The following is a 57,671-nucleotide window of genomic DNA, read 5'->3' on the forward strand; positions in this document are numbered from 1 at the left end:
TTGCCCAGTCCACGGCGGAATTGCCGCCTCCGCTAATTAGCACCCGTTTGCCGCGAAAAGCTTCCAGCTCCTGCACCGTATAATGCAAATTTTCCACCTCGTAGCGGTCGGCGCCGGCGATATCCAGCTTCTGCATCGTCAGAATGCCGTATCCGATCGCGAGTACGACCGTCCGTGTATGATGACGTTCGCCGTTCGACGCCGTCAATAGAAACGTACCGTCTTTCAGCCGTTCAAACCCCGTTATTTGCTGCCCCAGCACGATCGTAGGGTCGAACGTTTTTGCCTGCTGCACCAGTTGATCGATCAGGCTCTCGCCAAGCAGTGGGGTCATGCCTCCGACATCCCATATCATCTTCTCGGGATAAATGCGTATCCGTCCGCCAAGTTCCTCTTTCGCTTCGATCAGTTTCGTCTTCATATCCCGCATGCCGCTGTAAAAAGCCCCATATAGACCGGCAGGCCCTCCGCCGATGATCGTTATATCGAATAACTCCAGTTGCTCGCTCATGATTGCCTCCGCATGTAGTATTTCTATTTTTCATTGTCGCGCTACGTCATGCACCGAATTGGGCTCGGTGCAAGCGGCTGTATACGCCGCCCGTCGTGAGCAGCTGATCGTGATCGCCCTGCTCCGCTATTCCCTGCTCGGCTACGACGACGATCCGGTCCGCATTCTTGATGGTCGCCAAACGGTGCGCGATGACCAGCGTCGTACGTCCCTTGGACAGCTCGGCTAGCGCTTGCTGTATCGCCGCCTCGGTCTCCGTATCGAGCGCCGACGTCGCTTCGTCCAGAATAAGGATCGGAGGGTTTTTCAGAAACATCCGGGCGATGGAAAGCCTCTGCTTTTGGCCGCCCGACAGCTTCACGCCCCTCTCTCCGATCACCGTATCCAGCCCATCCGGCTGCGTTACAATAATCTCCTCCAGTTGAGCCCTCCGCGCCGCTTTCCAAATCTCTTCCTCGGTTGCGCCAAGCTTGCCGTAGGTGATGTTCTCGCGGATCGTGCCGTCGAACAGAAAGACGTCCTGCTGCACGATACCGATCTGGCTCCGCAGCGATTCCAGCTTCATCCGGCGAATATCGATACCGTCGATGGTAATGCTCCCGTCTTCGATCTCGTAGAAACGCGGCAGCAGACTGCAAATCGTCGTTTTGCCGGCTCCGGAAGGTCCGACCAGCGCTACCGTTTCGCCTGCTCGAATGGTTAAGTCCACCTTCTGCAGCACTTTATCCCTGTTTTCGTAGCCGAACGTAACGCCATGAAAGCGAATGTCGCCCTTCAAGTGCTCGACATGCTTCGCATCCGGGGCATCGGCAATGTCCGGCTCCGTTTCCAGCAGATCAAGGTAGCGGCGGAAGCCGGCGATTCCTTTCGGATACGTTTCGATGACCGAGTTGATCTGTTTGATCGGCCCGAGGAACACGTTCGACAGCATGACGAATGCGATAAATTCGCCGTAGGTCATATTTTTCTGAAGAACGAACCAGGTGCCGCAAACGAGTACGAACAGCGAAACGAATTTCATCAATATATAGCTGAGCGATGAGTTCCAAGCCATGATTTTGTATGCAAGCAGCTTCGTCAGGCGGAACCTTTCGTTGTTCTCGGTAAAACGCGCGATTTCGTGTTTCTCGCCTACGAATGCCTGAACGACACGGATGCCGCTTACGTTGTTTTCGACTCGCGCATTGTAATCGGCGATATCCGAGAACATGTGATTAAAGGCAACCGACATTTTGCGGCTGAAATACAAGGACAAGTAAATCATGAGAGGAATAATGATGAACGTCAGCACGGCAAGCTGCCAATTGATGCCGAGCATAATACCGAACGCGCCGGTCAGCGTCATAAGGGCGATGAACAGATCCTCCGGACCGTGATGCGCGATTTCGCCGATATCCATTAAATCGTTGGTCATGCGGGAGACCAGATGTCCTGTTTTGTTGTTATCGAAGAACCCGAACGACAGTTTCTGCACGTGCACGAACAGCTTCCTGCGCATGTCGGTTTCGATGTTGATGCCGAGCATATGTCCCCAATACGATACGACATAATGTAGAGCGGCGCTGATTACATAGATGCCGAGAAGGCCCACGCACCCCCATAAGATCCAATTCCAATTGCCGCCCGGCAGCAAATCGTCCACGACGCGATTAACCGCAAGGGGGAAGGACAGCTCCAGCAAAGCCGCGATGATCGCACAGGAGAAATCCAGAATGAACAGCCTTCTATAAGGCCGATAGTAAGCAAAAAAACGCCGAAGCATGGAAAAACCTCTCTTTCGCTGTATAGTGTCGGAGCCTTACGTTCACGGACGGCGAACCAACCGGCCCCCGGCCAAACCGTCCTCGCACTCCTAGTGATATTGATTCTCATTACCACTCCGTAAATTGTAGGCCACCCCCTGTGAAATGGCAATGGACAAAAGCTACGATTTTTTTGTACAAATTCTACGATTTGCCTCCCCTTTTTTACCGGCTGCGCCGTTCCGTCCTCCCTGGTTGAATCGGGTTGCCGGGTAACCGGACGTCAGCGGATTTCCGAATTTGTCAAAAAAAAGCCTTCCCTGCGATAAACGCCGGAAGGCTTCCATAGAGCATTATGCGGATCTCCCCCGCTGGGCGTCTTCTAAACGCAACATTCCGCGCCCGAGCACGAACAACCCGGAAACGCAGATAAGCAGCAAACAGAAGGAATAAGGCAGCGCCTTGTTCGCCGTATACAAAGCCGTCCCGGTAACGGGGCCGATGAAGGCGCCTCCTCCTTGCAGCGCCGCGATGAAGGAGGCGACGCTCCTCTGCTCGTGATCCTGCACCGCTTCGGAAGCGCCTGCGCTGTATCCCAGCAGCGTGAAGCCGATGCCGATGCCGAGAATCGTAAAGTCCGCGTAAACGAAACGAACGAAAACCAATAGCCTGAGCCGAAAACGGTCGTGCCGTACATTTCCTTGAAGCCTACCTTCAACTTATAGTCGTTTAACCCGATCATTCGGGAAAGCCCGATCAGCGTAGGCGGTTCGGCCATCCGCTCCATCATGATCCTTCGCGCCAGCCGGATTTTTTCCATATCGTCCTTGCTCAGCTTGGATGACTCGGGTTTCCCGTCAAACAGGAACGAACGAAAAGCGGTCGAAAGGATTTCCATCACGCCGCATTCGATCTCGTAATGTAAGGTTCCGCGCGTTCGGGAAGATTGGACGAGTCGATTCAGGACTACGGATGCGACCGGATCGATCGTATCTTGGAATATTTGAAAGCCCCGGCCCCCAAGAATGCTGGTAAAGTCGACCGTTCGCGTCCCGTTTTCATCCTCCATAAAATGATGGAACGTCGACACAGGAATGCCTATGCCGAGTAGAAGAAACGGCTCGTTGCCATAAAATTCGAAGTGAACCTCCTTCTGCAAATTCATAAACTGAAGCGCGCAGCTTCCGGGCACGAATTCGTGACGATTGCCGGCTGCGCTCACTTCTCTCGATCCTTGAATGCAATAGCTCAACTCCACCATGGGCGCTTTAGGAAAAAGCTTCATAGTGCGGCTGCGATGAAACGTGTACTCCGACATGACGACCTCCATTTCGAACCGGGGGACCAGCCTGCGAATAGTCCCTTCTCCTACCTGGGCCCGAAGCGTCATATGCTCCGTCCGGTCCTTGCTCCTTCTTGGCAGCTGAAGTCCGTCGAAGAAAAGATTAAAGTTATGGTGAAAGTCCATTGTGCTCATGGCTGTGCGCTCCGTATAATGATAATCGTTCTCACTACACTTCCATTATAGCGCCAACCTCTTCGTCTGACTATCCCTGCTGCAGGATATTCTTAGGATAAACGGCTTCGACGACACGGTTATGAAGAAATTAACCTCCAAATACAGGCCTAGAGACGAACCGTATGCAACCCGCGAGTATCGAACCGTTAACTTAGCATATCCTTATTCGGAATGACCAAAGAGCCGGGATTCGCCCCGATGATCGGGATTAAGCCAGAACCGGCAACGAAGTTCATAGCGACAAACAAAAAGACAGCTATCCGGATAGCTGCCTTCGTGGTTGAAGCTATTCTCATTCGTGTGTATGCGTTCACTCGTCCGCTCGCCGAATATTAGTACAAATCCTGCTGCAAGCGAATCATGTCCCGGCACGGAATGCCGTTCTCATAAATCGGTTCCTTGTAATGCCTGACAAAAAAGTCCGGATCCACGCCCGTAATGCGAAATCCGCACTTCTGATACAAATAAAGCTGCATCACGCTGGAATTGCCCGTTCCGACCTCGATCGTCTTATAGCCGAAGCCTCTGGACGTTTCGATCGCATGCTTGACCAATTTACCGCCCAGTCCTTGTCCCTGCATCTCTTCCGCAACCGCGATATTCACCAGCTCGACCGTATGCGGCCTCGTCGGGAGAAGCATGTAGGCGCCGACGAAATCTCCGTCCTTTTCCATAACGTAGCACTTGCAGCGCGTCGCGTAATCTTGAACAACCTGCTCCTCCGGGTCAGCCAAAAGCAATAACGCCATCGGCAACCGTTCGTCCGCTCGTAACAGTCTGATTTCCATGCTGCTTATCCTCCTAAATCTTTAACGGTCCCATCCCTCATCTTTATTCGATCCGGCTGGCGACGGATCAATTGGGCTCAGCTCAGCCATTCTTTAAATTCGTGCGTCCTCCAATCGTTCTCACCGATTTCCTTCTCATTGTCGATCACGATTTGATAAGCGCAGCGGATCGCCTTCGCGGCATCCATCCGTTCGCCTTCCTGGGGATCCGTCAGAATGCCTCCGCACACTATCGTTAAAGCCGCCGCAGAGAACCAAGCCAGTCTGAATTCGAAGCTGTCGCCCGCGCTTACCGAGAACAATACCTCATGCTTGGCTTGCTTTAACGTTTTTTCGAGCGGCGACTCCTCGGCTTTCTTGTCAAACAGCTTGGACCAAAGCGATTCCACCGGTTTCGGATGTTTGTAGGTTTGGATCCCTATTTCGTACCCGGATAAAAGCTCCATGCGGTTAAGCGCTCGATTCGGACAGTCGTAAACGACGATTCGAAACGGCAAAAAACCGGAGTGACGCTCGAACGAAAAATCCGGATGAATATCCGCATCCATGTTAAACTTCCTGATCTCCTCCAGCCATTGCGGGATAATTCCGTCGTTCAGTTCCTTCACATGCACCGTCAGTTCGTAACTCATTCTGCCGCTCCCTCATGTATGATTGCGCGTTGTTCCAAAGCTTTCCTTTACCGCATCCTCCGGATCCCAGATCGACCAAGCGCCCTCCAGCAAATTCCCTTCGTTATCCCTGAAATAAAAATATCTTGCCTCGCCTGCGCCTAACGCCGTCAATGGCTTGACGATGTCGACGCCGTTTTGCGTCAGTCTATTGTACGTATTTTCAATATCGGGGCAGTTCATCGCCATAATCGGAAAAGCGGCGCCGTTCCGGTTAATCTCCAGCGGCTGCTTCGCATTCGTTTCGACAAGCAGCAGCGCGATCGCATGCAGGTGCGGATAATGGAGCACGGCGATTCGCGAGCCCCGGTCCTCGAGCGATTGAACCAATCGCAGCTCCAGGTTTCGTACATACCAGTCGATCGACTGCTCGATATTCGCTGTAGGCACATAGGTATAACCGATTCTCGTGACCAAAAGGTTTTCGCTCATTTGCACAGCTCCTTCATTTAGAATACCGCACTTATTTTACCATATTATGGTCAATCTTGTCCTCCATCTATTACAGCGATACGACGAGCAGAGACGGCAGCTGATTCCATGAAAAGACAAAAGTCCGGGGAACCGCTTCCCCGGACACGCTTCATTCGCTTTCACCGAAATATCGATTCGTCCATCAGGCGCAGCTCCGGACTGATCGAAGGGCGAAAGCCCATTTGGGCAAGGACGTCCTTCTCCAAATCGATCCCCGGCGCGATTTCGGTCAGTTCAAGACCGTCCGGCACAATCCGGAAGACCGCGCGTTCCGTCACATACAGAACCGTAATGCCCTTCTGGCTGGCATAGGCGGCATTAAAGGTCAAATGGCCGATCCGGTCCACGAACTTCCGGTGGCGGCCCTCTTGCACGATGCATAATTTGCCGTCGGCCGCTTGTACGCGCAATCCGCCTGCCGTGAAGGTCGAGCAGAACACGACTTTCTTGGCATTATGGCTAATATTGATAAACCCGCCGCAGCCGGTAATCGATCCGCCGTATTTGCTGACGTTCACGTTACCTTGCGGATCGGCCTCCGCCATACCGAGAAAAGCGGTGTCGATACCTCCGCCGTCGATAAAATCGAACGCGGAAGGCATGTCCAGCACGGCATAGGGATTGGTCGACGCACCGAAGCTGAAACCTTTGGCCGGAATGCCGCCGATCGGCCCCGAATCGAGGACGAGCGTGAAATCGGTTCTGCCTTCCTCGCTGGCCACATAGCCGATCCCTTCGGGAATACCGATTCCGAGGTTGACTACGTCTCCTGCCGCAAGCTCCCGGATCGCCCTTCTCGCAATCATTTTGCGTTCATCGAGCCTCAGCGGCTCTAACCGGTCTCTAACTTCGCGGATTTGGCCCGTATAGGACGGATTGAACCGCTCCGTAAAGGATTGCGGATGATGCTCCGATTCGGCGACGACAACGGCATCGACCAACACGTTCGGCAGCACGACCTGCTGCGGATCGAGCGAGCCGCCGACGGCGAGCCGCTCCACTTGAACGATAACGATTCCGCCGCTGTTGCGCGCCGCTTGCGCAGCTGCGAACGTTTCGAGCGTGATCGCTTCTTTCTCCATCGACACGTTTCCGTATTCATCGGCCGTTGTTCCTCTCAGGAATGCGACATCGACCGGAAACGATTTATACAATAAAAAATCCTCGCCTGCCAGTTCGACGCGATCAACCAGTTCCTCGGCCGTCGCTTCGTTGAGCTTGCCTCCGGAATGCCGCGGGTCGACGAACGTGTGCAGTCCGACCTGCGTCAGCGTGCCCGGCTTGCCCGCCGCGATATCCCGGAACAAGTGGGCGATGACGCCTTGCGGGAAATTGTACGCTTCGATCTTCCCTTGAACCGCAAGCTTCGTAACAGCCGGCATCGCCACGAAATGTCCGCTGATTACCCGCTTCAACAACCCTTCGTGCGCGAGATGATCGAGACCTCGTCCCGAGCCGTCTCCTTGCCCGGTCGCACAGACAAGGGATAAGCCCATCGGGGCCTTTTCGTGCAAAAAACGCTTTTCGAGCGCGGATGTGAGCGCTTCGGGATGACCGGTTCCGACAAAACCGGCCACCGCTATCGTTTGATTGGACTGTACGAGCCCGGCTGCTTCTTCAGCCGTCAACAAGCGGACCTTTTTTCCGTACATGATGTTAGTTAGACCCCCGTAACTTCGAGAACGGTGCTGTTCACTATTTATTTGACCATAGGTTGTTTAATGGAAATGCACGTAGATTATTATACTCCTCGGGTCGGATGTCTGCAAAACAATAAATGACAACCTTTAAAGTAACTTACCGTTCATTCTGAGCATTCCCCCATTCGTGCGGGTAACGTGCGGAATAGGATAGAGAGATACCCACGAATCGTAAAGAGGCCAACCAGTAATATCCGGTTGACCCACTCATACGAAGAGGCAATCCCTCCGCCATTTTTACGGTTTTCAAGACAGCCTCTTTCACGAACGCTATGCTTTTCAGTAATACGGACCTTGGCCGTGCCCATGTCCGCCGCCATGATGACAGGGCGGGAAAGGCAAAATGTCCCGGATGCCGGATACCGGATAGTGAAACGTGGCGAACTGCGTATGGTACAAATATTGTAGAACATAAACTTCGTTCTGACGGACGCCGCAAATAACGCCCGAAACACCTTGGCCGTTCGCAAGCGAAATGCCGACATTGCGCCCAATCAAGTTCTGCGCTTTATGGAGCACCCCCGGGTTTCCCGGAATTCCGGGAGGAGCGGGAGGATAATGTGAAGGATTTTGCCCGTACATGCGCCGTCACCCTTTGCGGTAGTATAGACGTTCATCACAGCATATGTACGGGAACTCGCGCCGACTAGACGTTCGCCTACACGGGGCAAAAAAACACTCCCGATTCTATCGCGTTTCTATACCCGATTTTCCGCTTCCGCTATATACAGCGTATCCCCCACACGTAAGCTCCCGCTTGCAAGTACCGACGCATATAAACCGAAGCAGCCATCGAGTTCGGCTACTACCGTTCTCAGCAGTGTCGAATTCCTTTCGAGAGTATCCGGGTCGAGCCCGATCATGGAACAGCGTTCGCAGAGCAAATCCGCTTGAAAAACAGCGTTTCCGACAATCAGCCTGCTTCCGATCCAATTCTTCTCCGCAAAAGGAACGTCAGCGTCCAGCGAAATGACGATATTGGGGCGGAATCTTCTAATGTCCGCTTCATTGCCCCATAACGACTCCAGCTTACGCAGCGAGGGCTCCGTAATAAGCAGCACGCCGGCGGAGTCGACGGCTAGCAGACCGGGCAGATCGGAGGACGGATCCGAACCCGGCACGAAAGTCTCCATGTCGGCATGGCGTCCTTGCAAACCGGGAATCGTTCGCAGAAGCTCTTCCTCCCACTCCAGCAAACGTCCGTCCGGAGCCGAAATGACAACCTGAGGTACCGCCGCGTCCATCCCAGTCTCCGACTCCGAATGATCCGCCAGCCGTGCACGGTAAGACAGCAGCTCAGGAACCTCTCTCGCCGTTATGTAGCGGGACCAGCCTTGCTTGGTCCGATCCGTGAACGCGTAGCACCGGTCTCCGTACAACCCGTATGCCTCCACTTTGGTCTCCGGTATCCGCTCTCCCGCCATCGACTTGACCGGATAACGGTAAATGTCCTTCACAGTTCCAACAGGCGCTTGCTTCATGACGGCTTACTCCTTCCGCTTCACAGACTATTTCCTATTCGCGCGATATCGGTTATTCGCAGGGATGCACATAATGGCCGCCCATCCGGCATACGATGATAGAAAAGCCGGCGAAGCTGGCTCTGCCGGGAGGAATGCGCATGACCCAACCGCAAGAACGGTCCGTTTATCAGGCGAATTCCGAGACGCTGCAGGTTTTGCAGCAGGCAAGGGATCAAGCCTATACGACATGCAAGCAGCAAGTCAACCAAACCGTGCGCGTGCAATTATTAAACGGCATGTCGTATGAAGGCGTCATTGTGAATGTCGATCCGTACAATGTGTATTTGCGCGTCAACCCGTATACGCCGAATACGCGATTCTTTTACGGTCCGAACGATCTCATATTGACGCTGTCCCTTTACGTGCTGCTCGTTATCACTTTATTGGCCTAGAAAGACGTATCGCGCCGATCAAGCCTAAGCTCATTCCTAACTTTAGATTGGCATTATTCACGCTGTCAAAGGGATATCCGTCTATCTGGCGGGTATCCCTTCTTGTCATTGTCCCGCACGGGCCTGGTATTGCTCCATAAAACGCATGGCAAGCCGGTTATGATAGCCGATGTTCGTATGACCCATGAACGGATACGGGTGGATTTCCTTTTGGCAGGTCATCCGGTTATAAGCCGCATACACGGTTTCCGGCATGCATATCGTATCCTTCAGCCCGACGGAAATCATGACCGGAATGCGAATGCGCTCCGCCATATTCATGACGTCGAAATAGCTGACGGTATCGAGTACTTCCGCAAGCCTGTCCGGAAAGGTTGTCGTGAATTTGGACAGCTCCGTTAGCGAGCCCGTCGAATTGAGCATGCCGAAATCCATATGGCATAGGTTCGGAACATTCGCGACTACAAGCGCGGGCTTATCGCTCAAAGCGGCCGTCAGCAGAGCGAGGCCGCCGCCCTGGCTCGATCCGGTCACATAAATATGGGCCGGATCGATCCGTTCCTGCTTGCTCACCCATTCGACGGCTTTCAAGCAATCGATTGTAGTGGCCATATAATAGCCGTTGCGCTTATCCAGAATTCCTTGACTCACCCATCCGCTCGTCATGCCGAATTCGCTAGCCAAACGGTTGCCCGTCTCTCCGCCCTGCCCCCGAATATCGATGGCAAACACGCCATAGCCCATTAACAGCCACTGCGAATACTGCTCCGGATAGCCTTTGCCGCCGTGATAACCATGGAACGTTACGACGCAAGGCACCCGGCTTCCCTCTGCGGACTTCGGAAGAATATACCAGCCGTGTATCGGCGTATCGTCAAATCCCTCATAGGTAACCGCATATACATCCGCCTGGGCAAGCGGCGTCGCCTCGCGGACAACCGTCTCGCGAAGCGGCTTGTCCGCGAACTCCGCAAGCGTTTCAACCCAGAAGCGTTCCAAATCATCCTTCGCCGTCAACAGCGGCATATACGCTTTAAGCGTGGCGATTCTTTGTTCGATTGCGTTCACGTCATTCGTCCTCTCCCTGCCATTGATGCTTTTGGCCAACCCTGATTTTATCATGCGGCCGAGCCGCAGGAAAGTTCAATTTTACCCCCGGCTTATGCCGTGCCGAAGGCTTTTATCAGGGGCATAGAAGCCAGCGTTTGGATCGTGCAGCGCTCGCCGATTGTCGTGCCCTTAAGAAGTACGCAAAAATGCCCGAGCTCCACCCGTTCGCCAAGCACGACATCGTCTTCGATGACGACATGCTGGCCGATCCGTGCGGATTCAGGCACGCGATGATTCGGCATATGTGTCAGCATCCCCTTTACCCAGAAGTCCATATCCGCCGCTTCCGGCGGCTCCAATCGGCACGAGCCGTACTCTGGAGCACCGCTGCTTACTCAGTATATGGCCGGTTCCGCGGCAAAGTGATACCGTTAGCGTTCTGCTGCAATCATTTAGCCAAAGGCAACGATAACGTGACGACCGTTCCTTCGTTCAACCGGCTTTCCACCTTCAGGGTGCCCCCGTGCAGTTCCACCAGCTCTTTGCTTATCGATAATCCGAGTCCGTTCCCCGGACGGCTTGTACTCCCTTTATAAAACTTATCGGTAACGTGAGGCAAATCCTCCGGAGCGATTCCATCGCCGTTGTCTTGAACGCGTATGACCGCAAACGACTCCTCGCGCATCGTTTCCAGCCTGACTTCACCGCTTACAGGCGTAAATTTGATCGCATTGTCGATCAGATTGACAAGCACCTGCTTCAGCCGGTTGCCGTCGCCGGTGATTAACAGATTCTCCTCGCAAGTATCCACGCGAAAATGCAGCCCCTTCCTGGAGCCGCCAGCATGAAACTGATTGCCGATGTCCGAGGCAAGCCGGTTCACATCGACGGTTTCACGGACCATTTTAACCGCGCCCGCTTGCAGCTTCGAGAAATCCAGCAGCTCTTCGACCAGTCCGATCAGCCGCTCGGTTTCCTTCGTGATGACTTTTAGCCCGAGCTTCGTCTCGTCCCGGTCGTCCAGATCCCCGGAAAGCAGCGTCTCGCTCCAGCCCTTGATCGACGTTAGAGGCGTTCGAAGCTCGTGCGACACCGACGAAATGAATTCGTTCTTCAACCGGTCGTTCTTCGTAATTTCCTCGGACAAATAATTAAGCGTATCCGCCAGGCGGCCGATTTCATCGTCATTCCGCTTAATCGCCTTCTTGTTGAAATTGCCCCCGGCCATCACCTTCGCTACCGATGTCAGCTCGCGGATCGGTTTGACGATACGTCTCGCCAGCAGCAGGCTCATCGCCAGCGAGAGCAAAATAACGATCGACCCTGCGGCAAGCGCCAAGCGGGTAACGCGGGCGATCGCTTGGTCAACAAGCTCGAGCGAGGTCGTAAACCGGATGATGCCGATCGACCGGTCGTTTTCCCAGAGCACGTTCGAAATCGCCAATATTTTTTCGTGCGTAGCCGGATCCGTGCCGACCCAGCTTGCCGACTCGCCCTTCAGCGCCCGCTTGACATCGTCCGTGTTTATCGTAATTCCGGAAGCAAAACCGTTCGAATCGAGCACCAGCTTGCCGTTCATATCGATGATTTCGATTTTGGCCAGCTCGTCGGGGGACACGTTCTCGAAAATATATCTCGCCTTCTCTTGAATGAAGATTGCGGTAACGTATTGATTATAGAAAGCCGTCGTAACGGACGCTCGTTCCCGCATGGCTTCGACTGCGCTGCCGTAATAATATTGCTTCACCGTTGCAATAAACAAACCGCCGAGTACGGTAATGATAAACACGATAACGGCTACGAAACTCCATACGACTCTGCTTCTGACGCTTTTCAGCCTGGATCTTTTTTCCATAAATACCCGTATCCCCAAACCGTTTCGATAAAAGCCGGACATGACGAATCGTTTTCGATTTTTTTGCGGATTCGCCTAATGTTGACGTCGACGATCTTCAAATCGCCTACGTAGTGTCTGCCCCACACTTTGTCCAGAATGTCGTCGCGGCTTACGCTCTTCCCTTCATGCTCCATCAGCAGCTTGATCATGGCCAATTCGGTAGGCGTCACATCCAGCTCTTTGCCGCTCTTGAACAGCTTTCGTTCATCCAGCTTGATGACGAAAGGACCGGAGCGCAGCTCGTTTGCCTCCCGCTCATCCTGCCCTGGCTGAAGACGGCGCTGCAGCGCTTTGATCCTGGCGACGAGCTCAATCGGACTGAACGGCTTGGCGACATAATCGTCCGCGCCGAGCTCGAGTCCCTCCACTTTATCCGTATCCTGCGCTTTAGCCGTCAGCATAATAATGCCCATGCGCGGATATTTCCGGCGAAGCTCGCGGCATACTTCAAACCCGCTGATCGTCGGCAGCATCACGTCAAGCAGCGCGATCGCGATATCGTCCTCGCGTTCGGCCAGCTCCAGCGCCTCTTCGCCCGCAGCCGCCTCGATAACCTCCATGCCGCTGCGCTTCAGGTTGATGCGGACGAACCCGCGAATCGACTCCTCATCTTCAAGCAAAAGCACCTTCACGATCGTTCTTCCTTTCCGTTCACCTGACATACTCCATATAATGCAATCGCAGCAACGATTCCAGCTCCGTCTTATCCAACCGAAGATCCGCAAACGTTTTATTTTCCTCCGCCGATCCTTCCGGCTCCCCTTTGGGAAGCACTGCGTAAATCACGAAGCCGTTATTGGCCCCGACCATTTCATAATCCGTTTCGGCTTGAGCCAGCTGCTTCTGGCGCTCGCTCCAGGCACTTGCTTTCACGCCGACGATGGAGAGCAGCTCGAACCGTTTGCCGCCGTTTGCGCCTAGCGTGTAGAAAGCGGTCGTGATATCCGTTTTATCATCCTGCTTGGTTGCGGTATACCGTCCCCGCCATCTATCCGGAATATCGAAACGATAGCCGACACTGTTATCATAGTAGTTTTCGTAGACGGGGATGAGTCCGTTCCCGCCGTCCCATCGGTTCCATTCGTGAATCCAAGGCATAAATGCCATGGCATACCCTTCGGAGTCAGGCGGCTCCTTCAGGATGTCGATTTCGACGATGCCGTCACCGTTAATATCTTCATTGATCGTTGGATAAGCTTTAAAAGCAAACGTCCGGTCTTCCTTCCCGTCGCTTGCGAATACGTCGCGCAGCCGTCCCTTGTCCATAACGATCAGCGAAGTCATGCTGGAGTGGGCTCCTACGCTCATTTCTACGAAAACGCCTTTTTGCTGCGCTGTAGCAAGGCCGGTCTTCACCTGCACGAAGCCGTTTATGTACGACTCGAGCGGAAGCGTCTGGACAAGCGCAAGCTCGCTGTTCTTGATCGTATAGAGCAAAGCCTGCGACGCATGCTTCACGCGGTCGTTTTGGAACAGCACCAGATCGGTTCTGCCGTCGCCGTCCAGGTCGTCCGCAGCCAGATCGTCATATTTCAGCGATTGCAACTTTTGCGGCTTGCCCTGCTGCACCATATATACGGACAGATCCTTCGACAAGTCGCCTCCGCCCGCCCAGCCGATCACCATCTCCGGAACGCCGTCTCCGGTTAAATCGATAAAGTCGGCATAGTGAAGCTCCCGCCCGACGCCCTTCAGATCGCCGAGCTTGATCCATCCGTCTTCTTTCTTTTGCAGAATCAGAATGCCCAGCTCGTACTCATTCTTTTCATTTTTGTAAAAAGCGACCGTTTCCAGCTTCCCGTCGCCGTCCAAATCCGCTTCAACAATCGCGCTTGACTGCTTGGAATGAATCGGAACGGTCAGCTTAGCCGTTGCCGGCATAAACTGCATAACCGCTTGCTTTCTTTCCTGCTGGATGCTCGAAATTTGGGGCGACCTTAGCAGATCGACCGGAGACGAAACGAGCTGGCATCCCGATAATGCAAGCGACAGCGCCGTCAGCGCGCACCAACCTTTCCATCTGCTCGTCATGAATGACTCCTTTGCATGTCTAGTTCAACAACAACGCCCGCCTGTTCTTGCGGAACAGACAGGCGCTTTCCTTGTTATGGCTTGCTTGGATGAAGCTCAGGCACCGTTACGAGCGAGTAGCCGCCTTCCTGCAGCTCGCCGATCAGCTTTGGCAGCAGCTTTACCGTATTGTCGAGGCTCCCGTTTTTGCCGCCGAAGCTGTGCATGAGCACAATGCCTCCCGGCTTCATTTGCTTGCGAACCGTCTCCATCATCTCGTCCGGAGACACGCCCGCCCAATCGCGGGTATCGACCGACCAGTTGACCATTTCGCGGCCGGACGACTTCACTTCGTCTATCAGCGTTTTGGAAACCGCCCCGTAAGGAGCGCGAAACATGACAGGCGCCTCGCCGAGTATGCTTTTGAGCAATTGATCCGTTTTATCCAGATCCTGCTTGATTTCTTCCGTCGTCAGCTTGTTCAACTGCCTATGGCCCCAGGAATGGTTCCCGATCGCATGGCCTTCGTTCACAATTCGTTTGACGATATCCGGGTGCAGCTCGATTTGCTTGCCGACCAGGAAGAACGTCGCCTTTACCTGATGCTCTTTTAGAATATCCAATATTTGCGGCGTATATTTCGTGTCGGGCCCGTCATCGAACGTTAATGCGATCGGCTTGACATTTTTCTTATGTCCGGTTTCGGGTGCTTTGTTTGATTCCGCAGCGCCTTTCTCGGACCGCTCCACAGGCTTCGCACCGCCTGTCGGCAGTTCAGCGGCGTTGTCGTTCTTCTCTTTCGGTTTGTTTCCGTCATCGGTGCCGTGCTTAACCGTCTGCGTATCGGCATTTGTAACGACCGCCGCTTTGGCCGGCGCCGGCTCGTCTTGCACAACGACCGCATGAACGGCTTGCTCCGTTTCCGCTCCGCGATCCGCCGCATTGCTCGTCATATAAAACGAGGAATACAGCACTTTGCCACCGGCGCAGCCGCCAGCCAAAAACAGGATCCCCAACCACACAGCCAACATTTTCCTTCTTTTTCGCGCTCGCTTCTCTCTCATCCGGGTTCGCTGCCTATCTATCTGTATTTTGATTTCCAAACAACCTTTGCTGTTCTTCCTGGCTATCGGCTTTTGTCGAAGGTTGAGATTCGCAGTCGAAAGGATGTACTTCATAGTTTACTAGTTTTACCCGGTTACAATCAATGCTGCATATGGAATGAATGAGACCCCTATGTTCCAAACCAGATATACCATTAGCCAAAAGCAAACGATTCCCTCTGCTGCCACGCTGTAACGGGTTTGCCGTTCGTGCCATCCCCCCTGTATCCCCAATATCTCGCTTGTATCTTCTTACTCTCATCTTACCTTTACCGCCTTCAAAAGTAGTTACGAAACTATGACAAAATAGGTGGAATTTCGATAGATGGGGAATGGGTTTCGTCATATGGACAAGCCCCTAACGTCAAATCAAAAAAAAGAAGAGCTTCTCCGCAAGGAGCCACTCTTCTTCAACATTCATCCGGCCTATTGTCGCCGGCAACGGATCTACAGGGAGCCGGCCTCCGGCATTTCGCCGCTCTCTTCATACATATAGCCGACTCCCCGCACCGTTTTAATGGCGCAGTACGGCGTATCGATCTTCTTTCGCACCCGGTATACAAGAGCATTCAATTCTTCGATGCCTACGTCGGGAATGCCGTCTTCCTGAGCCGGTCTCTCCGGCCACACGCACTTCTTCAGCTCTTCGATCGTGACGAGCTCTCCTTCACGCTCCACCAACTGAACGAAAAGCAGCCATTCTTTCTCCGACATCGAAATGCGCTTCCCCGCCACATAGCATTCCCGCTTCTCTTTCTCAAGCATAACCGGCGCATGCGCAAGCTTCAGACGGTTAAGCAGCCCCTTCGTCTCCATTTCCAGCGTATAATCCGCGAACGCGTAGGCGAAGTGCATGACGACGGTTCCTTTGGCAAGACTGATGATGTCCGCTTCCTGCAGCCGGTACGGTTTGTACGGCTCTAGCGGCTTTCCCGCTAATTCCGTTCCGTGCTTGCTGCCGAGATCGTACAGCACCGCTTTGCCGTCTTCACGGCGAATCATCAAATGACGCCGGGAAATAAATGCATTGGATATAGGGATATCCGGTATGTAATCGTTGCTCGCCCGGCCGACCACGGTTTCTTCGGAAGCGATGTCGAAACGAACGCCGACCCGATCCGGATCCCCTCTCATGACATACAGGCTTGCAAATGGTTCCAAAGCGATGCTCCTTCTTTGTTGCCGGCATTTCGGAGTTAACCCCCGTAATAAAAATATAGAACGATAACGCTTGTAAAAGCAACACACAAAGATAGACAGCCCGGATTCATCGTAAATATTGCTTGAAAACCGCCTTTACTTTGGGAGACAGTAGATGGCTTCCGCCGCGTTCTTGAACGTTCTCGATCATAAGCGCGAGCAGCAGACGGGGCTTCTCCGTATTATAGGCAACGAACCAGCCGACTTCCTTCCCGGTCGTCCCTTTGCTTTGCTTAAGCTCCGCCGTGCCCGTTTTCGCCGCGATCGCGAGACCTTCTATCTTGGCGTCATGCCCCGTGCCGGCCGGATGATCCACCACTTGAATAAGATCGCTCGTTACTGCAGCCGCCGTCTCCGGACGAATCACTCCTTGCTTCCAAACCTTGCCTAGCGCAGTCTTCCCCTCTTCCAGCTCAAGAACCGGCGCTATCATATTTCCTCCGTTCACGAACGCCGTATATGCCGCCGCAACGTGTAGCGGATTCATCACAACCTCCCCTTGCCCGTAGCCGGAATCGGCCAGCTGGATGTCATTTTTCATCGCTTGGTTCGCAAGCTTCGAAACGTCCAGCGGATACGGAACGGGAAGCTGCTCGCCAAAACCGAATTTCCCCGCTTCCGCAAGGAAACGCTGCTCACCCATTTCAAGCGCCGTCTGCGCAAAATAGATGTTGTCAGAGTACAAAAGAGCTTTCAGCAGGTTCACCTTCGTCGCAGCCGCGGATACCCGGGTCACATAATAATTCCCCCATGTGCCGTCCTTCTTCCACTGCTTGCCCGCGATTTCCCGCTCCTGTTCCGGATCGATCGCATGCGTATCAAGCGCAATCGCAGCCGTTATCGGTTTGAAGGCCGAGCCGGGAGAGAACGTTCGGGCAAACCGGTTGAGGAGCGGCTTATCGGGATCCTCGTTCCACCGTTTCCACGTCTCCGCGGGAACCCCCGATACAAAAAGGTTCGGGTTATACGAAGGCGAGCTGGCTAGTGCCAGCACTTCCCCCGTTACCGGATGGATGGCTGCTCCAGCGCCGGCGTTCCCTTCGAGCTGCTTGAATACCTGCGCTTGCAGGGCGGAGTCGACGGTCAGCTTGATTTCGCTTCCGTTAACGGGATCCTTGCGGGTAATCGTCCCCTTTTCCTTGCCGTTTGCATCGACGATATAAATGCGGGCGCCGTCCGTTCCGCGCAGCCGCTCCTCGAATACTTGCTCCAAGCCCGCTTTGCCGAGGGCGTCATCCTCTTGGTATCCTTTTTCCTTCAGCCGTCCCCACTCTTCCGCGTTCATTTTGCCGACATAGCCGATCAAATGCGCCGCAGCTTCATCGAGCGGATAGGCGCGTACTTTTTTGGGCTGCGATGCAACCCCTTTGACCGAACGGATCGTTAGAAGCTTCGGATCATTTGTAGAAACGATCGAAAGCGGAACAAAATAATCCGGCTTCACCCAGGATGCTTGCCGTTTACTATCGATATCCTGGACGCTCATTTGCAGCAGCTCCGCCAGCTTTTTGATCGATTCCTCAGCCGGTTCAGACAAATCCTTCGGCACGATTCCGATTGCTAGCTTCTCCTCATTGACGGCAAGACCGTAACCGCTCCGGTCGACAATTTCGCCTCGTTCGGCTTTAAGCACTTGCACCCGCACTTTATCTCCGTCTGTCATTTGCGGGAACAAGAGGCCGGGGGTCCACTCCACATGCCATTCATTATGCTCGAGCACCATCGGAACGGTTTGATCGAATTCGACGGCACCGGCGATCGTGTTCATTTGAACATGGATACCGAACGTATCGCGGGTATTCCCCGCTTCCTCATCGTGAGACGCAAAGGCAAGCTTGATGTTCAAGTCAGAAGCGGAAATACCGCTGTAAATGGATGTATGTTTCGTTACGAAGTCTTCTTTGGCAACTGTCGCTTTCGCGCCGTCGGTAAGCTTCTCGTACATGCTCCCGTAATCGCCCTTCATCCAGGCCGACAAATAAGCTTGCATGCCGTCGTCCGATGACGGAACCTTGTCCTTGCAGCCGTACACGATTCCCATCAAGATTATGGCCATTATCCAGACCAGCCCTTTTTTACTCACGCGCACGCAGAATCACCCCTTCTATATTTCCGTTCAGTGTAAGGGAAAACGGCCGGGCATTACATGACTGAAGAATAAGAAATGGCTAACAAAAACCTAATAGCCGTTTTCCTATCACCGCTAATTGATAATAATAATTTTTCTCAATTGGGATTGAAAGCAAATTACTTCCATGCTATCCTAGAGAAATGTGTGATATTGAGAATCAATATCATCTATAATGATAAAGGGGTGTTCACATGAATAAGAAATCTCGCAAATGGGCTTTGTGCGTGAGCGTGCCTTTGCTCGCCGCGACAGTAGCCTGCAGCAGCAACCAACCGGCCGCGTCTCCTTCGCCCTCCGCAAGCGGTACCCAAGGAGCGGCCGCTTCCTCCTCTCCAACCGCTGCACCTAGCAAAGCTCCGTCTTTTAAAGTGGACGAAACGAAAGCTGCCGAGCTTCAGGCTCAATTCGGCCAACAAGCGCCTGCTAAAGTAGTCAGCGCATCCGTGGCCATTGCCGAGATTCTTAATACGCTTGGCATCATGCCTGTCGGCGTTCCAACCTCCACGATCGCGCTCGCCGACGAGCTTAAGAACGTGCAAAAAATCGGCTCCGCCCTTAAGCCGGACGTCGAGCAAGTGACGAAGCTGCAGCCGGACGTCGTGCTTGGTCCCTCATCGATCAAGGATTCCTTGGAAAAGCAATTCAAGCCGGCGAATCTGAAAACCGCCTACATTCCGACCGACTCACTTGAAGAGCTAAAGCTCTCCATGGTGGTCTTGAGCCGTGTATTCAAGCAGGAGCAGAAGGCAAACGACTTCTTCGCCAAGCTGGACAAACAAGAAAGCGATGCGCTGGCTGTAGCCAAAGGAAAAACGGCGCCGAAAGTCATGTTCCTGTTCGGCTCGGCGGAATCGTTCATGCTGATGAACGAGAATACGTTCCCAGGCAGCTTGGCCAAAAAGCTCGGCGCCTCCAACGTGGTGTCGGATGTGCTTAAATCCAAAGAAACGTACGTCGCGCTTAACATGGAGAACGTTGTTACTGCTAACCCGGATGTCATTCTGCTCGTCGCTCACGGCGATCCGGACGCCGCCATCAAGAAATTCGAGGAAGACGTCAAGAAGAACGGCGCTTGGGAAAAGCTGAACGCATTCAAGAACAGCAAAGTAAAAGCGCTGGACTACAACACGTTCGGCGTCGCTTCGATTGTCAAAGCACCTGACGCATACAAAGAATTAGCGGCAAAACTGTTCTGATCTAGTAAAGTCGACGACGCGTTATCCGTTGAATTGGAGGAAGGCAAGTGCTAGAGCATAATAAAACGAAGGGCGTCACGATCGGCATTACGTTCGTCCTGCTTGCGATTGCAATCATACTATCGATCGGTCTCGGAAGCGTTCGATTCTCGCCCATTGAAATCGTGACGGCTCTGGTCGGCAAGGGCGGAGACGTTTCGGACACGATTCTGTGGGATATACGCATACCGAGAGTGACGCTGGCGGTTCTGATCGGGATCAACTTGGCGCTCTCCGGTGCGCTCCTCCAGGCGGTCATGCATAATCCGTTAGCCGATCCCGGACTAACCGGGGTATCGAGCGGCGCTGCAGTCGCGGTATTGTTCATCCTGCTGGTCGTGCCGACCTATTCCTCGTGGATTCCCCTATTCGCCATCGTCGGAGGCTCGGCAGCGGCGATTATGGTATACGCGCTGGCTTGGAAGAAACGGGGAATCACACCGATTCGGGTCATTCTGTCCGGCGTTGCCGTCAACTCCGTATTCGGCGGCATCATCGCCCTGCTGTCCATTCTATACAGCGATAAGCTTCCTGCGGCTTTGCAGTGGTTGAACGGCAGCATGTCCGGCAAAGGAATGGGCGACGTGACCGTCATGCTCCCTTATTCCGTGGTCGGATGGATTGCAGCGCTGTTCTGCATCCGGCAAGCGAATGTTTTACGGTTAGGCGAGCAGGCTGCCCTCAATTTAGGCGAAAATATCAACCGGATACGGCTCGTTCTCTCGTTTATCGCCGTCTATTTGGCGGCCGTTTCGGTATCGACCGTCGGCATGGTCGGTTTTGTCGGACTCGTCGTGCCGCATATGGCACGCATGCTGGTAGGCTCCGATTACCGGAACATGATTCCGATGAGCATCGGTTTGGGGGCGCTTGTTCTGCTCACGGCCGATACGATTGGCAGATCGCTGTTCGCCCCGCTCGACATACCGGCCGGTATCGTCATGGCCGTCGCAGGGGGACCTTACTTCCTATACTTGATGAGAAAAGGGGATGTTTAACATGCTCGAAGCCAAGGACTTGACGATAAGTTACGACGGCAACAAAATTGTGAATGCCTTCACTCTCCAAGTAAACGAAGGCGAAATCGTCTCGATCATCGGTCCGAACGGCTCCGGCAAATCGACTTTGTTGAAGGGCATGTCGAGACTCATTCCCTGCGAAAGCGGCCGCGTCTGCATTGCCGGTCAAGAACTCCGTACGATGCACAGCAAGCGGATTTCCCAAATGATGTGCATCTTGTGCCAATCGAATCAGACGCCCTCCGATATGACGGTGGAAGAGCTTGTCTCCTACGGACGCCTTCCCCACAAAAAGTGGTATGAGCGGCTGACCGGCGAAGATTACGAAATCGTGGATTGGGCGATCGAGCAAACCGGCATGGTTCCTTTTCGCAAGCGTCTCGTCGTTTCTCTGTCCGGAGGCGAAGCGCAGCGCGCCTGGATTGCAATGGCTTTGGCCCAGCGCCCCAAGGTGTTGCTGTTGGACGAACCGACCACTTACTTGGATATCGCCCATCAGCTTGAAGTGCTCGAGCTGGTGAAGTCCGTCAACCGGGAGCTCGGCATCACGATCGTCATGGTGCTTCACGATTTGAACCAAGCCAGCGCGTACAGCGACAAGATTTATGTGATTCAGAAAGGCCATCTGGCCTTCACCGGCAAACCGCGCGACGTATTGACTCCGGATATTATCCGCGACGTATACGGGGTAGAAGCGGAAGTTCAGTTTACGCCGGACGCCGTCTACCCGCGCATCCACCCGCTGAGGAAAGCTCAGCCCATCGCATTGTAATTAATGGAATTGGGGCCTCCGCAAAGTACAGGGAATTTGCCCCGAAGCATAAGCTTCACTTTGCGGGGATCGAATACAAGGAGGAATCGGTATGAAGCAAATCGATATGGAAGCGACAAAACTGCGTTACGTTGAATTCGTAGAAAGTCGCAAAACGCTAGTCATCAGCAGCTTGGACGAGGAAGGCTTTCCTTTTATCAGCTATGCGCCCTTCGTGAAAAAAGACGGGAAGCTTTATATCTATATCAGCAAAATTTCCGATCACTACAAATATGTCGAAACGAACGAGCGGATCCATGTCCTGCTGATCGCCGACGAAACGCAATCGCAGAACGTCTTTGCTAGAGAACGCGCCCGCTGGGCCTGCTCGTCCGTAAATCTCGGCAACGAAGGCAACGAGGATATTTTCCAGCTGTTCAACGAATCGTTCAATGAAAAGCTGATGGGCATGCTTCGCGGCTTGGACTTTTCTTTATTCGAACTCACGCCGATCTCAGGCCGTTATGTCGTAGGCTTCGGTCAAGCATTCGACGTCGACCTGTCGGGCGACAAATTCGAGCATGTCGTAGTTGACCGTAAAGATAAGGAATAGCCCTATTGTACGATAGGATCCCATTGATTATTTAAGGAGGGATACGGATGTCATTCGAAGCTGTTTATCCGATTTGGAGAACGGTCCGGGACCGTTTCCAAAAATCGATGCAAGGCTTGAAGGAAGAAGAATTAAATCTTAGGCTTTCGGACGATACATCCTCCATCGGCCACATGCTGCGGCATAATGCCGAGGTGGAGTACATGTTCGCAGATTGGTTTTTTGGCAGCGCCGTGCCTGAAGGGGTTACGTTCCTGACAAGCGGCCCTCCGAAGGGCGATATAACCTTCTCCGGTCTTGAAGAGATGCTGGCTTTCTCGGAAGCCTCGGACCGCCATTTGTCGGAGGCGATGAGAGCGCTGCCCGAAGATGCGTGGGATCGGCCGGTTTCTTCTCCGATCGGCTCTTCTACCCCTCGCGAAGCGTTCGGAAGAACGCTGTATCATACGGGGCTGCACGCCGGTCAAATCTCGTTGATCCGCAAATGCGCACAGCCGTCAAGCCTTGCTTGATAAGCCCTGCAGCCATTTTTAACCCGATGCCGTTCTGGCGCCGGGTTTTTCCTTTTTTCGCGGGACAACCGAATTGACTTTCAATTTTAATGTGAGTATGGTAAAAGAGATAAGCGGCATTTCGCCAAATCAAATACAAGGTGCCGCACCGGAAGGGAGAACCATGAATAACGAAACCTTAGAATTGTTCCGTACCTTGACGGAGCTTCCGGGAGCGCCGGGCTTCGAACATGAAGTACGCCGCTTCGTTCGTGCGGAAATGAGCAAAGTAACCGAGGAAATCGTGCAGGACCGGCTGGGCAGCATATTCGGCATCCTCAGGGGCGACGCACAAGGACCTAAAGTGCTGGTCAACGGCCATATGGATGAAGTCGGATTTATGGTAACCTCGATTAGCGAGCAAGGCATGATCCGTTTTAAAAATCTCGGCGGCTGGTGGAGTCAAGTGCTGCCGGCGCAGCGCATGCAGGTCATCACCAAGAGCGGACCGGTTATCGGCGTGATCGGCTCGACGCCCCCGCATTTGCTTGAAGAATCGCAGCGCAGCAAGCCGATTGACATGAATACGATGTTTCTGGATATCGGAGCGGATCATAAAGAGGATGCGCTGGCACTCGGCATTATGCCCGGGCAGCAAATCGTGCCGATCTGTCCGTTCACCCCGCTGGCCAACCCCAAGAAAATCATGGCGAAAGCATGGGATAACCGGTTCGGCGTCGGCCTTGCGCTCGAGCTGCTGAAAGAAATGAAAGGCAAGGCTCATCCGAATATTTTATACAGCGGCGCCACCGTACAGGAGGAAGTCGGACTGCGCGGCGCTCAAACCGCTGCCAATCTCGTGAATCCGGATATATGCTTTACGGTAGACTGCGGCCCGGCCAACGACGCTACAGGCGACAAGAACGCATTCGGACATCTCGGCAAGGGGACGGTCATGCGGCTGATGGACGCGTCCATCGTTCCTAACCGTGCGCTAATCGAGTATATGCTGGATACGGCGGAAACGAATAAAATCCCTTACCAGTTCTTCGTCTCCAACGGGGGAACCGACGCCGGCCGCGTCCATATGCACGGCATCGGCGTTCCGACTGCGGCTCTCGGACTGTGCGGACGTTACATCCATACGTCGGCCTCGATCATCCACGTGGACGATTATGCCGCTACCAAGGAGCTTCTTATCAAGCTGATCGAGAAAATGGACTGGACGACGCTGAACACGATTATCGAAAACGCATAAGGACAACAGACTCTATTTTCGTCTACATGCATCAAGCATGGTTTCCTTACAAAAAGAGCTCTCCTTCAAGCAGTCGGCCATCTGCTTAAGGAGAGCTCTTCTATTGCTGAACATGGTTTTACATCTCTTGCGACACTTCCGTCACTTCCATCGCTTTATGACGCATCCGCGATTGCTCCACCGTTTCTCCAAGAAGATCGGCGACCTCGATCGGACGACGTATGTTGCGGATGACTAACTGCGGGTTGCTGGCATCCGTCGAGTAGAGCGTTACGTCGCCGACTCTGAACATACGCTCCCACAAACTGCGTTTGGTCGAAACGTCCCGAATCCGGTACAGGCGGATTTCGTCTCTTTTTTTCGTGAAAAAGCCTTTCTCCACAATAATTCTGGATCCGGTTAACGTATACTTCGTAAAGCTCGGCCAACCGAATTGAAACGGTTTGCCTTCCCAAAGCACTTCTTCCATGCACGTCCCCCCTTCCTGACTTCCTACTATCATGGATATGTGCGGAGCCGGACAAAAAAAACGGCTATTTGTTGAAGGACAGCAATTCCCACGTCGCGGCGGCTAAAATAATGACTGCAAAAGCAGCGACGATGAGTCTGGGATTCCGCATGGCCAAACGCAATCTGACCGTAAAGCGGCGGCTGGCGTCCGTACCCCAGCCGTCGTAATTCCCTCCATGGGCTTCGGCCAGCTCGAACAGCTCCCTGACCATTCCGTTCAAAGCCCCCATATCGAGCACAACCCGCTTGCTGACCACAAGCTTATGCCCTTTTCCCATCTCGGTAACATTCTCCGTCAGCTCCACCTTAAACCCGTGGGCGATCGCCTTTTGCTTGCAAACATCCATGCTTTCCCGGCCGTCGAAATAAAGGACGTGATGCACCGGACGCACGACATCAAGCTTGTAGCCGTTTTGCCGTAAGCCATAAAACAATCTCGCATTTCTCATATAAAGCTGCTCGAGAGGCGTCGGATACAAATAGTCCGTATAGAAGCTCCAATTCGCGTCAGGCCGCTCCGCATAAGTGAAATTAAATTGATCGTACGCTTTTATAAGCGTCTCCAGCTCGTGCTTGTATTCGCTTCCGTCTTTCATATAGTAAAACAGCTCGACTTTCGAGCTTGTCATCAAGCGCCCCACGTAGATGCCGAGCCTATCCTTGTTTTCTTGCCGGCTCATGAGCGATTCCAAACGGTCTTCGAGCTTATAAACCTGCTCATAGATCGCTCCGATCGTCTGATTGCCCAAAGCCCGATACAGATTCACGGTAAGCGAAAGCAGCATCGTATAACCATTTGGCGGGTCGTTCTGCTTCAAACCCGTATTCAGAAAAAGGGACATCCTCTCCCGTTCCGTGTTTCGCTCGAAAATATTCCAATCCTCCGTCATGAAGCACCTCGCTATCGTTAAAGAACGACTCCTGATTCCAGCTTCCCATCGTCCTCCGCACATTACTTCCACACAGCCCCCGCTTGTTCCTGCCTGCCGGCTTAAACGGCTTAAGAGAATTTCGCATGCCATTCCGACGCAAGCATGCCGTACATGACATGATCGACATAGCGGTCCTGCAGCCATTCACGCTCTCGGCGGCACCCTTCATGGACAAAACCAAGCCGCTCCGGGATGGCACGGCTTTTCCGGTTTTCGACGGCGCATTCAATTTCCACCCGGTTCATGCCGAGAGTTCCAAAAGCAAAATGCACGAGAGCCTGGCAAGCTTTCGTCATAATGCCAAGCCCCTGATAGCCCTCCCCAAGCCAATAGCCGATACTTGTCGAGCGGTTCATCCAATCGAACCGGTGATAGCCGATAACGCCAACAATCCGGTTGTCATGCCAAATCCCCGCCTGAAACCCGTCGTTTGCCGCAAATTGGGCCATCGAACCGCGAATGAACGCTTGCGTCGATTCCAAGGTGTTCTGGCTATACGCCCACGGCAGCCACTGCTGCAAATACGGGCCGCAGCTTCGGATCAGCGCATAAAGCGGCTCTGCGTCACGAAACTCCAGCAGCCGCAGCGAAACATGTTCGTCAATCGTGTAAGAAAACATAAATATTCCTCCCGTCAATAGCGTCCGCAAGCCGGCTATTTAGGCGCAGGACGCGTATAGCCCGACAATTTGACAATGAAATCGAGGAGCTCTAGAATGGCAGCCGTTTCCCGTTCTTCAGTACGTTGTATGCGATTTCCAGCCGGATCATGATTCGGCTTTGCATCCCTATGCGTTAGAAAAATCTTCCATCCTTCATAAGACGCAAGGAATAATGTTCTCTAGATTACCATAAGAGCCGCCGATTGTGAACCCGATGCCAAAAATCCGAATACAAGAAAATACAGGTATAAGATTAGCGGCTCCTGTTGTCGTTTGTTACAAAACGGTTTACCGGCCATTCCGGATGTGGTAAATTGTTCGTTAACCATTCAAGGGAGGAACCTCTGTGAAATCGTGCAAATTGATTCTTTTCGATCTCGACGATACGCTCGTCTTCTTCGACGAATATTGGGCGGAAAGCTCCAAATTCGCCCTCGCGGCACACCCTCTTGCAAAGGGGCTTGATCCCGACCGTCTTTACGCCGAGTTTAAGAAGCTGGATCTCGCGCTAGAACCTCTTTACCTGGACGAACAAATCACATTGACGGCATTCAGGGAGCAGCGCTTTATCGGAGCGTTAGCGGCCTTTCATGTTGCGGCCACGAAGGAAGATGCGGGGGTGTATGACGAATTGTTCCGACCTGCCATTCGGAAACACCTTAGGCCGAATGAGGAACGACTATCGTTTATGGAGAAGCTGAGCGGGTCATACCTGCTGGGGATCGTAACCAACGGCACGCTGCGTCTGCAAATGGATAAGCTGGAAGGCGCGGGGCTTGCTCCCTTCTTTCCTGAAGACTCCCTTTTCTGCTCGGATACGATCGGCCATTCGAAGCCCCATGCCCCCATCTACGAAGCAGCGCTTCGTCATTTTGGAGCGACTCCGGAGGAAACGCTATTCGTTGGCGATTCGTGGGAGAATGACGTTGTCGGCCCTTCCCTGCTGGGCATGAAAACGGTTTGGCTGAACCGAAGCGGCTTACCCGCTCCCGAATCGCTAGCCAAACCGCTCGCTATCATCCGCAATGTCACGGAATTGCATGACGATCTCTTTTGACGATACGCCTGCCTTATGCTCTTATCCGTCGATATACCGTATCAAGCACCGATTCCTTGTTCACATAAGCTTCATTTCGAAGTGCGCTTGCTTCTCCGCGAATTTTTTGTTCGAGCTGACTGCCACCTAAAGCCGGCAAGTTGATTTCTACGGTCAATAGGGCGGCTTGCAGCGAAGCCTCCAGCAGCAGGACGCCAATGCCCAGATCCGAGATCGCCGTCTTGTTCCCCGTTTCCGCCATCGCCCCGGACGCACGAATCGCATCCGTGCATAGCCTTGCAAGCCTCAGCGGCACATCGGCGGCAGCTTGTGCGGCCTCCCGCAGCGCTTCATCGCGAGACGCCCCTTTTGTAAGTTTCAAGGCCGCCATGTACGCTTCAAAAGCTTGGATATCCTCATGAAGCAGCGATTCGGACCGGGCGATCGCCGCCGCCATCTCTACTGCTAGCGTATTCGCCGCCGCCTCCGTTTGCGCAAACTTAGGACCCGTCGACAGCTTTGCCACCATGGAAGTCATCGAAGCGCCTAGCGCCGCCGCTAAGGCTGCGATACTTCCCCCGCCCGGCGTAGGCGACGCAGAAGCGGCCGCAGCCAGGAACGACCGAATCGTGGCGTCATACGGCACTTCCTCCGAGACAGCCGCTGCGTCCGTACCTTTAGATGGTTTCACCCGCTCTTCGCGCTGCCAATCCATGGCTCGAAGCACATTTTCGAACAAGATCATGGTTGTCACCGTACCGACTCCTCCCGGTACCGGTGTCATCGCCGCAGCCACTCGCAGGACATCGGGATCAACATCCCCCGCGATGCTTCCCTCCTCCGTCTCGTTAATGCCGGCATCCACCACAATCAGTTCCTCGTGCGCCGCTTGGACGCTCACCAGCCCGCGGCGTCCAGCTGCCGCAAAAACGATTTCCGCCCGGCGTACATGCTTATCCAAATCGGCAGTCCGGGAATGGCAGACGGTTACCGTAGCTTGCTCACGCTGCAGCAAATGATACAAGGGCTGGCCGACCGTCTCCCCTCTGCCGATCACGACCGCATGCTTGCCCGCAAGCGATATCCCATAATGCTTGAGCAACCGGATGCAGGCTTGCGGCGTAGCCGGCGCGATTCCGGGTCCGCCTGACAGCAAGGCAAGACGATTGGCTGGCGTTAATCCGTCCACATCTTTAAGCGGATCGATCGCTGCCGTCACCCGCTTCGCATCGATCGCCTTAGGCAAAGGAAGCTCCACCATAATGCCATGCGTCTTCTCGTCTTGATTCAGCGATCGGATGCAGTCTACGAGCGCATGCTCCTCCGCCCCGCTTTGGAACGGGTACAGATCGAAGGCGATGCCCAGCTTCTCCGCCGTTTTTCTTTTGGCGTTCACATACCATTCCGTTGCAGGGTCGCCCTCCACCCAAACTACGGCAACCCTGGCTGCCACGCCCTGCTCTTGGTACGCTTCCACGTTGGCCTTGATGGACGCTGCCAGTTCGTCGGCCAGCGGTTTGCCAAGCAGCTTTTTTGTACGCGTCATTTCATTCATCGTCTTCGCCTCCAACTATTTTTTGTACGAAAACAAAAAAAAGCACCCGACATGATCGTCGAATACTTTCGCCCAGGCGTACGGCTTTTATGTTCCGCGCGCTCCCCCGTGGTCGTCCACGTTCCGCCAGTTACGCGCAGCTTCCCTGCTTCCATCAGTTTATCAGACGAACGCGAAACGCACAACAATAATCATCCGCCGGATGCTGCCCTCTCGCTACAATAAAAAAGAAGACCTCGCGGTCTTCCCCTTCCGTCTTAGTCGCTGCAATTCGCCGGGTCGGCTTCTGCCGATGCGGCTTCCACTTGAATCTTCTCGGAAACGGTATCGCGAACGACCGACATGACCAGCTGCAGCAAATAGTTGATATCGCTTTGCGATTGCTGGAATTCCGTTACGATCGGAATCGAATCGAGCTCGTCCTGCAAGGACGTAATTTCGGCTTCGATTTTCTCAACCATTTGCGGATTTTTGAACGTGTTCTGGAAGGCGACGATCTCCTTCTGCTTTTTCTTGATTTGCTTGATCAAGCTCTGTACATGATCGTTATCGGCGATCTGCTTTTCCGCCTTCTGGTAGAACTCCACTTCGGACGATGTAGAAATCAACGCCGCGAGTTCTTTCGCCTTGCTCATAATATCTTCACGGACGATCAGGTCCGTGGAATTGTAATGCGGGATATCGCATGATTCGACTTCATGATTGTGATGATGCTCCGACATATCGACGCCTGCCTTTTATCAAATTTAGGAGAGAGTCGCCTCTCCCTTTCTTTTTTTGTAAGGAACCTGCCTTAGATGGCTTGTTGCACGGACTCCGGGATCAAATCTCCATACAGCACCCACGTCTGTGGCTCGGTAATTTTCACCTGTGCGATCGTTCCGATCAACTGCTTCGGTGCAACGACATGAACGAGCTTATTCGTACGCGTGCGAGCCGACAGCACATCCGGGTTGTTTTTGCTTTCCCCTTCGATCAGCACTTCTACGATCTCGCCTCGCAAGCTCTCGTTGCTTTGTTTGCCAAGCTCTTTCATAAGGTCGTTCAAGCGCTGCAAGCGCGCTCTCTTGACATGCTCGGGCACGTTATCCTCCATCGAGGCCGCAGGCGTTCCTTCACGCGGGGAATAGATGAACGTATAAGCCGAGTCGTATTTCACTTCGCGAACCAGCGACATCGTATCCTCGAACTGCTCCTCCGTCTCGCCCGGGAAACCGACGATAATATCGGTCGTCAGTACGGCGTCCGGTATCGCTTTGCGGATTTTGCCCACCAGCTCAAGATAATGCTCGCGGGAATATTTGCGGCTCATTCGTTTAAGAATTTCCGTATTGCCCGACTGCACCGGCAGATGGATATGCTCCATCAAATTGCCTTTTTGGCTAAGCACCTCGATCAAACGATCGTCGAAGTCGCGGGGATGCGAAGTCGTGAACCGGACGCGCGGGATATCGATTTTGGAAATGTCGTCCATCAAATCTCCGAACGTATAGTCGATATCCTCGAAATCTTTGCCGTAGGCGTTGACGTTCTGGCCGAGCAGCATAATCTCCTTGAAGCCGCGGCGCGCCAAATCCCGAACTTCCGCAATGACGTCATCCGGTCTCCGGCTCCGCTCCTTGCCCCGGGTATAAGGAACGATGCAGTACGTGCAGAACTTGTCGCAGCCGTACATGATATTGACCCATGCTTTAATGCCTTCGCGCTTTTTGGGCAGGTTCTCGATAATGTCGCCTTCCTTGGACCACACCTCGACAACCATTTCCTTGCTGAAATACGCGTCTTTTAACAAATGAGGCAGACGGTGAATGTTATGCGTACCGAAAATCATGTCCACGAACGCATGCTTCTGCATGATCCGCTTCACAACCGCTTCCTCTTGAGACATGCAGCCGCAAACGCCAAGTACGAGAGACGGTCTTTCGGCTTTGAGCGCCTTCAAATGCCCCAGCTCGCCGAACACTTTATCCTCCGCATTTTCGCGGATCGCGCAAGTATTGAGCAAAATAACGTCCGCCGCAAGCTTATCTTCCGTGCGCTGGTAGCCCATTTGCTCCAGCAGACCCATCATCGTTTCCGTATCGTGCTCGTTCATCTGACAGCCGTATGTCGTGATCAGGTAGAACTTATCCTTACCGAACTCTTTCATATCTTCCGGAATGCTGAAATCGTAGTGGACTTGGATATCTTCCTTGCCCCTGCTTTTCTCGTCTTTATGGCTTGGAGCCGCATTGACCGTAATATTCCGACCGCTTACGCGGTATGTTGTTTTCCCGTCTTCCTGCTTGACGACTTTCGCGTTAGAAAAGTCGAAATATTGGGAGTAGTCTTTGTCGCCCTTGACGGATTTTAAGTCCGCTGGCTGATTACTCTCCTTAGACATGCTTGTTTCACTTCCCTCTATGCTTGAAATGTCATCGTTTTATGATTTAGTAGTCCAATAACGTATTATAACATTTTACCATTCGGTAATCCATGTTCGCTTTTTGACAAAAATAAAATCCTCTCTATCCAGCCTAAGGAGAGGATTTAGCGGTAAATGGAATCAAACCGGACCGTTCCGTCATTCAGCCTGCATGATATCCGCCGTGTCGCCTGTCTTCACGCCCGCCGCATTGGCTTCATCGGTATCGATGTGCATATCCAGCGCATAATGATCGGATACTCTTGCAATAACCTGCTCCAATATTAAAGGCCGTTCGCCGTTCAACCTGACGGTTAGCAGCTGTCTGTCAACAATCCCAAAGGCCGCCGCATCGCTAGTATGAAAATGAATATGTCGGGCAGCTACGATCACGCCCTGTTCCAGCCGAACCTCGCCTTTCGGACCGATTACCGTTATGCCCGGCGTTCCTTGAATGTCGCCCGATTCCCGCACGGGGGGATTGACTCCGATCGAGAACGCATCCGTCCGCGAAATTTCAAGCTGCGACCGTCCCCGCGCAGGTCCGAGTATTCGTACCGCTTCGAAGCGTCCTTTCGGCCCGACGACCGCTACGGTCTCCTCGGCCGCATACTGTCCGGGCTGCGTCAGCTGCTTTAATATCGTCAATGGATAGCCTTCACCGAACAAACGGTCTATATGTACTGGCGATAGATGAATATGTCTAGCCGAGACGCCGACAGGGATCCGAATCAAGCCGCTCTCTCCTTTCCCTTGCTCTTCTAGTATACTGCCAAAAAAGACAAAGACATACAGCAGATGCCGTATGTCTTTGAAGGGGTTCCGACTTATTTGAATTCTGCCACAAGCTTGTCAAATTGCTCGGACGAAAGCTTAAGATCTTGTTTCACAAGCGGCTCTTCTTTGAAGCCGTGAACGAGATTTTCGTAGCTTCTTCTGGACTTGTCTTGATAAATAAGACCGGTCAGCATGCCGTTCGTTTCCATGATTTTGGTCATTGCCGATACGCGGTTGGACGAATCGTATTCAGGGGATTCTTCCAGATCGACAATATTCTCTTTAAACCAGTCGTACGTGTTGATTTTATTGAACGTTACGCAAGGGCTGAATACGTTGATCAGCGAGAAGCCTTCATGCTTCATGCCTTCTTCGATCAGCGTCGTCAGCTGCTTCAGGTTGCTGGAGAACGATTGAGCAACGAATGTCGCACCTGCAGCCAGCGCCATTTCGAGCGGAGAAAGAGCCGACTCGATCGAGCCTTGCGGCGTACTTTTTGTTTTGAAGCCTTCGGCGCTGCGCGGGGACGTTTGTCCTTTGGTCAGACCGTAGATTTGGTTATCCATAACAATGTAAGTCATGTTGATGTTACGGCGAATGGCATGAACCGTGTGGCCCATCCCGATCGCGAAGCCGTCGCCGTCGCCGCCGGAAGCGATAACGGTCAGGTCGCGGTTAGCCATTTTGAGGCCTTGCGCGATCGGCAGCGAACGGCCATGAATGCCGTGGAAGCCATAAGCGTTAATGTAACCGGAAATACGTCCGGAACAGCCGATACCGGAAACGATGGCAAGCTGTTCTGGCTCAAGGCCTACGTTGGCTGCCGCTCTTTGGATTGCCGCTTGCACGGAGAAGTCACCACAGCCAGGGCACCAGTTAGGTTTTACATTGTTGCGAAAATCTTTTAATGTTGCCATGCGATCAGCCCCTTACATTCTTTGTGAATTTCTGCCGGCAAGAACGGGTTCCCGTCGTATTTCAACAGGTTATGAATCTTATCCCCGCATCCGAGGTGCAGCTTGATCAGCTGAGACAGCTGTCCAGTAGCATTGTTCTCGACTACGACGATTTTCTTCGCTTTGTCGGTGTGCGGCTTCAGCAGCTCCGTAGGGAACGGATGCATCAGACGAACGGTGACATGATTGGTCTTAATGCCTTCTGCCGTCAGACGAGCTCTAGCTTCGTCAATCGTTCCGCCTGTCGAACCCATGCCGATAATGAGCATATCCGGTTCTGCATGCGGCGCATCCGCATGGATCGCATTCGTCACTTTCACGTGCTTCAGCTTCTCCATACGTTTATCCATCATTTTCTTACGGTTGATCGGGCTCTCCGAAGGACGGCCTTCTTGGTCGTGCTCTACGCCTGTCACGTGGTGAATACCGTTCTTCACGCCGGGAATGACGCGAGGCGATACGCCGTCTTCCGAAAATTCGTAACGCTTGAACAGCTTGTTAGGCTCTTGCTCAGGCGCTTCGGTAACGAGCTTTCCGCGATCGATCGTAATTTTATTGTAGTCGAGCATTTCAGCCGATTGTTTACCCAAGCTAAGCTGCAGATCGGTAACGATGATAACCGGGCATTGGAATTGCTCCGCCAAGTTGAAAGCTTCGATCGTATCGTAGAAACATTCTTCTACCGAGCTAGGAGAAATAACGATTTTTGGAATTTCACCGTGCGTCCCGTGAATCATGGCCAAAAGATCGCTTTGCTCTTGCTTTGTCGGCAAGCCCGTCGAAGGACCGCCACGCTGCGTATCGACGATAACGACCGGCGTTTCCGTCATACCGGCAAGACCGATCGCTTCCATTTTCAACGAAAGCCCCGGACCTGCGGAAGCCGTAATCGCACGAGCGCCGCCATAGTTTGCTCCGATTGTCATTGCCATTGCAGCAATTTCATCCTCGGTTTGAATAACGGTGCCGCCGAATTTAGGAAGCACTTTAATCAGATATTCCATAATTTCGGATGCCGGCGTGATCGGGTAAGCAGCCATGAAACGGCAACCTGCCGCAACGGCGCCCAGCGCGATCGCGTCGTTACCGATCATGAACAGCTTTTGTTGGCCGTCAGCAGGCTCAAGCTGCAGTTCGTGAATCGGGCCGCCTGCGAGATCCAGGACGAATTTCGCGCCGCGGGCAACCGCTTCGATGTTCTTCTCGACGACTGCCAGACCTTTGCGTCCGAATTCTTCTTCAACTGCTTTATTAAATACTTCCATCGGCAATCCGAGCAGTGCCCAGGAGGCGCCGGAAGCAACCATGTTCTTCATCAGGGATGTGCCGAGTTCTTCGGCGATTGCCGTAATCGGCACCGGGAACAAGCGTCCTTTAACGCCTTCCGGAAGCGTAGGATTGAATTTCGCATCGGCAACGATAACGCCGTCATCGCGAAGCTCGTGTGCATTCAAATCGATCGTTTCTTGGTCAAATGCAACCAAAATGTCCAAATCGTCGGAAATCGCCCGAATCGGTTTCGTGCTGATCCGGATTTTGTTATTTGTATGCCCACCTTTAATACGCGAGGAAAAGTGGCGGTAGCCGTACAAATAATAGCCCAGACGGTTTAATGCCGTAGAAAAGATCCGGTCGGTACTCTCAACGCCTTCCCCTTGTTGTCCCCCGATCTTCCAAGACAATTGACTAATCACAACGTCCACTCCTTTAGTTGTTCGCTGCTGTAATTTTTCGGTACGAAAACCGATACGAAAGGCAGCATTTCAAGCGGATTAAACAAAAACTTAACAATTAACTCAAACAAATTTTATGACTTTAGATAGTAAAATGCAAGTCGTTTCGACACATTTGAAACATAGTATTTTTCGATCAAATACATATCAATATTAGATCGATGAACCGATTTCATATCTTTCTTTGGAATGTTACATTTTGTTGAACGAACCCGAAGGCAATTGTTCGCGTAAAAAACGAAGCCAATTCCCATGCATAAAACTCTCAACCTGCGCCTCGCTGTAATGTTTCTGAAGCTCTTTTGCCAGATTGCCATAACAGCCTGTATGCTCCAGTCCCTGCACCTTCGCGTCAATGCCGTCGAAATCCGATCCGAAGCCGACATGACCGGCGCCGCCAAGCGAACAAATGCGGTCAAGATGCTTTAGCACGTCCTTCATCACGGCGCTTCTCTCTTTACTCAAGAATGGCGGGACGAACGTAATGCCGATTCTTCCTCCGCGCTTAACGATCGCTTCGATCTGCTCGTCCGACAAATTGCGGGGATGCGGACAAAGGGCGTATGCATTCGAGTGGGAAGCGATAAACGGTTTGTCCGACAACTCCAGCAGCTCCCAAAATCCCGGTTCCGATAAATGCGACACATCTAGAATGATGCCGAGTTTCGCACATTCTTTCACAAACTGCCTGCCCTTAACCGAAAATCCCGCTTTGCGCGTTTCCCCTACTCCGTCAGCCGCCCAATTCGCTTCGTTCCATGTAATCCCCATCAACCGTACGCCAAGGTAATATAACGTATGGAGATAGGTCAAACTCCCTTCCAGTCCGTCAACGCCTTCAAGCGATAGCAGAGATCCGAGCTTATGCCCGGATAAACTTTGCTCGAGCTCCTCCTTGGTACGGATAAACATCGCGTCCGGATGTGCGGCGATATGCTCCATGAACAATCGGACCTGCTCCAATACTTGTTCAAACGTCAGTCGGCTGCGGTCGGGCAAAAAGATGGCATATATTTGCACCGCCATTTCCGCCTGCTTCAGCCTGTTCAGCGATACGTCCGCATCTCTTCCGTCGTGGTCAAAGCCGAGTCGGCGGTTTTCCACCATTTTCATCAGCAAATCGCAATGAGCGTCAATTACTCTCATCTACATCATCTCCAATCCGCATCATGTTAAAACCAGCAAATCGCTCCGGGAAGCTGCAATTTGCATCCATCCTTGCTTATGGAACGGGAACGGAACGCAAATATGCCCCTAAACACTCTAGATCATCGCCCGGCGGCGACTTTTGATGCCGTGCGTTTGCCGAGACGATGAACAATCGGCGGAGATACTCTTTAGGAGTCGTGCAAAAAAACCTGTCTACTCCGTAAACAGGCGTTCCTTGCGATCGATTTATATCCTTAACGCACCGAACATGTGTCTAAATGGATAAGCCGCGTTTTTGAACGGGAATAGCCGCTTGGACTTCAAGACGCTACGCTTACCGCGGCTCAACGATCAGCTTGATTGCCGTACGGTCCTCTCCATCGATCACAATGTCCGTAAAGGCGGGAATACAAATCAAGTCGACACCGCTGGGCGCTACGAATCCTCTGGCGATCGCTACAGCCTTCACAGCCTGATTAAGCGCGCCGGCACCGATAGCCTGCAGCTCGGCCGCTCCCCGCTCGCGGAGAACGCCTGCCAGTGCGCCTGCAACGGAGTTTGGATTGGATTTTGCTGAAACTTTTAATACTTCCATGGAAAAGTACCTCCTCAGGAAAGATGGATTGGTTCCAGTACCCATCATATTCGTGAGATTCGGTAATCATTCCTTCTGCTTGCACCCATTCGCCCTTCTCGCTCAAAGATTCCATCGACGCTTTTCGCAGCTAGCCGAATGGCTCTGCCTTGTGACGATTGCTAGTCAAAAATAACGTCATCTTCGTAGATGCGAATAAGCCGGATTGAACTTGCAGCCCCCGTTTGCTCGTTCATCTCTATTAATACGGCATGGAAATGCCATTTTCCTTCATCCACCACAAAACGAACCGGCAGCTGAGTTATAAACTTATACAGAACGGCGTTGCGTTCCATCCCCAGTACGCCGTCGCGTGGGCCTACCATACCCACGTCCGTGATGTAAGCCGTGCCGCCCGGCAAAATCCGCTCATCGTGGCTTTGCACATGCGTATGCGTACCTACGACAGCCGACACTCTTCCTTCCAAATGCCAGCCCATCGCAATTTTCTCCGATGTCGCTTCGGCATGAAAATCGACCAGCACGCAAGCGGGTCTTTTCTCCGTGCGCAGCAGCTCGTCAACCTTTGCAAACGGACAATCGATTGGCGGCAGGAAAGTGCGTCCCTGCAAATTGATAATCATGAGCTCTTTGCCGTTCGCTTTAATGATGGCGCTGCCCCGTCCCGGCGTGCCCTCAGGAAAATTGGCCGGACGGATCAAACGGGGCTCGTCGTCGATAAAATCGAAAATATCTTTTTGATCCCACGTATGGTTTCCCATCGTAATACCGTGAACGCCCGCTTCGAAAAGCTCCGTCACGATCGGCTTCGTAATGCCCCGGCCAGCTGCGGCATTTTCGCCGTTTGCGATAATGATCGCCGGCTTATATTTGGATTTCAGCTTCGGAATGACGGATTTGACCGCTTTTCTTCCCACGGAACCGACAATGTCTCCAATAAATAAAACGTTAATAGTCGTTGCCTCCCTGCTTTGCTTTCGATAGGTACGCAAGTTCCGCAAACCTTGCGAACATGGCGAAAAGTGGCTTGTAGGCCACTTTTCACGAGGATAGAAACATTATTTAGCTTTCGCTGATTGCCGTACTTTATCCTCGGCCGAAACCGGCTTGTCCATGCAGAAGGATCGGCTTTAAAACCGATCCTTCTTGTCTTCCTTATTTTGCGTACTCGACAGCTCTCGTTTCCCGGATGACCGTTACTTTGATATGACCCGGGTAATCCAGCTCGTTCTCGATCTTCTTCGTAATGTCGCGAGCGAGACGGAACGCTTCGGTGTCGTCGATCTTGTCCGGCTGAACCATCACGCGGATTTCCCGCCCTGCCTGAATGGCGTACGATTTCTCGACGCCTTCGAACGATTCCGAAATGTCTTCGAGCTTTTCCAGGCGCTTGATATAGGTTTCAAGCGTTTCTCTTCTGGCGCCCGGCCTTGCAGCCGACAACGCGTCCGCTGCCCCAACCAGCATCGCGATGACGGATGTCGCCTCGCAATCGCCGTGATGGGATGCGATACTGTTGATGACGACAGGATGTTCCTTGTATTTCTTACCGATTTCTACGCCAATTTCAACATGGGAGCCTTCCACTTCATGATCCAGCGCTTTGCCGATATCGTGAAGCAAACCGGCGCGTTTCGCGAGCGTAACGTCTTCTCCCAATTCTCCTGCCATGAGACCGGACAAGTATGCCACTTCCATGGAATGCTTCAACACGTTTTGTCCATAGCTGGTGCGGAACTTCAATCGTCCCAAAATTTTAATCAAATCAGGGTGCAGTCCGTGTACGCCGATTTCGAAAGTAGCTTGCTCTCCGTATTCGCGGATACGCTCGTCCACTTCTTTGCGCGACTTCTCCACCATTTCTTCGATTCGCGCAGGATGAATGCGGCCGTCTGCAACAAGCTTCTCAAGCGACGTCCTGGCGATTTCCCGGCGAATCGGGTCGAATCCGGACAGAATGACCGCTTCCGGCGTATCGTCGATAATCAGGTCGATGCCTGTCAACGTCTCCAGCGCTCGGATATTGCGTCCTTCGCGTCCGATAATACGGCCTTTCATTTCTTCGTTCGGGAGACTCACGACGGAAACCGTCGTCTCTGCAACGTGGTCGGCGGCACAGCGCTGAATCGCAAGCGTAATAATCTCGCGCGCTTTCTTGTCGCCTTCTTCTTTGGCTTGCTGTTCGATTTCTTTAATCAGTTGAGCGGTTTCGTGACGCACTTCCTGCTCAACGCCCGTTAAAATGATGCTCTTCGCTTCTTCCGTCGTAAGACCGGAGATGCGCTCCAGCTCGGCTAGCTGGCTCTTGTAGAGCTGATCGATTTGCGCTTGCGTTTCGTCGATCCGCTTCTCTTTGTTGGACATCTGCTCTTCTTTACGTTCCAGCGATTCCAATTTTTTATCCAGCGTTTCCTCTTTTTGCAACAATCGTCTTTCCAGTCGCTGAATTTCATTACGACGTTCACGAATGTCTTTTTCAGCTTCGGTACGTAGCTTGTGGACTTCGTCCTTTGCTTCCAGCACCGTCTCTTTCTTTAGTGCCTCTGCATTCTTCTTTGCGTCCTCAACAATCTGAGCGGCAGCATGTTCAGCACTCGAAATTTTCGCTTCTGCAAGAGATTTCCGGATAAAATACCCAATCCCAGCGCCTAGAAGAGAACCAACAACGAGTGAGATCACGCTCCAAATGATCGTCTCCGGTGCCATCGTGTACACCTCCTCGATGTTCCTCCAAGGGGTTAGCTTGGGATAAATTCAGTTTTTATTCGTTCGTTTGCGTGCTGTGTAACATTTCCGGTTTCATACGGTAAAGAGAGTAAAATTGGCGTTTTTACTTCTTCAGGATAAAAAATATACATGATCATTTTAGCTTTTGGGAAAGAAGCTTGTCAAGCGTAGACCGTTCCCTTCTTGGCGAACGACCGGCCCGCCGGCATTTCATTAATGCCATTAATGATCTAAAATTCCCAATCGTCGAGCGATTCGTTCATGACCCGCTTCAATACCTGGCTTACGGTAGCGCTCGTGTAGCCTCTGCGAAGAAGGAACGACGCCAGCTTCTGCTTACGTTCATAGGGTTCCCCTTTTAGAGAAGAAAGCTTCTTCGCCGCCAATTTGCTTGCGTTTGCCAGCTCCGCTTCTTCATCAAGCGATGCGATCGCCTCTTGGATGTTTTCGCTTGCAATACCTTTTTGCTGAAGCTCTTGTTTAACCCAGTTGCGTCCCTTACTTTGGTTCATGATGCGATGCTCGGTCCATTGCATGGCAAACATGCCGTCATCGATCAGCTTCTCGTTTTTGAGCCTCTCGATCGTCAAGTCGATTATCGTTTGCTCGTAGCCCTTCAGCTTGAGCTTCTGCCTAACTTCCTTCATCGAACGCGGACTCCGGCCGATATATCGGAGCGCATGAGCGTATACCTCCTGCCGCTCCTCGGCCTGAATAACCTCCAGCATCCGCTCGTTATCGATCGTTTCGCCCTTGAGCAGCCTGTATTTGATCAAAATATCCTCGTGTACCGAGAAAGCAAACGACTCATCCACAAATATATTGTAGCGGCGTTTATTCCGCTTCTGCTGTTCTACCGACGTAATGACGGATTCTTGACTCTGATTCATTGCGTGCCTCCGGTCCTATAGCCGAGCCCTGTGTGAGGGACCGGCGTTTCGTTCTAGTTATAAAAAGAAAGACGCCCTTTGTCAATCAAAGGCGCGTCTTCCGGTCTTTATTCGAACAATGCCGCTTCTTCCTCTTCGTCATCCTGGGAAACCGCCATATTAGCAGTCGGCACCAACACGCTGGCATCGCGAATCTTCTTCTCGATAATGTCGGCAATGTGTTTGTTATCCTTCAAATACTGTTTCGCATTTTCGCGCCCTTGGCCGAGACGTTCGCCTTCGAACGAATACCAAGCGCCGCTCTTGTCGATAATGTCGAGCTCCGTGCCCATATCGACGATGCTGCCTTCTTTAGAAATGCCTTCACCATACATAATGTCTACCTCAGCCTGCTTGAACGGAGGCGCCACTTTGTTCTTTACAACCTTAATGCGCGTGCGGTTACCGATCATATCGTTGCCTTGCTTGATCGTCTCGATACGACGTACATCCAAACGGACCGAGGAATAGAACTTGAGCGCGCGTCCGCCTGGCGTTGTTTCCGGGTTGCCGAACATTACGCCGACCTTCTCGCGAAGCTGGTTGATGAAAATCGCGATAACCTTCGATTTGTTGATAGCGCCGGACAGCTTCCGCAGCGCTTGCGACATGAGACGAGCCTGCAAGCCGACATGAGAGTCGCCCATATCGCCTTCGATTTCCGCTTTCGGTACGAGCGCGGCAACCGAGTCGATGACGATAATGTCTACCGCTCCGCTGCGCACGAGCGCTTCCGCGATTTCGAGCGCCTGCTCGCCGGTATCCGGCTGAGACAGCAGCAGCTCATCGATATTGATGCCCAGCTTGCTTGCATATAAAGGATCAAGTGCATGCTCCGCATCGATGAAAGCGGCTTGTCCGCCGGCTTTTTGCACTTCCGCAATCGCGTGCAAGGCTACGGTTGTTTTACCGGATGATTCCGGTCCGTATACTTCTATAATTCTGCCGCGGGGAAATCCGCCTACGCCGAGCGCGATGTCCAGCGCCAGCGAGCCGCTTGGGATCGTCTCCACCTGCATGTGAGTCGATTCCCCGAGCTTCATGATCGAACCTTTTCCGAACTGTTTCTCGATATTACGCAATGCCGCTTCCAATGCCGCACGACGATCCGCCAACTTGTCCACTTCCTCTACTGGTTATGTTATAGATCTATCATAACTTCTTTTTCGCCGGTTGCCAAGTAGTTTTTCGAACATATATTCGCATATTCCCCACAAAGTGAAGCGAATTCCTCGCAGCGGATTCCTATTACTTTGCTGGGAGCCCCGATAAAAAAATGGACTATGCAAGAACATACATTCAAAAAGCCCACAAAAAAACCGCAACAAAGAAGGATTTCTTTGCTACGGTGCTTCCGTTAACGTTTCATTAATTATAGAAGAATGCACCCAAAATATCAAGAAGACTATTCCGGATTATCGCTAGAGAGGAGCTTCCAGAGCTGGTAGAGCGCGCTCTTCGCCGCCTTCAGCTTGATCAGCTCGCGGCTCCCCGACTGCTTCGTTTCGAATGCAGCCGTTTCGCCCCCGCGCCGCGCTATGGCGATGTAAACGAGTCCGACCGGCTTGCCCTCCGACGGATCCGGACCCGCTACGCCGGTTACCGAAATCGCAAAATCCGTTCCTGTCCGCTCGAGCAGCCGTTCCGCCATTTCGCGGGCCGTACGCTCGCTGATCGCCCCCGGCGCCCCTTCGCCTTCCATGAGCTCCATCGGCACGCCGAGCAGCGCATGCTTAATCCTGTTCGTGTACGTAACAAATCCGCCCTGGTACACCTGGGAGCTTCCCGGCACCGAGGTCACCATGTCACTAAGCATGCCGCCGGTGCAGCTCTCCGCCGCAGACAGCGTAAGTCCGCGGCCCGCCATCGTTTCGACAATGGTCCTTTCGATCGGCACGTCGCGGTCCGCGTACAAATGCTCGCCGAGTCGTTCGCGAATGATGCGAACCGTCTCTTCCATATTGGCATCCGCCTGCTCTTGGGAGGCTGCTCTTGTAGTCAGCCGCAGCGTAACCTCGCCTTCCTTCGCGTAAGGCGCAATCGTCGGATCCTCCTGCTTCTCGATCAGATCGAGCAGCCGGTGCTCCAGAAAGGATTCCCCGATGCCGGCGAATTTGAGCATTTTGGAGAAAAGAGGCTGTTCCTCGCCCATAATCGCGCGCAGCCACTCCGTTCCGTAGCGCTCGAACATCGGCTTCATCTCTTTAGGAGGCCCTGGAAGCAGCATGTAGTGCGTTCCGCCCTGCGTGAGGGCTATGCCTACCGCCAGACCCGTATCGTTCGGTAGCGGGTCGCTGCCTTCGAGCATGAGCGCCTGCCTTGCATTGCTCTCGACCATCGCGATTCCCCGGCCGCTGAAAAACTCCGTCATCGTATCCATCGAAGGCTGATGAACGATCAGCTTGCGATCCAAGTAGGAAGCCAGCACGTCCTTCGTCAAGTCGTCCTGCGTCGGTCCGAGCCCCCCGGTGCAAATAATGACGTCCGCTCTCGTGCGAGCGATATCGAGCGCCTGCCGGAGTCTCGCTGCGTTGTCGCCGACGACCGTTTGAAAATAGACGCCCACCCCGATGGACGTGCATTGCTGAGACAAAAATTGAGCGTTCGTATTGACGATTTGCCCCATCAGCAGTTCTGTGCCGACTGCGATAATTTCCGCTTTCAAAATATATCCCCCCCAAGAATCGTAGTGACAAGGATAACGCCTTTCGGCGTCCTACCGTTTTCGAAGAAAACGATATCGGAAGAGTAAGCTTAGCCGTCAGACGTTCACCGAGAAATCGAACAATCAGCGATTTTCAAAAAAAGACGCCAAAATCCGCTTGGCAAAGCGAGAAGAATGGCGTCATTTCCGAACGTGCCGTTACATCGGCGTATTGTTGATTACATGCTTGTTCTGTACAAAATAATCGATGCCCGAGTAGATCGTAATCACGGCTGCAACCCAGCTTGCAAGCAAATCAAACCGGAAGTTAATGAATGCAAACGGAAAATTATTGATGAGCAGCGCGATGATCGCGGTAATCTGCACCCCCGTTTTCCACTTGCCCCATTTGCTGGCAGCCATGACGGTTCCTTCGAGCAGCGCGATTTGCCGCAAGCCCGTAATCGCAAATTCGCGGCTAATAATGACGATCGCGATCCAGGCGTCGAGCTTATCCATTTCCACCAGGGAAACGAGGACGGCGGAAACGAGAAGCTTGTCGGCCAGAGGATCCAGAAGCTTGCCAAGATTGGTCACAAGCTTGCGTTTACGCGCTATGTAGCCGTCCAGACTGTCCGTACTGGCGGCGATAATGAAAATCAGAGCGGCAATAATCTGATTATAAGTAATGCTGAACTGCTCGATCCGAATTTGCGGCAAACTGACGTTTACAAGCAAAAAGAACATGATGATCGGCACTAGAAATATTCTCGCTAGTGTAATCCGATTCGCCAGATTCATGCAATTCCCTCCCCGGACAAATCGAACTCGAACGAGTGGGTAACTCTAACTCTGGCCATTTCCCCAATATTCGTTTTGCAATTTGTGACGAACACTTCTCCGTCAATTTCCGGGGCATCGTATTGCGAACGTCCTACATACACGTCGTTACGTCCGTCGTAACGCTCGATCAGCACGTCAATCTCTTTACCGATCCGCATACCGTTTCGTTCGTTAGAAATTTGACGCTGAATTTCCATCAGCGTATTCGCTCTGTATTCCTTCACGTCGTTCGGCACTTGATCCGGCAAACGGGCGGCCGGAGTATCCAATTCCTTGGAGTACGCAAACACGCCGAGCCGGTCAAACTGCATTTCCTTTACGAACTCCGACAAATTCTCGAAATCCTGTTCCGTTTCTCCAGGGAAGCCGACGATGATAGAGGTGCGCAGAGCGACATCCGGCATGCGGTTGCGGATTTTACGGATCAGCTCGCGCGTATCGCGCTGCCTTCCCGGCCTGCGCATCCGTTTAAGAATCGAATCCTCGCTGTGCTGCAGCGGCATGTCGATATATTTGCAAACCTTCGGATTCGTGGCAATCGTTTCAATCAGCTCGTCCGTAAAAAATCCCGGGTAGGCGTAATGAAGACGTACCCATTCGATTCCCGGCACTTCGCTCACCTTGTTCATCAGCTCGGGAAGCATGAAGCGGTCGTACAGATCCGAGCCGTAGTTCGTGGAATCCTGCGCGATCAGGCTGATTTCTTTGACGCCCTGGTCGGCAAGCTGCTTCACTTCCGCCAGAACCGATTCGATGCTGCGGCTGCGGAACTTGCCCCGCATGATCGGAATGCTGCAGAACGTACATGCATTGTCGCAGCCCTCGGCTATTTTCACGTAAGCCGTATAACGCGGCGTCGACAGGCGGCGCGGCAGCACCTTGTCGTAGTTGAACGCGGGATTGCCTACCAGCATCGGCTTCCGCCCTGCAAGCGCCTGGTCGATGATGTCGTTGATCTTGTCAAAATCGCCCGTACCGACGATCCCGTCGATCTCCGGCATTTCACGCATCAGCTCCGCCTTGTACCGCTGGGTCAAGCATCCGGATACGATCAGCGCCTTCAAGTTCGCCGTCTGCTTCAGATCCGCCATGTCGAGAATCGTATTGACGGATTCTTCCTTCGCGGCATCGATAAACCCGCAGGTGTTCACAATGATGACCGTCGCTTCTTCTTTATCGTCAACAAGCGAAAATCCGCGTTGATGAACCAACCCGGACATAATCTCGGAATCGACTAAATTTTTCTCGCAGCCCAAGGTCACGACCTTGATTTTCTCTGACATCGTACATCCCCCAAACCTATTCCTTTCATTTCTTAACAAGTATAATATAACGCCTATAACGTGTCAAAACAAACGAAAACCTATGGTAACCCGCCATCGGACGGGAAACGCACAGGTTTTTGCGCTTGCACTAAGTGGAGCGGAAGTTCGTAAACTGCAAATCGAGCGCCAAATCCGCAGATCTGAGCAGCTGCATGACCTTCTGCAAATCGTCTTTGCTTTTACCCGTAACGCGAATTTGATCGCCTTGTATTTGGCTCGTCACCTTAAGCTTCGAGTCGCGGATCAGCACGTTGATTTTTTTGGCGATATCCTGACCGATGCCCTGTTTAAGCGTTACACGCTGGCGTACGGTCGTACTGGCTGCCGGCTCCACTTTTCCGTACTCGAGATTTTTCAGCGCGATGCCTCGCTTGGCCATTTTGGAATGAAGGATGTCGATAACGTTATTCAGCTTCATCTCGTCGTCCGAAACGATTACCAGACTTTCCTTTTCGAGCGTGATGCTGCTTTTGCTGTTCTTGAAGTCGAACCGAGTAGAAATTTCTTTTTCCGCCTGATTGATCGCGTTCGTTAATTCCTGCATATCTATTTTGGAAGTAATGTCAAATGCATTTTCCGAAGCCATAACCAACGTCCTTTCCATGAATTGTCTCGTAAAACAGTATAGCAATATTCGCCAAGCATGAAAACCCCCGCCCGCCGCGTTACGCCCCGATCCGGAGTTCTTGCTGATAGTTGAAACCAACAAAAAAGCATCCACTCTCATGGCGGATGCCCTTATGATAAAAGATGCGGCGGACTGGCGTCCTGTATGCCTAATATCTTCTCCTGACCGGATTCCGGAACATATCGAGCACACCAAGTACGATATGCGCGAGTCCAAAACCGAATATCCCGTATCCCCAAGCATTCGGCGTCAAATACCAACCGAGCACACTTACGACGATTCCCAATCCCGTAACAACCCAACTTGTCGACATACGTCCCAACCTCGCTTTAGCGGATAAGTGGCGTTACGATTTTAGGATTGTCTGGGAAACGGATATTTATTCGTTCGGCAATTTCATGCCGGATAGGGGACGGACTCCTTACAGATCGAACTGGTACCGCTTGACCGATTCCTTTTCGCCGATCGGAATGACCGTTCCATTAATTTTCAGCTCGACCGCATTGGCGGCTCCTAACGTCAAGTTAACGGATGGATCCAGCTCCCATTTCTGGTATTGGCCGGATAGAAGACTCTCCGAAAAAAGCGTTTCCTTCTGAACGGAATCTCCCGATTTGGTTTGCTTGTCGATTCCGATCCAGCATTTGTCCTTCAGCACCGTAACTTCCACGATCACCTTGGAGGCTTTGGAAATTTGATAAAAATCTTTGCCGCCTTCGCTTTTCGTCAATTTAACGTCCGGCTTGTCCGGCACGATCGGCGTCTGGCTCGGCTTCGTCTCCGGCTTTTGCTCCGAAGCGGTGGCGGCAGGCGTCGGCGCGGCGCTTACTTCAGACATTTTTCTGTCCGTAAGGTGCTCATTTGTTTGGCTTTGGGATACGTTCTCCTCACCTTCGGACTTCGCGTTCGTGCTGATGAAATAATAGAGAATCCCGAAGATTAGCAGGACGAATGACCAGAGCATGATGCCGGTCAGCCGCTTGCTCCATTTTTCCGAATTTTTCGAATCCGTACGTTTCCGCCTGACCGGCTCCGCCGTTTGTTCGGGCTCAGAAACAGGGATGACATTGCGATAAAGCCGCAGCACTTCGTTCGGATCCAAGCCGACCGCCTCCGCGTAACTTTTGATAAAGGCGCGGATATAAAATGTGCCCGGTAAAACTTTTAAATTGCCTTCTTCAATCGCTTCCAAATAACGCTTGCGAATTTTTGTGACTTCCTGCAAATCCTCGAGTGAAATACCTTTCTCCAAGCGTGCTTTGCGCAGAAGCTGCCCCAGTTCGAACATGTGCTCACCCCCGTGTTTCCGTAAATCGCGGTTCAAATTGCCGATCGTTCGTTAAAACCCGTCATAGTTCCCCGTGAAGCTCTCGTACGAAATTTCTTCGTCCGGATTATTCCTCAGCTCCACGATATAGTCAAATGCGTTATAGTCATATTCCGAATCCCTCACAAAAATGTCAGGATGCTCCACAACTTTCGTCGACGGCATAGCCATGATTTCCTGCAAGAGCGAATAATGCTTTTCGTTGGAACGCATGGTCGAAACGATACCGTCCACGATAAAGACGTTATTCACATTCATCTCGTCCTCCGACAGCTGGCTGCGCACGGTTTGACGAAGCAAAGTCGACGATACGAACGTCCAGCGCTTGTTGGCGCACACGCTGCCTGCAATAATCGATTCCGTCTTCCCTACCCGCGGCATGCCCCGAAGTCCGATCAGCTGATTGCCTTCCTTCTTGAAAATTTCGCCGAGAAAATCGACCAAAAGTCCAAGCTCGTCGCGCGTAAAACGAAAGGTTTTCCGGTCATCGGAATCGCGTTCGATATAACGGCCGTGGCGCACCGCCAAAATGTCGACGAGCTTCGGCTCGCGAAATTTGGTTACCGTAATATTATCCACTTTTTTTAACAGTTTACCCAATATTTCAATTTTTTCTTCATCGCTCGTTTGCAGCAGCATGCCGCGTGTTTTATCCTCAACGCCATTGATGGTCATAATGTTTATTTCCAGCATCCCCATCAACGATGCGATGTCTCCAAGCAAGCCGGGACGGTTTTTATGAATTCGGTATTCCATGTACCATTGCTTCATTTCCATATAAGCCCACATCCTATTCTTCTCGATCGCCTCAAACGTTTCGTTCAATAATTCTACAATATTCGCGTTTTTCCTTCATCAGTCGCAAAAATTATTTCAATTGTGCGCTTGCTTCCTGCTGCGAATAGGTAAAAAGACCCGGCTTCCAGGAATCCGAAAGCATGCTTTCCTTGATCCGATTCAGGATCGGGTCCCAAGCAAGCTTATAGTCGGTCGAGGCGGTCATGTCCATGAACGGAATGCGCAGCGAACGAATTTTCGTCAGCTCGGCGGCAGCTTCCGGCGTGTACAGCACGATCCATTTGGCATGGATCTGCTGCGCTTGAAAGGTCAGCTGCTGGAACCACTGCGCCACATTTTGCGAATCATAAAGAACGATTTGCTCCGCCTCTTCCGACGGCGCCCAAACGGCCGGCACCTGATGAGCTGCGGTCGTGATCCAAATAATCGGCGCGCCCGCCGTCTTTTGCATGGAAACCCAGTCGTTCCACAGCGTGTCGAACGTTTTGGCGTCGGCCTGCCATACCGCCATATTATCCAGCGGCTGAATGGCTGCCGGGCTTCTCTCCGGCGTTTGCTGAAGAAGCGTCCACTTGATCTGGGGCAATTGCTCGGCTTCCTTCCTTGCATCCGCAAACAAGGAACTGCCGATCACGACGACTTGATCGTAAGCCGTTTCACGAATCGTTTTAACCGAATCCTCGTCAAGCGCCGTTTTATCCTTAAGCCACTTCCAAGCGATTTTATCGGATGACCGCCAGCCGTTAAGCGAGGCGTCCAGCTTCTGCGCCAAATCCGCAGGCAAATCGGGAGTAGTGACGACGAGCAGCGATTTTTTGTTTTTGAGCTGACCATCCGTCGCGACCGGCAGCGTATGGCCGCATGCCGCGAGAACCAACGAAATCATCATAACCGAAACGAGGCGCAATATCCAAATCTTCATCCGTCTTTCCATTCTCCTTTATGACAAACGTGCAAACCACTTCTATCAGTATAAGAAATACGAGGTGCCACGTCCAATTCAAAAACAAAAGCCTCCTGCGGCAGGAGGCTTTTGTTCCAAAATCTCAGCATGCTTTCGCATTGCCGATTGTACGATTTCCCGGCAAACGCGGCGTCAAAAGCGCCGAAATCGTCTCCGAGGTTATGCTCCCTTGGCAACAAGCTTCACCATCAGCCGAGCGAGCACCTTTTGCTCTTGGTCGTCGCCGGCATCCCAAAGCTCCTTAAGAATGCGTTCTTCTTTGTTCTCGGGATCGATTTTGTCAGCCAAAAACTCCCCGATCTGATAAGCAAGCTTCGCGATCGTCTCTTCGCTCATGCCGGCATGCTCGGCCATATTGACGCGTTCACCAAGAAATTGCTTCCATTTGTCAAACGATTTAAGAACGGTAACCACAGTAATTCCTCCCTTGAGATGGATTTCGGATGAACACTTGTACTATGCGCAAAATGATGGCGGTCTATTCATCGTCCGAAATCGCATGGCGGTTAAGGGGGATCGTGTTCGTTCTATGTATGCCAGCCGCCGTTAGGGCTTATGATCTGCCCCGTTATGTAGCTGGATTCCGGCAGAGCAAGAAAATAAACGAGCGAGGCGATCTCATCGGGAACGGCGAAGCGGCCGAGCGGTATGCCGTCTTCGATCGCTTTCTTTTCCTCGGCGTTGAAGCCGCTCATCATATCCGTATCGACCGCGCCGGGAGCGACGGCGTTCACGGTTACCCCGGAGGGCGCCAGCTCCTTGGCCAGCGCCTTCGTAAAGGCATTGATGCCGCCCTTGGCGGTCGAGTACACCACCTCGCAGGAGGCGCCCGTCAGCCCCCAGATGGAGGATACGTTAATAATTCTGCCGAATTTCCTTTCGATCATGGAAGGCATAAACATTTGGGTACACAGGAATGTGCCTTTTACGTTTACGCTCATAATTTCGTCCCATTCGTCCTCCGAGACGTCCGAAAGCAAGCCGTAATGCGACAACCCGGCATTGTTTACCAGAACATCCGGCTGCAGGCCATGCAGATCGAGCTTTTCCTTCATCCGCTCGATCTGCTCCTTCGACCTTAGGTCAGCAGCTACGGTCATCACCTTCGCGCCCTTTTCCAGACAACGGCGGGCCACCTCATTCACGGATTCATGCGCCTGACGATAATGCAGCACGATGTTCATACCGACGCCGACGGAGGCGAACCGCTCTGCAATGGCAGCTCCTATGCCTCGGCTCGCTCCGGTGACCAGAACCGTATATTCGTTTAGCGACCTGTTCATGACGCTTCCTTAGGATCTGCCACGATCGAGACGGCCAGCTGCTCCCAACGGAAATGCTCGTGCAGCCGCTTTGTTACGTCTTTCAATGACATGTTGCGATAAATCGTCAATATGTCGAAGGCGTCGGCACCTTTAAACCGGTAGTCGGTATACAGCCTTGCGATCGACTCCGGCGAATTCAGCATGCGCAGAAATCCGCCGATCTTTTTATTCCGGCTGCGTTCGAAATCTTTTTCGTCAATCCCCCGTTCAAGCGCTTCGTTAACGAGCTGTTTGATCCTCTCCAGCAGCAGCTCGGGGTCCCGCGTATCGCCCCCGATTACGGAGAACGTGTAGCCCGGCGTGCAGCTGAAATCGGCTCCGAAATTGTCGGAAATCAGCTTTTCGTCATAAAGCGTTTGGTATAGGGCCGAGGTCGGACTAAACAAAATGTCCATCATCAGCTTAGACGCCGATTCTTTCTCCAGAAGCGCCTTTCCTTCGATCGGGTCATGGGCTTCCTTGAAACCGAACAGGCATTTGGGCTGCGAGACCGGCAGCTTGGTAATCTTCTTCGGATTGTGAACGGCATTCGGTTCCGGCTGGAAAATCCGTTTGATCTGGCCTTGCGGCTCGAATGTTTTCGCCGCCTGATTGCGGCGGATGCGATCCAGCACTTCTTCGGCATCGACGCCGCCGACAACGAAGACGCTCATATTCGTCGGGTGATAGAACGTATGGTAGCACTCGTACAGCATTTCTTTCGTAATTTTAGAGATCGACTCGATCGTTCCGGCGATATCGATCCGCACCGGATGGGCGCTGTACATCGCTTCGATCAGACCGAAATACGAACGCCAGTCGGGATGATCTTTGTACATGTTGATTTCTTGCCCGATAATGCCTTTTTCCTTCTCGACGTTCTCGTCGGTGAAGTAGGGATTCTGCACGAAGTTAATCAGCGTCTCGAGGCTTTCCATTACATGGTCAGTAGCCGAAAACAAATAGACCGTCCGGTCGAAGCTCGTAAACGCGTTGGCCGAGGCGCCGTAAGAAGCGAAAGTAGCGAAGATGTCGCCGGTAGGCTCCTCGAACATTTTATGCTCCAGAAAGTGAGCGATTCCGTCCGGCACCTGCACCGCTTCCTTGCCTTCCACCTGAAAGTGATTGTCGATCGAGCCGTATTTCGTGGAGAACGTAGCAAAAGTCTTGTGGAAGCCTTCTTTCGGCAGCACATAAACGTCCAGTCCGTTGTCCAGCTTCTCGTGGTATACCGTTTCGTTCACATGCTCGTAGCGGATGACGTTCATCGGTCGTTACTCCCCTTTCAAGTCCCGCAGGAAATAGATCGTGTCGAGCTTTACTTGATCCGCGATTCGGCGTATGTCCGTCGTGCCGATCTTCTCCACATCCTCGATTAAGCCCTGAACGGACCGCTGACGACCGGACAACACGCTATTGAAGTCAAACGAAATCGTTTCGTAGGCGGAATCCTGGAGCTGGCGGAGCTGGCCCGCGATCATCGCTTTGGTCTGCGTCATTTCCGTTTCGCTGATTTCGCCCTCCTCCATGGCGGAGATCTGCTTGCGGATAATATCGACAGCCTTCTCATAGTTGGCGATTTCGATACCGGATTGAATCGTCAAAATGCCCTTGTGTCCGTCCAAACGGGAGGAAGCGTAATAGGCGAGGCTTTCTTTTTCCCGCACGTTAATAAACAGCTTCGAATGCGGATATCCGCCTAAAACCCCGTTGTACATGAGAGCTGCCGCATAATCGTCCCCGGCATACGTCGCATTCGTGCGAAGTCCCATGTTCAGTTTTCCCTGGTTGACGTCAAGCTTCTCGACTATGGAATTGACCGAAGTTACAGCCGGCTGCTTGACATTCATCATATAGCCTGCCGCTTGACCGCCTACGCCGCGAAACTGGGAGCGAACGATCGTTTCAACCTCGGAAAGCGTCGTATTGCCGACGACATACAAATCGATCGGCGAAGACTGCAGCCATTGCAGGTAGGATTCATAGAGGGATTTCGGCGTAATATCCTCAAGCGCCTCGATAAAGCCTAGCGGATGAAGCCGGTACGGCTCGTTTTTGCACATTTCCTGTATACAACGCTCTGCTGCATAAGTAGCTTTATCGTTAACGATCGCTTCCAGCTTTTTTTGCACCGTATTTTTCTCGGCATCCACATATTTGGCGCTAAACGCGCCGTCTTCCAGCAGCGGGTTCGTGATCGCTTCTCCGATGAAGCTAAGCGCCTGACCGAGCAGCGAACGCTCTTGATGGACATACCGGTCTTCGACGATGTCCATGCGGAATTGGACGATCTGGTAATCCCCGCGTTTATAAATGTCAAAACCAAAGCCCGCTCCGTACAGATCGTCCAGCCGTTCGCGGAACTGCTTCGTTTCCGGCAACGATGCCGTGCCCCTTCGCAGTACGAAAGGCGTGAGTGCCACCGGCGTAACGGTGCTTTCGGCAAGCGGCGTCCCTATGTATACGGAGACGGCATACGTTTTAAACTGTTCCGACGGCAGCACATGCAGCCGGATGTTTCCAATCGTTGTACGTTCGAATGACGATTTCATTAGTCAACGATCTCCCTTCCGCCTCGACTCATTGGGTAATGGCAGCTTCCGCTGTCGCTTGCGACAACGGAAGGCGATACTCCCATTATATTCCTACGGAAAGCGAAGAAGCAACCGATCTGTCTGCCTGACGAAAAGATCCCGAAAAGCTTCGTCGGTCAAACGGGACGGTTGCTTCCTTAGCATTCCCTCATCATGCCGCTACGACATGTTATGCGATTACTTGCAAAAAATATGTTTGCCGATCGTTTTTACTTGCGGTCTGCTCCAAATCCATTTGGATGTGGCGGTTACCGGGTTAAAGTAATAAATGCATCCTCCGGTCGGATCGTTGCCGTTAACCGCATCGCGTACCGCTTTTTTGGCGTTCTCGTTCGGAGTGAGCCAAATTTGGCCGTCGGCCACTGCCGTAAAAGCGCCTGGCTGAAAAATAACCCCCGATATCGTATGGGGAAAGCTTGGCGATTTCAATCTGTTCAGTATGACGGCCGCCACCGCGACTTGACCGATATAAGGCTCGCCTCGTGATTCGCCGTAAACCGCATTCGCCATAATTTTCAGATCGTTATCGGAAAGACCTTGGAGGGAAGGAGGTTTGATCGTTGCACCCGAGTCCGCACCACCTCCACCGCCTCCTGAAGGTCCGGCTCCTCCGCCTCCTCCGGCAGGAGCCGAAGGCCGCCAGCTGCGGGTCGCTTCCCACAGCTTCAGCTTTGTTTTGCTGCCGACGATGCCGTCCACATTCATTCCGAATTCCGATTGAAACCATTTCACGGATTTCAGCGTGTTATAGCCAAAATCGCCGTCGATATTGCCTTTGTAGAAGCCGAGATGTTTCAGCCGCCCCTGCAGCTCATAGACGTCGGAGCCCGCAGAGCCGTATTTGACTGTCGCTTCGCTGAACGTTTCGACCGCCGGCTTGTGATGCTTAACCTGCATACCGACTAGCAGAGCCGCAACGAGACCGACCGTTATTACAAGAAGCCGTTTGTTCATCGCATTCTCAACCTTTCCTCATCATGGTGTACTTGGTGCAATGATTCATGGAAGTTATTATTTGAAAGCCGGCGGCGTTCTATACGAACCTTTCGCGAACATCGTACACGATGATGAAAAACGGTTTGAACGATACCTGTCGTAAGGCTTTTATTCAAATGACGTCCTAAAAAAAAGCATAGGAATCGATTCCGCGTACAGCGGGACTCGATTCCTATGCAAACTAACGGTGCGCTTACATGGCAAGAACTAAGAGCTAGCTTTCATGGCATGAAATTGTTCGATGGTCATGAGCACCTCGCGAGGCTTGCTTCCCTCGTAAGGCCCGACGACTCCTTTGGCCTCCATCGTATCGATCAGGCGCGCGGCGCGGGTGTAGCCTACGCGCATGCGCCTTTGAAGCAGCGAAACGGAGGCCTGCTTCCCTTCGAGCACGATCTGAACCGCTTGATCATACAATTCGTCCTCGAACAAGTCTTCCTGCTCGGACTGCTCTTCCAGCTGCGGCACCATCTCTTCCTGGTAGTTGGCTTGTTCCTGGTTTCGGACAAAGTTGACGACCGACTCTACCTCTTGATCGGACAGAAACGCGCCTTGAACGCGAACCGGCTTCGATGCCCCGACGGGTAAATAAAGCATATCGCCGCGTCCCAAGAGCTTTTCCGCGCCTACCATATCGAGAATCGTCCGCGAATCGACTTGGGACGACACCCCGAACGCAATCCTCGACGGTATATTCGCTTTGATGACGCCGGTAATGACGTCGACCGAGGGACGCTGGGTCGCGATGATCAAGTGAATCCCCGCCGCCCTCGCCATTTGCGCCAGCCTGCAGATGGCGTCCTCCACGTCTCCTGCCGCAACCATCATCAAATCCGCGAGTTCGTCCACGATGACGACGATAAAGGGCAGCGGTTCACCGGGGTTCGGATTACCGGGATCGGTCAGCATCGCGTTATAACCTTCGATGTTACGGGTCCCGCTCTTGGAAAACAGCTCGTACCGTTTTTCCATTTCGACTACGACCTTCTTGAGCGCCAAGGAGGCGCGGCGCGGATCGGTGACGACCGGAGCCAGCAAATGCGGAATTCCGTTATATACATTCAGCTCGACCATCTTGGGGTCAATCATGAGAAACTTCACTTCATTCGGCTTCGCTTTGTATAAAATGCTCGTGATGATTCCGTTTATACAAACCGATTTCCCGGAACCGGTTGCCCCTGCGACAAGCAAATGGGGCATCCGCGCCATATTGCCAACGATCGGCTGTCCGGCGATATCGCGGCCGAGCGTAACCGAAAGCTTAGAGGCGGCGTCATGAAAAGCGCCGGATTCCATGACTTCGCGCAGCGTGACCACGGAGACCTCGGAGTTCGGCACCTCGATGCCGATAGCCGATTTCCCCGGTATCGGGGCCTCCATACGAATATCCTTGGCGGCCAAAGCAAGCGCGATGTCGTCGGTCAAGCTGACGATCCGGCTAACTTTAACGCCGACGTCCGGCTGCACCTCGTAACGGGTGACGGAAGGCCCGCATACGACCTCGAGCACCTTCGCGCGGACGCCGAAGCTCTCCAGCGTCGCTTCCAGCTTGCGGGCATTCGCTTTATGATCGAGATCTCCCGCCCTTCCTAAGCCCGAAGGCTTGGACAGCAGCTGATAGGAGGGCAGCTGATACGGCTTTTTGCTGCTGGCAAGCGCGAGCGGCTTGTCCGGCTCTTCGCCGGCAGCATCCTGTCCCGCTGCGGCGCCCGCATTCCCCGCCCCGGATTGCGCCGACTCCGGCAAGGCCGGCAGTTCTTCGCGCTGCTCTTGAAAATCGCGGATGAACGGACGCTGATCGTCGTCTTCACCGGCCAAATCCTCGATTTGATCCATAGCCGGAATAACGGCGACCGGTTTAACGACCCGCTCCACCACCGGCGCAGGTGACGCATTCTCTTCGTACTCGTCATCCGATTCACCCGATGGATCGAACCCGACCAGCGGCTCCTGCTGTTTACGGAGAGACGGCAGCAGATGAAAGATCGGCGATCGCTTGTCCTGCTTCTCTTGCTTCTTTTTCTTCGGTATGGCGGCCTTGTATGACTCATCCTCAAAATCGTCGTCAAGCGGGGGCACAAATGCCGCGCGTTTAGACGTTCGGACCGTCTCCTCCGGAGCCGTCACCGGTACCAGCCCGCCCTTCGACTGTCTCGGAAATAGACCCGTTAGCTTGCCACGCAGCGCTGACGCCATTTCTCCGGCCGGCCTTCCGATTTTACCGCCGATATCGACTACCGACATCCCGGTAATGAGCAGGAAGGCAACGACGAACAAGGCATATACGAGGAACCGGGATCCCCAGCCGCCGAACAAAAAGTACAGACAAGCGTACAGGATCGCGCCGATCATACCGCCCCCGACATCCGCCTGCAAAATATCGCTCTTGCCGCCCGAAGCGCGCAGCCCTTCCATCATGCTGTTCCACGAAGAACTGACGATGTACGAAGGAGCCGTAAAATCGGCGTTAGGATCGAGCAAGTGAATCATCGACATATGATTATAGAGAACGAGCCCCGTCAAGAGAAGTGCCAGGCCCGTCTTGCGAACGCTCCAGCCGCCGGGCCACGCTCGCTTAATAAATACGTACAGTCCTATGTAAATAAAAACGACAGGAATGACCCAGTCCATCGCACCTATCAAAAAACGGAACAAATAAGTAAGGGACCGCGCCACTCTGCCTTCACGCGATAGCGCAATGACGGAAAGCACCAGTATGATGATCCCGTATAGCTCGTATTTGATCGTGAGCTTCAGTTTGCTTTTTTTCTTCCGGCCTTTAGCCAAAACGGTTCACCCCCGATAGCTAATTATACCATATTGTCGGGGTACGAGATACAATCCGTTGCATTCAAGCCGAAAGGCCTATATTACAAATCGAACACACGTTCGCAATCCGTCTTAAGGATGAAATTCGATGATCGAGCCCGGCATATAAGCGGGGTTCAAGTAATCGTTCGGATTCGGACTATACAGCCGGACGACCTTGGCCTGCTGCATATTGAGCATCTCCACCTGCATATTCATCCCGTTGATGGTGACGTCGACAAACGAAGGCTCCTTCCCGAAGCCTTCCCAAAGCGTCTCCGGAGCTACCGCCGAATAGATGACCGTCATTGCGGGACACCTCCGTTTTGGGGTTGCTGCTGCCTCCGCTGTTCAATTTGCTGGTTAAGCTCGCGAATGGCCTCGCCTATGCCTCCGATCCGATCGATAAGCCCATACTTCACAGCATCCGCGCCGATGACCGTCGTTCCGATATCGCGGGTCAGCTCCCCCGTCTTGAACATCAGCTCCTTGAACTTCTCTTCGCTGACGTTAGAGTGGCGAGTGACGAAACGAATGACGCGCTCTTGCATTTTATCCAAGTATTCGAAGGTTTGTGGCACGCCAATAACAAGCCCGTTCAAGCGGATCGGGTGGATCGTCATCGTCGCCGTTTCCGCGATCATCGAAAGCTGTGACGAAACGGCAATCGGTACGCCGATGCTGTGACCGCCGCCGAGCACCAACGTTACCGAGGGCTTGGACAATGACGAGATCATTTCGGCTATCGCCAGCCCCGCTTCCACATCGCCCCCCACCGTATTTAGAATGATCAGAATGCCTTCGATTTTCTGGTTTTGCTCAGCCGCCACCAGTTGCGGGATGAGATGCTCGTATTTCGTCGTTTTATTTTGCGGTGGCAGTACGATATGCCCTTCGATTTGTCCGATGATCGTCAGACAAAAAATATTGGACTCGTTGCTCGCCACATTCGTTTGGCCAAACTGCTGCAAGCTTTCGATCGAAGCCTGCTTCTTTTGTTCTTCCGCTGCCGGCTCGATTGGAGCCTCCGACGTTTTATCCGCCATAATTAATTCCTCCTTATCCATCGCCCCCTTAGTATGGATATGAGGATTGTTTTTATACAACGCAAGGACGGCTTCGCCGTCCTTTTAGGGACAAGCAAAATAAAAAAGCTTCCGCGGCCGGGTTGCCGGGAAGCCTATTTCGATGTTCAAGTGACTTAGACGGTGTGGGTTAAACTTCCATAATGATCGGTAGGATCATCGGTCTTCTTCTAGTTTGCTCGTAAAGGAAACGGCCCAACACATCTTTTACATGCGTTTTTAATGAGGCCCACTCATTTACGTTCTCATTCATTAGCTTGTTTAAAGTACCCGTCACGATACGGTTTGCCTCTTCGAGCAATCCTTCGGATT

Annotated in this window: 58 protein-coding genes and 1 riboswitch (2 of these 59 cut by a window edge); of the genes, 8 read left to right on the plus strand and 50 right to left on the minus strand. The window is 52.7% G+C overall.

Annotated features, from left to right (window positions below; all coding sequences use genetic code 11):
* The 9 genes from ACKGJP_RS21590 to ACKGJP_RS21630 all read right to left on the minus strand — a co-directional run.
* Window positions 1-511 carry the start of an NAD(P)/FAD-dependent oxidoreductase gene (locus ACKGJP_RS21590; RefSeq protein ID WP_409340866.1) on the minus strand. 542 nt of this gene lie to the left of the window's left edge, so 511 of the gene's 1,053 nt are visible here — the first part of the coding sequence; its start codon is at window positions 509-511; its stop codon lies off the left edge, out of view.
* A gap of 46 nt (window positions 512-557) precedes the next feature.
* A complete protein-coding gene (locus ACKGJP_RS21595; RefSeq protein WP_409340867.1) occupies window positions 558-2,273 on the minus strand; it encodes an ABC transporter ATP-binding protein in 1,716 nt (571 codons plus the stop codon).
* A 362-nt stretch (window positions 2,274-2,635) separates the two neighbouring features.
* Window positions 2,636-3,730: an AraC family transcriptional regulator gene (locus tag ACKGJP_RS21600; protein ID WP_409340868.1), complete on the minus strand. Its 1,095-nt coding sequence runs from the start codon at window positions 3,728-3,730 to the stop codon at window positions 2,636-2,638.
* A gap of 374 nt (window positions 3,731-4,104) precedes the next feature.
* Window positions 4,105-4,560 carry a GNAT family N-acetyltransferase gene (locus tag ACKGJP_RS21605; protein ID WP_409340869.1) on the minus strand — a complete coding sequence of 152 codons (456 nt, stop codon included), beginning with the start codon at window positions 4,558-4,560 and terminating at the stop codon, window positions 4,105-4,107.
* 77 nt (window positions 4,561-4,637) lie between these two features.
* The gene (locus ACKGJP_RS21610; RefSeq protein ID WP_409340870.1) at window positions 4,638-5,192 is read right to left on the minus strand and encodes a hypothetical protein; all 555 of its coding nucleotides are present in this window, start codon (window positions 5,190-5,192) and stop codon (window positions 4,638-4,640) included.
* Window positions 5,193-5,204: 12 nt separating this feature from the next.
* On the minus strand, window positions 5,205-5,663 hold the full coding sequence (locus tag ACKGJP_RS21615; RefSeq protein ID WP_409340871.1) for a VOC family protein: 459 nt from the start codon (window positions 5,661-5,663) through the stop codon (window positions 5,205-5,207).
* Between the two features lie 161 nt (window positions 5,664-5,824).
* Window positions 5,825-7,357 (minus strand): acyl CoA:acetate/3-ketoacid CoA transferase, encoded by a 1,533-nt coding sequence (locus ACKGJP_RS21620; RefSeq protein ID WP_409340872.1) that lies wholly within the window; start codon window positions 7,355-7,357, stop codon window positions 5,825-5,827.
* Between the two features lie 327 nt (window positions 7,358-7,684).
* On the minus strand, window positions 7,685-7,924 hold the full coding sequence (locus ACKGJP_RS21625; RefSeq protein ID WP_409340873.1) for a hypothetical protein: 240 nt from the start codon (window positions 7,922-7,924) through the stop codon (window positions 7,685-7,687).
* A gap of 179 nt (window positions 7,925-8,103) precedes the next feature.
* On the minus strand, window positions 8,104-8,886 hold the full coding sequence (locus ACKGJP_RS21630) for an MOSC domain-containing protein (RefSeq protein ID WP_409340874.1): 783 nt from the start codon (window positions 8,884-8,886) through the stop codon (window positions 8,104-8,106).
* Between the two features lie 140 nt (window positions 8,887-9,026).
* On the opposite strand from ACKGJP_RS21630, the gene ACKGJP_RS21635 reads away from it, so the two are divergent.
* Window positions 9,027-9,320 (plus strand): acetyl-CoA acetyltransferase, encoded by a 294-nt coding sequence (locus ACKGJP_RS21635; protein ID WP_409340875.1) that lies wholly within the window; start codon window positions 9,027-9,029, stop codon window positions 9,318-9,320.
* A gap of 105 nt (window positions 9,321-9,425) precedes the next feature.
* On the opposite strand, the gene ACKGJP_RS21640 is transcribed toward ACKGJP_RS21635, so the two are convergent.
* The 9 genes from ACKGJP_RS21640 to ACKGJP_RS21680 all read right to left on the minus strand — a co-directional run bounded on the left by ACKGJP_RS21640 (window position 9,426) and on the right by ACKGJP_RS21680 (window position 18,669).
* Window positions 9,426-10,388 (minus strand): acetylxylan esterase, encoded by a 963-nt coding sequence (locus ACKGJP_RS21640; protein ID WP_409340876.1) that lies wholly within the window; start codon window positions 10,386-10,388, stop codon window positions 9,426-9,428.
* A 92-nt stretch (window positions 10,389-10,480) separates the two neighbouring features.
* A complete protein-coding gene (locus ACKGJP_RS21645; protein ID WP_409340877.1) occupies window positions 10,481-10,705 on the minus strand; it encodes a hypothetical protein in 225 nt (74 codons plus the stop codon).
* Between the two features lie 113 nt (window positions 10,706-10,818).
* Window positions 10,819-12,225, minus strand: a complete 1,407-nt coding sequence (locus tag ACKGJP_RS21650) for an ATP-binding protein (RefSeq protein ID WP_409340878.1) — start codon at window positions 12,223-12,225, stop codon at window positions 10,819-10,821.
* Window positions 12,204-12,899, minus strand: a complete 696-nt coding sequence (locus ACKGJP_RS21655) for a response regulator transcription factor (RefSeq protein WP_409340879.1) — start codon at window positions 12,897-12,899, stop codon at window positions 12,204-12,206. Before ACKGJP_RS21655 ends, ACKGJP_RS21650 begins: the two co-directional genes overlap by 22 nt.
* 19 nt (window positions 12,900-12,918) lie before the next feature.
* Complete coding sequence (locus ACKGJP_RS21660; RefSeq protein ID WP_409340880.1) at window positions 12,919-14,298, minus strand: hypothetical protein; 1,380 nt, start codon at window positions 14,296-14,298, stop codon at window positions 12,919-12,921.
* Window positions 14,299-14,372: 74 nt separating this feature from the next.
* Window positions 14,373-15,299: a polysaccharide deacetylase family protein gene (locus ACKGJP_RS21665; RefSeq protein WP_409340881.1), complete on the minus strand. Its 927-nt coding sequence runs from the start codon at window positions 15,297-15,299 to the stop codon at window positions 14,373-14,375.
* Window positions 15,300-15,354: 55 nt separating this feature from the next.
* Window positions 15,355-15,726, minus strand: a complete 372-nt coding sequence (locus tag ACKGJP_RS21670; protein WP_409340882.1) for a hypothetical protein — start codon at window positions 15,724-15,726, stop codon at window positions 15,355-15,357.
* Between the two features lie 101 nt (window positions 15,727-15,827).
* The gene (locus tag ACKGJP_RS21675) at window positions 15,828-16,541 is read right to left on the minus strand and encodes an FHA domain-containing protein (protein WP_409340883.1); all 714 of its coding nucleotides are present in this window, start codon (window positions 16,539-16,541) and stop codon (window positions 15,828-15,830) included.
* A 106-nt stretch (window positions 16,542-16,647) separates the two neighbouring features.
* Window positions 16,648-18,669 (minus strand): penicillin-binding transpeptidase domain-containing protein, encoded by a 2,022-nt coding sequence (locus ACKGJP_RS21680; RefSeq protein WP_409340884.1) that lies wholly within the window; start codon window positions 18,667-18,669, stop codon window positions 16,648-16,650.
* Window positions 18,670-18,902: 233 nt separating this feature from the next.
* Between ACKGJP_RS21680 and ACKGJP_RS21685 the strand changes: the two genes are divergently transcribed.
* From ACKGJP_RS21685 to ACKGJP_RS21710, 6 genes are all read left to right on the plus strand, one after another.
* Complete coding sequence (locus ACKGJP_RS21685; protein WP_409340885.1) at window positions 18,903-19,907, plus strand: ABC transporter substrate-binding protein; 1,005 nt, start codon at window positions 18,903-18,905, stop codon at window positions 19,905-19,907.
* Between the two features lie 47 nt (window positions 19,908-19,954).
* Window positions 19,955-20,944, plus strand: a complete 990-nt coding sequence (locus ACKGJP_RS21690; RefSeq protein ID WP_409340886.1) for a FecCD family ABC transporter permease — start codon at window positions 19,955-19,957, stop codon at window positions 20,942-20,944.
* Window position 20,945: 1 nt separating this feature from the next.
* Window positions 20,946-21,737: an ABC transporter ATP-binding protein gene (locus tag ACKGJP_RS21695; protein WP_409340887.1), complete on the plus strand. Its 792-nt coding sequence runs from the start codon at window positions 20,946-20,948 to the stop codon at window positions 21,735-21,737.
* Between the two features lie 91 nt (window positions 21,738-21,828).
* A complete protein-coding gene (locus ACKGJP_RS21700) occupies window positions 21,829-22,329 on the plus strand; it encodes a HugZ family protein (protein WP_409340888.1) in 501 nt (166 codons plus the stop codon).
* Between the two features lie 47 nt (window positions 22,330-22,376).
* A complete protein-coding gene (locus tag ACKGJP_RS21705; RefSeq protein WP_409340889.1) occupies window positions 22,377-22,841 on the plus strand; it encodes a DinB family protein in 465 nt (154 codons plus the stop codon).
* A gap of 163 nt (window positions 22,842-23,004) precedes the next feature.
* Entirely contained in the window at window positions 23,005-24,078 is a 1,074-nt protein-coding gene (locus ACKGJP_RS21710) for a M42 family metallopeptidase (protein WP_409340890.1), read from the plus strand.
* A 118-nt stretch (window positions 24,079-24,196) separates the two neighbouring features.
* On the opposite strand, the gene ACKGJP_RS21715 is transcribed toward ACKGJP_RS21710, so the two are convergent.
* From ACKGJP_RS21715 to ACKGJP_RS21725, 3 genes are all read right to left on the minus strand, one after another.
* Window positions 24,197-24,547, minus strand: a complete 351-nt coding sequence (locus ACKGJP_RS21715) for a PH domain-containing protein (protein WP_409340891.1) — start codon at window positions 24,545-24,547, stop codon at window positions 24,197-24,199.
* Window positions 24,548-24,611: 64 nt separating this feature from the next.
* Window positions 24,612-25,478, minus strand: a complete 867-nt coding sequence (locus ACKGJP_RS21720; RefSeq protein ID WP_409340892.1) for a DUF695 domain-containing protein — start codon at window positions 25,476-25,478, stop codon at window positions 24,612-24,614.
* 110 nt (window positions 25,479-25,588) lie between these two features.
* Window positions 25,589-26,140, minus strand: coding sequence for a GNAT family N-acetyltransferase (locus ACKGJP_RS21725; protein WP_409340893.1), 552 nt, complete (start codon window positions 26,138-26,140; stop codon window positions 25,589-25,591).
* Window positions 26,141-26,528: 388 nt separating this feature from the next.
* Between ACKGJP_RS21725 and ACKGJP_RS21730 the strand changes: the two genes are divergently transcribed.
* A complete protein-coding gene (locus tag ACKGJP_RS21730; RefSeq protein ID WP_409340894.1) occupies window positions 26,529-27,239 on the plus strand; it encodes an HAD family hydrolase in 711 nt (236 codons plus the stop codon).
* A gap of 13 nt (window positions 27,240-27,252) precedes the next feature.
* Here ACKGJP_RS21730 and ACKGJP_RS21735 read toward each other — a convergent pair whose 3' ends face one another.
* The 29 genes from ACKGJP_RS21735 to ACKGJP_RS21875 all read right to left on the minus strand — a co-directional run.
* Window positions 27,253-28,773 carry a cyclodeaminase/cyclohydrolase family protein gene (locus tag ACKGJP_RS21735; RefSeq protein WP_409340895.1) on the minus strand — a complete coding sequence of 507 codons (1,521 nt, stop codon included), beginning with the start codon at window positions 28,771-28,773 and terminating at the stop codon, window positions 27,253-27,255.
* A gap of 63 nt (window positions 28,774-28,836) precedes the next feature.
* Window positions 28,837-28,917, minus strand: a riboswitch (ZMP/ZTP riboswitch).
* 113 nt (window positions 28,918-29,030) lie between these two features.
* Entirely contained in the window at window positions 29,031-29,495 is a 465-nt protein-coding gene (locus tag ACKGJP_RS21740) for a RicAFT regulatory complex protein RicA family protein (protein ID WP_409340896.1), read from the minus strand.
* Window positions 29,496-29,566: 71 nt separating this feature from the next.
* The gene (miaB, locus tag ACKGJP_RS21745; RefSeq protein ID WP_409340897.1) at window positions 29,567-31,156 is read right to left on the minus strand and encodes a tRNA (N6-isopentenyl adenosine(37)-C2)-methylthiotransferase MiaB; all 1,590 of its coding nucleotides are present in this window, start codon (window positions 31,154-31,156) and stop codon (window positions 29,567-29,569) included.
* 180 nt (window positions 31,157-31,336) lie between these two features.
* Window positions 31,337-31,912 (minus strand): phosphate propanoyltransferase, encoded by a 576-nt coding sequence (gene pduL / locus ACKGJP_RS21750; protein ID WP_409340898.1) that lies wholly within the window; start codon window positions 31,910-31,912, stop codon window positions 31,337-31,339.
* A 92-nt stretch (window positions 31,913-32,004) separates the two neighbouring features.
* The gene (locus ACKGJP_RS21755) at window positions 32,005-32,871 is read right to left on the minus strand and encodes a 2-oxoacid:ferredoxin oxidoreductase subunit beta (RefSeq protein WP_409340899.1); all 867 of its coding nucleotides are present in this window, start codon (window positions 32,869-32,871) and stop codon (window positions 32,005-32,007) included.
* Window positions 32,859-34,604: a 2-oxoacid:acceptor oxidoreductase subunit alpha gene (locus ACKGJP_RS21760; RefSeq protein ID WP_409340900.1), complete on the minus strand. Its 1,746-nt coding sequence runs from the start codon at window positions 34,602-34,604 to the stop codon at window positions 32,859-32,861. The genes ACKGJP_RS21755 and ACKGJP_RS21760 overlap by 13 nt, the downstream gene beginning before the upstream one ends.
* Window positions 34,605-34,835: 231 nt before the next feature.
* Complete coding sequence (locus ACKGJP_RS21765; RefSeq protein ID WP_409340901.1) at window positions 34,836-35,789, minus strand: dipeptidase; 954 nt, start codon at window positions 35,787-35,789, stop codon at window positions 34,836-34,838.
* A gap of 337 nt (window positions 35,790-36,126) precedes the next feature.
* Entirely contained in the window at window positions 36,127-36,387 is a 261-nt protein-coding gene (gene spoVS, locus ACKGJP_RS21770) for a stage V sporulation protein SpoVS (protein ID WP_027084382.1), read from the minus strand.
* A 161-nt stretch (window positions 36,388-36,548) separates the two neighbouring features.
* Window positions 36,549-37,340, minus strand: coding sequence for a TIGR00282 family metallophosphoesterase (locus tag ACKGJP_RS21775; protein WP_409347226.1), 792 nt, complete (start codon window positions 37,338-37,340; stop codon window positions 36,549-36,551).
* 202 nt (window positions 37,341-37,542) lie between these two features.
* Window positions 37,543-39,093 carry a ribonuclease Y gene (rny, locus tag ACKGJP_RS21780; RefSeq protein WP_409340902.1) on the minus strand — a complete coding sequence of 517 codons (1,551 nt, stop codon included), beginning with the start codon at window positions 39,091-39,093 and terminating at the stop codon, window positions 37,543-37,545.
* A gap of 251 nt (window positions 39,094-39,344) precedes the next feature.
* Window positions 39,345-40,004, minus strand: coding sequence for a RecX family transcriptional regulator (locus ACKGJP_RS21785; protein WP_409340903.1), 660 nt, complete (start codon window positions 40,002-40,004; stop codon window positions 39,345-39,347).
* A 107-nt stretch (window positions 40,005-40,111) separates the two neighbouring features.
* On the minus strand, window positions 40,112-41,158 hold the full coding sequence (gene recA / locus ACKGJP_RS21790; protein WP_409340904.1) for a recombinase RecA: 1,047 nt from the start codon (window positions 41,156-41,158) through the stop codon (window positions 40,112-40,114).
* Between the two features lie 290 nt (window positions 41,159-41,448).
* Window positions 41,449-42,708 (minus strand): competence/damage-inducible protein A, encoded by a 1,260-nt coding sequence (locus tag ACKGJP_RS21795; RefSeq protein ID WP_409340905.1) that lies wholly within the window; start codon window positions 42,706-42,708, stop codon window positions 41,449-41,451.
* Window positions 42,709-42,906: 198 nt separating this feature from the next.
* A complete protein-coding gene (pgsA, locus tag ACKGJP_RS21800; protein ID WP_409340906.1) occupies window positions 42,907-43,488 on the minus strand; it encodes a CDP-diacylglycerol--glycerol-3-phosphate 3-phosphatidyltransferase in 582 nt (193 codons plus the stop codon).
* Window positions 43,485-44,813: a 30S ribosomal protein S12 methylthiotransferase RimO gene (rimO, locus tag ACKGJP_RS21805; protein WP_409340907.1), complete on the minus strand. Its 1,329-nt coding sequence runs from the start codon at window positions 44,811-44,813 to the stop codon at window positions 43,485-43,487. Before rimO ends, pgsA begins: the two co-directional genes overlap by 4 nt.
* Before the next feature lie 130 nt (window positions 44,814-44,943).
* Window positions 44,944-45,441, minus strand: coding sequence for a YajQ family cyclic di-GMP-binding protein (locus ACKGJP_RS21810; RefSeq protein ID WP_409347227.1), 498 nt, complete (start codon window positions 45,439-45,441; stop codon window positions 44,944-44,946).
* A 190-nt stretch (window positions 45,442-45,631) separates the two neighbouring features.
* Window positions 45,632-45,796, minus strand: coding sequence for a hypothetical protein (locus ACKGJP_RS21815; RefSeq protein WP_409340908.1), 165 nt, complete (start codon window positions 45,794-45,796; stop codon window positions 45,632-45,634).
* A gap of 108 nt (window positions 45,797-45,904) precedes the next feature.
* The gene (locus tag ACKGJP_RS21820) at window positions 45,905-46,771 is read right to left on the minus strand and encodes a RodZ domain-containing protein (protein ID WP_409340909.1); all 867 of its coding nucleotides are present in this window, start codon (window positions 46,769-46,771) and stop codon (window positions 45,905-45,907) included.
* Window positions 46,772-46,822: 51 nt separating this feature from the next.
* Window positions 46,823-47,587: a DUF3388 domain-containing protein gene (locus ACKGJP_RS21825; RefSeq protein WP_409340910.1), complete on the minus strand. Its 765-nt coding sequence runs from the start codon at window positions 47,585-47,587 to the stop codon at window positions 46,823-46,825.
* A 91-nt stretch (window positions 47,588-47,678) separates the two neighbouring features.
* Window positions 47,679-48,530: a hypothetical protein gene (locus tag ACKGJP_RS21830; RefSeq protein WP_409340911.1), complete on the minus strand. Its 852-nt coding sequence runs from the start codon at window positions 48,528-48,530 to the stop codon at window positions 47,679-47,681.
* A gap of 201 nt (window positions 48,531-48,731) precedes the next feature.
* The gene (locus ACKGJP_RS21835) at window positions 48,732-48,986 is read right to left on the minus strand and encodes a DUF3243 domain-containing protein (protein WP_409340912.1); all 255 of its coding nucleotides are present in this window, start codon (window positions 48,984-48,986) and stop codon (window positions 48,732-48,734) included.
* A 113-nt stretch (window positions 48,987-49,099) separates the two neighbouring features.
* Complete coding sequence (gene ymfI, locus ACKGJP_RS21840; protein WP_409340913.1) at window positions 49,100-49,855, minus strand: elongation factor P 5-aminopentanone reductase; 756 nt, start codon at window positions 49,853-49,855, stop codon at window positions 49,100-49,102.
* Entirely contained in the window at window positions 49,852-51,144 is a 1,293-nt protein-coding gene (yfmH, locus tag ACKGJP_RS21845; RefSeq protein ID WP_409340914.1) for an EF-P 5-aminopentanol modification-associated protein YfmH, read from the minus strand. The genes ymfI and yfmH overlap by 4 nt, the downstream gene beginning before the upstream one ends.
* 6 nt (window positions 51,145-51,150) lie before the next feature.
* A complete protein-coding gene (yfmF, locus tag ACKGJP_RS21850; RefSeq protein WP_409340915.1) occupies window positions 51,151-52,428 on the minus strand; it encodes an EF-P 5-aminopentanol modification-associated protein YfmF in 1,278 nt (425 codons plus the stop codon).
* 219 nt (window positions 52,429-52,647) lie between these two features.
* Entirely contained in the window at window positions 52,648-53,424 is a 777-nt protein-coding gene (gene sleB, locus ACKGJP_RS21855) for a spore cortex-lytic enzyme (protein WP_409340916.1), read from the minus strand.
* A gap of 249 nt (window positions 53,425-53,673) precedes the next feature.
* Window positions 53,674-56,253 carry a DNA translocase FtsK gene (locus tag ACKGJP_RS21860; RefSeq protein WP_409340917.1) on the minus strand — a complete coding sequence of 860 codons (2,580 nt, stop codon included), beginning with the start codon at window positions 56,251-56,253 and terminating at the stop codon, window positions 53,674-53,676.
* A gap of 114 nt (window positions 56,254-56,367) precedes the next feature.
* The gene (locus tag ACKGJP_RS21865; protein WP_409340918.1) at window positions 56,368-56,583 is read right to left on the minus strand and encodes a YlzJ-like family protein; all 216 of its coding nucleotides are present in this window, start codon (window positions 56,581-56,583) and stop codon (window positions 56,368-56,370) included.
* The gene (locus tag ACKGJP_RS21870) at window positions 56,580-57,320 is read right to left on the minus strand and encodes a ClpP family protease (protein ID WP_409340919.1); all 741 of its coding nucleotides are present in this window, start codon (window positions 57,318-57,320) and stop codon (window positions 56,580-56,582) included. The genes ACKGJP_RS21865 and ACKGJP_RS21870 overlap by 4 nt, the downstream gene beginning before the upstream one ends.
* Window positions 57,321-57,489: 169 nt before the next feature.
* Window positions 57,490-57,671 carry the 3' end of a ribonuclease J gene (locus tag ACKGJP_RS21875; protein ID WP_409340920.1) on the minus strand. It continues 1,495 nt past the right edge of the window, so only the last 182 of its 1,677 coding nucleotides appear in the window; its start codon lies off the right edge, out of view — the gene reads right to left on this strand; its stop codon occupies window positions 57,490-57,492.

The organism is Paenibacillus litoralis (assembly GCF_046244365.1).
GTDB lineage: Bacteria > Bacillota > Bacilli > Paenibacillales > NBRC-103111 > Paenibacillus_V.

Coding starts and splice junctions, on each gene's coding strand:
- ACKGJP_RS21705 (WP_409340889.1), top strand. CDS start 22,377: ATGTCATTCGAAGCTGTTTATCCGATTTGGAGAACGGTCCGGGACCGT.
- ACKGJP_RS21695 (WP_409340887.1), top strand. CDS start 20,946: ATGCTCGAAGCCAAGGACTTGACGATAAGTTACGACGGCAACAAAATT.
- ACKGJP_RS21670 (WP_409340882.1), bottom strand. CDS start 15,726: ATGACGAAACCCATTCCCCATCTATCGAAATTCCACCTATTTTGTCAT.
- ACKGJP_RS21595 (WP_409340867.1), bottom strand. CDS start 2,273: ATGCTTCGGCGTTTTTTTGCTTACTATCGGCCTTATAGAAGGCTGTTC.
- ACKGJP_RS21620 (WP_409340872.1), bottom strand. CDS start 7,357: ATGTACGGAAAAAAGGTCCGCTTGTTGACGGCTGAAGAAGCAGCCGGG.
- ACKGJP_RS21735 (WP_409340895.1), bottom strand. CDS start 28,773: ATGAATGAAATGACGCGTACAAAAAAGCTGCTTGGCAAACCGCTGGCC.
- miaB (WP_409340897.1), bottom strand. CDS start 31,156: ATGTCTAAGGAGAGTAATCAGCCAGCGGACTTAAAATCCGTCAAGGGC.
- ACKGJP_RS21715 (WP_409340891.1), bottom strand. CDS start 24,547: ATGGAAGAAGTGCTTTGGGAAGGCAAACCGTTTCAATTCGGTTGGCCG.
- ACKGJP_RS21650 (WP_409340878.1), bottom strand. CDS start 12,225: ATGGAAAAAAGATCCAGGCTGAAAAGCGTCAGAAGCAGAGTCGTATGG.
- pgsA (WP_409340906.1), bottom strand. CDS start 43,488: ATGAATCTGGCGAATCGGATTACACTAGCGAGAATATTTCTAGTGCCG.
- sleB (WP_409340916.1), bottom strand. CDS start 53,424: ATGAACAAACGGCTTCTTGTAATAACGGTCGGTCTCGTTGCGGCTCTG.
- ACKGJP_RS21630 (WP_409340874.1), bottom strand. CDS start 8,886: ATGAAGCAAGCGCCTGTTGGAACTGTGAAGGACATTTACCGTTATCCG.
- ACKGJP_RS21725 (WP_409340893.1), bottom strand. CDS start 26,140: ATGTTTTCTTACACGATTGACGAACATGTTTCGCTGCGGCTGCTGGAG.
- ACKGJP_RS21685 (WP_409340885.1), top strand. CDS start 18,903: ATGAATAAGAAATCTCGCAAATGGGCTTTGTGCGTGAGCGTGCCTTTG.
- ACKGJP_RS21700 (WP_409340888.1), top strand. CDS start 21,829: ATGAAGCAAATCGATATGGAAGCGACAAAACTGCGTTACGTTGAATTC.
- ACKGJP_RS21605 (WP_409340869.1), bottom strand. CDS start 4,560: ATGGAAATCAGACTGTTACGAGCGGACGAACGGTTGCCGATGGCGTTA.
- ACKGJP_RS21815 (WP_409340908.1), bottom strand. CDS start 45,796: ATGTCGACAAGTTGGGTTGTTACGGGATTGGGAATCGTCGTAAGTGTG.
- yfmH (WP_409340914.1), bottom strand. CDS start 51,144: ATGAACGTCATCCGCTACGAGCATGTGAACGAAACGGTATACCACGAG.
- ACKGJP_RS21755 (WP_409340899.1), bottom strand. CDS start 32,871: ATGGCAACATTAAAAGATTTTCGCAACAATGTAAAACCTAACTGGTGC.
- ACKGJP_RS21610 (WP_409340870.1), bottom strand. CDS start 5,192: ATGAGTTACGAACTGACGGTGCATGTGAAGGAACTGAACGACGGAATT.
- ACKGJP_RS21710 (WP_409340890.1), top strand. CDS start 23,005: ATGAATAACGAAACCTTAGAATTGTTCCGTACCTTGACGGAGCTTCCG.
- ACKGJP_RS21765 (WP_409340901.1), bottom strand. CDS start 35,789: ATGAGAGTAATTGACGCTCATTGCGATTTGCTGATGAAAATGGTGGAA.
- ACKGJP_RS21830 (WP_409340911.1), bottom strand. CDS start 48,530: ATGAAGATTTGGATATTGCGCCTCGTTTCGGTTATGATGATTTCGTTG.
- rimO (WP_409340907.1), bottom strand. CDS start 44,813: ATGTCAGAGAAAATCAAGGTCGTGACCTTGGGCTGCGAGAAAAATTTA.
- ACKGJP_RS21615 (WP_409340871.1), bottom strand. CDS start 5,663: ATGAGCGAAAACCTTTTGGTCACGAGAATCGGTTATACCTATGTGCCT.
- ACKGJP_RS21740 (WP_409340896.1), bottom strand. CDS start 29,495: ATGTCGGAGCATCATCACAATCATGAAGTCGAATCATGCGATATCCCG.
- ACKGJP_RS21635 (WP_409340875.1), top strand. CDS start 9,027: ATGACCCAACCGCAAGAACGGTCCGTTTATCAGGCGAATTCCGAGACG.
- ACKGJP_RS21820 (WP_409340909.1), bottom strand. CDS start 46,771: ATGTTCGAACTGGGGCAGCTTCTGCGCAAAGCACGCTTGGAGAAAGGT.
- ACKGJP_RS21600 (WP_409340868.1), bottom strand. CDS start 3,730: ATGAGCACAATGGACTTTCACCATAACTTTAATCTTTTCTTCGACGGA.
- ACKGJP_RS21785 (WP_409340903.1), bottom strand. CDS start 40,004: ATGAATCAGAGTCAAGAATCCGTCATTACGTCGGTAGAACAGCAGAAG.
- yfmF (WP_409340915.1), bottom strand. CDS start 52,428: ATGAAATCGTCATTCGAACGTACAACGATTGGAAACATCCGGCTGCAT.
- ACKGJP_RS21865 (WP_409340918.1), bottom strand. CDS start 56,583: ATGACGGTCATCTATTCGGCGGTAGCTCCGGAGACGCTTTGGGAAGGC.
- ymfI (WP_409340913.1), bottom strand. CDS start 49,855: ATGAACAGGTCGCTAAACGAATATACGGTTCTGGTCACCGGAGCGAGC.
- ACKGJP_RS21825 (WP_409340910.1), bottom strand. CDS start 47,587: ATGGAAATGAAGCAATGGTACATGGAATACCGAATTCATAAAAACCGT.
- ACKGJP_RS21720 (WP_409340892.1), bottom strand. CDS start 25,478: ATGACGGAGGATTGGAATATTTTCGAGCGAAACACGGAACGGGAGAGG.
- ACKGJP_RS21660 (WP_409340880.1), bottom strand. CDS start 14,298: ATGACGAGCAGATGGAAAGGTTGGTGCGCGCTGACGGCGCTGTCGCTT.
- ACKGJP_RS21645 (WP_409340877.1), bottom strand. CDS start 10,705: ATGGACTTCTGGGTAAAGGGGATGCTGACACATATGCCGAATCATCGC.
- ACKGJP_RS21810 (WP_409347227.1), bottom strand. CDS start 45,441: ATGGCTTCGGAAAATGCATTTGACATTACTTCCAAAATAGATATGCAG.
- ACKGJP_RS21870 (WP_409340919.1), bottom strand. CDS start 57,320: ATGGCGGATAAAACGTCGGAGGCTCCAATCGAGCCGGCAGCGGAAGAA.
- rny (WP_409340902.1), bottom strand. CDS start 39,093: ATGGCACCGGAGACGATCATTTGGAGCGTGATCTCACTCGTTGTTGGT.
- spoVS (WP_027084382.1), bottom strand. CDS start 36,387: ATGGAAGTATTAAAAGTTTCAGCAAAATCCAATCCAAACTCCGTTGCA.